Raw genomic sequence first — 57671 nt, forward strand, 5'->3', positions numbered from 1 at the left:
GCCCGGGTAGTGGTCGCCACGACATACGGATACGCGAGTCGTATCGCCAGTCAGCTTGATCACGTTGTAAAGTGCACCGTTTCCGGGTGCTGCGCCACGCGCAGCATGCCACAGTTACGCCTGACGACCATAGCGAGCGGGTCCCACCTGACCCCATGCCGAACTCAGCAGTGAAACCGCTCAGCGCCGATGGTAGTGTGGGGCCTCCCCATGCGAGAGTAGGTCATCGTCAGGCATCTTTTCGAAAACCCCAGCCAGCCGGCTGGGGTTTTTTCGTTTGGATGCAATAGACATGACTCATCCCGTAGCAAACGAAATAATCTTCTACTGCCGACCCGGTTTCGAAGCAGACCTGAGTGCTGAGCTGGTGGAAAAAGTGGCCGCGTTAGGCTTGGCCGGTTATCCCATCGCCAATATGAACAGCGGTTATGTGCGTTTTGTCCAGCTCAGTTCGGGACCAGCGAATGAACTGCACAGGAGCCTGCCCTTGGCGGCATTGGTGTTTGCCCGGCAGTCGCTATTGGCGTTCCCGCCTCTTGAGTCCTTGCCCCGAGATGACCGGCTAACCCCCATTATTCAGCAGGTCATAGATAGTGGCTGGAGCTTCGAAGCTCTCTGGCAGGAAACGCCGGATACCAATGAAGGCAAGGCGCTTACTGGCCTCTCGAAAGCACTACAAAAGCCCTTGGAATCATTGCTCCGGAAACGGGGAGCATTGCGCCGCAAGGCCGGCGGGCGTCGCCTTCATCTGTTCTGGAGCGCTGGAGATGAAGTGCAGATTGCCATGAGCTTTCCTGGCAATCGCAGTGAATCGTCGGGGGGAGTGCAGCGCTTGCGTTTTCCGCGAGAGGCGCCGAGTCGATCGACCCTCAAGCTTGAAGAGGCCTGGCATACCTTCATAGACCGAGAGGAATGGGCGGAGCGCTTGCATGGCGGGATGCAGGCCGCGGACCTGGGCGCAGCGCCGGGTGGCTGGACTTATCAGCTTGTTCGGAAAGGCATGTTCGTTTATGCCATCGATAATGGGCCCATGGACAAGACATTGATGGCCACGGGACAGGTAGAGCACTTGCGCGAAGATGGTTTCGTCTGGGAACCGCCTTATCGGCTCGACTGGCTAGTCTGTGATATCGTCGATAAGCCCATGCGGGTGATTGATATGGTCGAGCGCTGGCTAGCGCGGCGCTGGTGTCGTGAAGCGGTATTCAATCTCAAGCTCCCCATGAAGCAGCGCTGGCAAGAAGTGGAACGCTGCCTGATGAGGCTGGAGAAGACGCTGGCTAATGCCAATGTCCGTGCGCACATGCAATGCAAGCAACTCTACCACGACCGCGAAGAGGTGACTGTCCATGTCAGGCTCTTGGAATAAACGCTACTAGGGGTGCTCGTAAGCCGTGATTCGCTCTTCTTCCGTCAACAGCGGTAATAGCTTTTGCAAGACGGCCTCGCGTTGCTGACTGTGCTGCCAGGCTTTCCAGGAGGCTAGGTCTCGCCACTGCGTGATCAATAACCGGTGCTCGGTATTGCCATGTTCGTGTAGGCTTTCTCCCGAGATGAAACCGGAGGCAGTCATCGAGTAACGCACGGCTTCGCGTGCTGCCTCCTCGTACTCCTGTTCAAGCCCAGGCATGATGCGTCGTTCAATAATTATTTTTATCATAATATCCGCTCCACCTAGTGAGGTAAGCAATGGCAACCACTAGCGAATTTGATGCTGAACTGGATACCTCGGGTCTTTACTGCCCTGAACCGATCATGCTGATGCATAACAAGGTCAGGGACATGAGTCCTGGCCATGTTCTTAAAGTCATTGCCACTGACCCTGCGACGACACGAGACATACCTAAGTTCTGCAACTTTTTAGGGCATGAACTGCTCAACCAGGAAGAAAGTGGCGACACGTATTTTTACTTTATTCGTCTGGGCTAGGACATTGCTACCAAAAGCGGTTGTTCTCGTTCGCCGAGAAGGTGACACAGCAATGTCCGATTGGTTGTAATACTCTCAATCGTTACCGCTGGCAACCATGCAGGCCAAGGCTTCTAGAGTCGTTGGATCTTCCTGCTTGATTCGGTTAGCGATGGCGCGCTGAAAGAAGTACACCACTTGGTGCCGGCTATGACCGGGATAAAGGCATTCATCTCCGGCAAGGACCGGTGTCGATTCAACGCGGGTCTCGTCGACGAGAAGCGCTTCAATGTCGCCGTTACTATACAGGCGCCAGCCAAAAACCAGCTTGAGCTGCCAGGGAGAACTGTCGTTGTCCATACACAAGGCGTGGGTACCAAGCGTTTCGGGTAGCTGCTGCAGCAATGTGGGTTCGCTGGTTTCCTCATAATCGAAATAAGCTGCGGCATGCTCGAGTTCGAATACTTTATGCTCGGGGGCGCTATAGAAAATATCGTCGGTTTCCGGGTCGCGATAGCCGACAAAGTGGCCGTGTTCAGGATCGTCCAGATCATGGCAGGAGGTAAGCGCCTCCATCCAGGGCACTAGTCCTACGACTTCCCCATCCTCACGAAGTCCCCATGCCAGCAAAGGCATGCCATATAGCGTATCGGGATCGGAAGCCAAGTGATAAAGCATCTCGAGACCATCTAGTTCAGGAGCCAACCTGACAAGACGACGCTTGGCCCTCAGCCGGTGGCGCATAGCATCCAGATCAATGACCTGGGCAGAGCGGGGGGACATTGGGATACCCATGGTTACCCTCCTCATCGGCAGTAGTTCGGCTTGGGCCTCGCCTCACTATTAGCACAGCTCGACAAGGAAAGTTAACCCCCGGCGGGATCTTTCTCACCTGGCATCATGCCGCAGCTACGCCATATCCGTTGCCATAGTTCCACATGTCGTTGAGTTGCCGCATGAAATTGCTGCCAGGGAGCCGCCGGAGTATCCAGTGACAGCCATGAAAGGCGATATGCGGTTACGCTTGGTCTCGAAACGCTGTAGGCATCCAGAAGCGAATCGATGGCACCTAGCCAAGTACGTGATTGTCGGTCAAGGTTCGCGAGATAGGCCTGCACTTCACCGATGAAGAACTTGATGAACACATTGTGTAGGGTCTCGGCCCGTGGGTTGGGATGGCCCTGATAGCAGATGGGGCGGTCGGCCAGATGTGTCTCCATGGCTTGGCTCAACTCATTGAGTCGTTGTGAGACTAACAGCAGGCTACGTAGCAGGCGCGCTGTCAACGGCTGCTGTTGGAGTGTCTGAAGGTGGGCTTCCAAATGACCGGACTCTGGATTCCAGGCCGGATTGTACTGGTTGAGCACCACATGACGCAGGTAAGCGAGAGCTGCCAGGTCGTCACCCAGCGAAGCCATTTCATCAGGTGACATGGGCGCGCTGGCCCGGGAAAAACTGCTCACCCATTCGCTCGAATCGAACAGGGCATTCCAGCTTACCTTGGGTAGTTGCTCTGTCTTGGACTGGAGCAGGTGTAGTAGCCGTTCGCGATCCTCAGCATCCAGCCGCTGGGTAGCGGATGAATTCCAGCAATGCTGTAAGCGGCGCCATAGCTCCAGTTCATACAGCCAATGCTGGCTGGCGGCGGCAACCTTGCCGAGCTGGCTGTTACGTTCGGCCACCAATGAGATAATCCGGCATTCGCGAAGGGCATAGACATCGAGCATTCCCAGACGTGTCTCGGGTATTTCGAATAGCCGCTCCTCCCGGTCAGGAAAGCGTGGAATGTTAGGTGGCGAAGAAGGGGCTGGAGCTTCGAAGTCTAGTACGTTACTGATGCGCTGCTGGTAGTCGATGAGCATGGCATCAGCACCTTCCTGACGGTCGCATGCCGTAAGCAACATCAGTGCGCCCATCAGGCTCAAATACTGACCGAGACGAACTATCAGCTCGACGGTACCTGCCTTTTGCCCCGTGCGACTGCCTTGCTGATATGCCATAAGCGCCATCCTAGCAGAAGTGCCGCGACGGTCAGCCCGGCGATCAGTCCTATCCAGTAGCCATGCACACCGAGAGGCTCGAAGAGACCTGGCACGCCGCTCTTCCCTAAGAGATGGCCACCTCCCAGGCCGACCAGCCAGTAGGATATCAGTGTAATCACCATGATGATGCGAGTGTCCTTATAGCCGCGCAACGCCCCGGCCATGTTGACCTGTAGGGCATCCGAGACCTGATATAACATCGCCAGGTAAATCAGTGAGGTGGCCAAGGCTTGAACTTCGGCATTGTGGGTATATAGCGCGACGATCGGGTCGGCAGCAAACCACAGGAAAAGATCATTGAGCAGGGCGATCAGCAGGCAAGCGAATAGGCCATTCCAGGCAACAAATCCGGCTCGTGAAGAGTGGCCACTGCCTAAGGTGTTCCCTACACGCACGGTGACTGCCATGGCAAGAGACAGCGGCAGCATGAAAAGTATGGATGTAATACTCAGGGCTACCTGATGCGCTGCCACGATAACCTCACCGAGGCTGGCGATGAATAGAGCAATCAGGGTGAACAAGGTCACTTCGACAAAAATAGCCACACCGATGGGCAAGCCGATATGCAGTAATTCCTTGAGCATGGCTCGATGAGGCCAACTGATCGTATCCCATAGCGCCACGGGGTCGTAGGCTTGGCTAACCCGGGTATAAATCATCATGCTAAGGCACATGGCCCACATCGATAGCGCTGTGGCGATACCGCATCCTACAGCCCCCAGGGCCGGTAAAGATTGAAGAAGAGAGGGAATATCGGGCCCTAGCAGATCTTGCAGGCCGGCCCCGCCATAGATGAGCAGGTAGTTACAGGGAATGTTGACACCAAGCCCAATGAGACTGATCCAGAGCGAAGGCCGGGTATGGTTCATTCCGTCTGAAAAGGCGCGTAACGCTTGGTAAATTGCAACACCTGGCATACCGAAAGCCACCGCGGCGAGATAGCCTGCCGCAAGCTCGGCGACCTGCTGAGGAACCTCCATTAACGCAAAGATCGGCATGACGGCAACCCACAATAGGCCTGCCGATAGCACGCCGAGAACCAGGCCCAGCCAGATCGTTTGGTGGAGGTAAGGGCGGATGCGCTCGGTACGCTGCGCTCCCAGAAGCTGCGCCACGATGGGGGTTAAACCCATCAAGGTGCCGGTCATGAACAGCATCAGAGGCATCCACAGGCTTGAGCCTACCGATACTGCAGCGAGGTCGGTTGCGCTGGCTCGGCCAGCCATGATCACATCCGTGGCTCCCATCCCCGACTGGGCTAGCTGGGCCCCGCAAATAGGCAGGGCCAATACCATGAGCGATGCCGTTTCACGACGGCTACGCATGACCAGCGAACGGACAGGGGCGACCACGTCGATTCTCCTTATCGAACGAGGGAAAGAGCGCAGGATTCTATCAGCTCCTCGTCATTTCCGCCGATGCCGCAGCCCCGTATAATTCCCCTCATGAACACGACTTACCTTCTTGACGATGTCATCGCTCTGTTCGATGGCCTATTCGCAGACACTTACAATACTCGGCTAAAGCTTGGGGGAGACGAGCCCCTCTACGTGCCGGCTGATGAATTTTGTTCTTACCATCGAGTCATTTTTGCGCGCGGAAATTTTTCCAGTGCATTGCATGAAATCAGCCATTGGTGCATTGCCGGGGCGCGCCGTCGCGGTCTTGAAGATTATGGTTACTGGTATCTGCCCGACGGTCGCGATACCGAGCAACAGGCAGCCTTCGAGTCAGCCGAAGTGGCACCTCAGGCGCTGGAAATGTTGTTTTCGCAAGCCTGTGGCCGGGCATTCCATGTCAGCGTCGACAACCTGGGCGATACCGAGGTTGACCGGAATGCCTTTCGGCATCGTGTAGAAGCGCGGGCGCTGCGCTATGAAGGTGAGGGATTACCGGCGCGTGCTGGTGCTTTCCGTACAGCACTGGCGGCTTACTATCGTCATGATGCCAGCCTGAAAACGGCTGTCGCGATGGGTAATGAGGCACTGACCGAGCGCACACATACACGGGTAGCTGACACTAGTAGACCTGGCGTTGTGCCGAAGACCGGCGCTTAATGCACTAGAGTGAGGAGCAACGGGAGAGAAAAGACAAGGAGGCCGACCATGTTGCATCGCATTGGTGCCATCTTCGCCATCCTGGCAGCGCTATGGGCTTTGATCGCGTCCGGTATTTCGTTGTATCTAGGTACCGGTATCGGGGCCGTGGAAAATCCAACCGAGCAGACCGTGGTTGGCTTGGGCTGGTGGGAAGTCGGGGTTGCCTTGGTGGCCGTGGCCGTCGGTGTAGTTACCTTCTTTTCCAAGAGCCGCTATGCCGGACTGGCGCTGGCCGTTGTCGGTGTCATCGGTGTGTTTTTGTCCAACAGCGCCAACATGGCTTTTATGTTGACCGTCGCCGTAGGCGGCTTCATGGCGTTCATGGGGCGCCGACATGCTCAGCGACACGGAACCGAACTGCCTCAGGATCCTTCAAACCCCAGGGACAAGCCTCGGGGCAGAAGATAAGCGTGGTGTCAGGTGGCATCGCATAGCCGCTGATGAAGGTAGAGCATGACCTGGACTTCGTGCTCGGGGCGTAACGGCTCCAGCCCCAGTTCGCCAAACAGATCATTACGTGCTCGGGCCCATTCGCCAGGGGTTATGTCGGGATATAAACTTTCGGCGGGTGCAAGCTCGACGAAGGGATCCACGCCGAAGTCATCGAAGATACGCGACAGTGCGGCCTCGTCGTCACTGACCCCGGCTGTGTAAAGCGTAGCGCTATAGTGGTCGCCTTCAAGTTCACGCAACACGTCGAGCGGACTGACCCCAAAAGTCCGCAATTCCTCGAGGCTATAGTCCCCTAGTTGAAGCAATTCATCGCTGAGCCACTCATCGTCGGGCTGAATCAGGGTGTGCTTGATCTGGCCGTCGGGCAAGGCCCAGGCGATAGCGAGTGGCAGGGCATCGTCTTCGCCGGTTTCCACGGCGATGAATCCGGGATAGTCGGCCATTAGGTTTCCTCCAGACGGAAAAAGCGACGAGCGGTCTCTGCTGTCGCGTGAGCCACCTCGGCTTGGTCCGTGTCTCGCCAATGCGCGATCTCCTGGACGATCCAAGGCAGTAGTGCCGGTTCATTGCGCCGTCCCTTGAGTTTGGCTGGCAAGTTGCGGGGCAGCAGATAAGGACAGTCTGTCTCTACCATCAACCGGTTCAGCGGTATGTCGTTCAAAAACTCACGCAGGTGATAGCCGCGACGCTCGTCGCACAACCAGCCAGTCAGGCCGATATGCAAATCGAGATCGAGGTATCCATGGAGTGTGTCGCGCTCACCTGTGAAGCAGTGCACCACGGCATGGGAAATGTCGTCCCGCCAGCTGCGCAGGATCTCCAGCATACGTCGACCGGCGTCGCGCTCATGGAGAAACAGAGGGAGCCCCGACTCGACAGCTAGGCCCAGCTGCGCCTCGAAGGCCCGTTCCTGATCGGTGGGTGAGGAGAAGTTTCGATTGAAGTCGAGTCCACACTCACCCACGGCAACCACCTCGGGCTGACGGTGCAGATCTCGCATGGCAGTCTCAAGCGAACTCGACCAGTGGCTGGCATCGTGCGGATGCAGGCCTGCGGTCGCGTACAGGCCCGGAAAGCGTCGGCAAAGCGCTGCTGCCTGCTCAGCATGTTCCAGATCGGTACCGGTAAGGATCAGCGTAGTGACGTTGGCCGCGTTGGCGCGTTGCAGGACGGCTTCAAGATCGCGCGAAAAGCTTTCATGCGTCAGGTTTGCGCCAATATCCACCAGCTCGGTGGGGGCGGTAAAACGCAGGGCCTCGGGAAGAAAGTCATCGAAGTTGTCGCTACTTGCAGCCAAGGGTCGCTCCTCGCTTGTTTGGACGGTCATTGTAACGCGAGAGACCACAGGACCCCAGCCGGGTGGTGAGTTACACTAGGCGCCATCGAATATCGTCAATGAGGTTGGTGCGTGACGCTGCTACGTCTGGAACAGTTGCAACTGGCTTATGGCCCGCAAGTCCTGCTCGATGGCGCCGACCTGGTGCTCGAGAAAGGTGAACGACTGGCGTTGGTGGGCCGCAATGGTACCGGCAAATCGACGCTGCTCAAGCTGGTCTCCGGAGAAAATCTCCCTGACGGGGGAATGATCTGGCGGGCACCAGGGCTACGTATCGGTGTGCTGGAACAGGACTTGCCTGCGGCCAGTGGTGCAACCATTTTCGACGTGGTGGCCGAAGGGCTGCCACAGGCCGGAGCATTGCTGGCCGAATACCATCATTTGGTCCAGGCTGCTGAGCCCGATATGAATCGGCTGGCCCAGTTGCAGACTCAGTTGGAATCCATTGATGGCTGGTCCTTCCATCAGCGCATTGACACTGTCCTGACCCGTCTCGGCCTGCCTGCAGACCGGTTGATGAGCGATCTTTCCGGTGGCTGGCGCCGCCGCGTGGCACTGGCCCGGGCCTTGGTATCCGAACCCGACCTGCTGCTTCTCGATGAGCCGACTAACCACCTGGACCTGGACACGATCGCCTGGCTCGAAGAGCAACTGGCCGCCTTCCCGGGTGCCGTGCTGTTCATTACCCACGACCGTGCTTTCCTGGCTCGTCTGGCCACGGGAATTCTAGAACTGGATCGCGGACGGTTGGGGCGTTACCCCGGTAACTATGCCATGTACCAGGAACAGAAAGCGCATGAGCTCGAGGTTGAGGCCCGCGAAAATGCCGAGTTCGACAAGAAGCTGGCCCAGGAAGAGGCTTGGATCCGTCAAGGCATCAAGGCCCGGAGGACCCGTAACGAAGGCCGCGTACGTGCCTTGCAGCAGTTGCGTCGTGAGCGTGCCGAGCGGCGCGAACGCCAAGGGCGAGCTTCGATCAGTGTCGATAGCGGCGAGCGCAGCGGTAAGCGTGTGGTCGAGCTGAGCAACGTCAGCCAGCGCTTTGGCGACGATTGGGTGATACGTGATCTGGATCTGGAAATCCAGCGTGGCGATCGTGTCGGTCTGATCGGGCGCAACGGTGCTGGAAAGACGACCCTGCTCAAGATTCTGCTCGGGGAGCTGACCCCGACCGAGGGCAGTGTCCGTATGGGAACCAACGTCAAAGTGGCGTACTTCGACCAGCTACGTGCCGGGTTGGAACCGGAAAAGAGCGTATACGACAATGTTGCTCAAGGCAGTGATCGGGTAACGGTGGGTGGCAAGAACAAACATGTCATAAGCTATCTTCAGGACTTCCTGTTTACTCCCGAGCGTGCCCGCCAACCGGTCAAGGCGCTTTCCGGTGGAGAGTCCAATCGCCTGTTGCTAGCCAAGCTATTCACCCAGCCGGCTAACGTGTTGGTGCTCGACGAGCCGACCAACGACTTGGACGTGGAAACCCTGGAACTGCTTGAAGAGCTGCTGCTGGATTTCGACGGTACACTGCTACTGGTCTCCCATGACAGGGAGTTCATGGACAATGTCGTGACCGGAGTACTGGCCTTCGAAGGCGAAGGACGCGTGCGTGAATATGTCGGTGGATATAGTGACTGGGTGCGCCAGGGGGGCAAACTTCCTCCAGCGCCTTGGGATTTCGATGCCAGTCAGGTGTCCAAACAGGCCAAGAAGGACGGGGCCAAGACCGGTAGCAAGCCTGATGAACTATCCCCGGCGGCGAGCGAGTCTACAAACAAGAAAGTAAAACTTTCCTACAAGTTGCAGCGTGAACTCGATGCGCTGCCGGCAACCATTGAAGCGCTTGAGGCAGAAATCGCAGCCTTCGAGGCGCGCGTCAGCCAGCCTGATTTCTATCAGCAGGACAATGCCGAGGTGACAGACACGCTGGCGGCGATGACCGAGAAGCAGAGTGAACTGGATGCTGCCATGGAGCGTTGGATGGAGCTGGAAGCCATGGCCAATGGAGAGACGCCCTGAATCGGCGATAACGGTAAGTCCCCGGGCCTGATCGGCCCGGGAAGAAAGTACGATTACTCAGCGGCTTCGTCGTCGTTGCCGACACGCACGGCCAGAACATCGCACTGAGCTCCATGCAGCACGCCGGTTGAGGTCGAACCGAGTAAGAGGGCAAAGCCGTGACGCCCGTGTGAGCCGACAACAATCAGATCGACGTTGTGCTCCTTCGAGAATCGGTGGATTTCGGTATCCGGCATTCCCACGACAACATGCTGATCTTCTCGGGCAATGTCATGTGGGTCGGCGATATCGGCCAGGCGCTCCTTGGCATGCTCGTCGAGCTGGTCCTGAATGCTGGTCAGGTCCATTGGGATGTCACCGCCATAGGCAAAGCCCAAAGGCTCTAGCGTATGGATGATCGACAGTTTTGCATTATTGCGGCGTGCGATGGGAATGGCTCGCTCCAGAACCTTGTGAGAATCCTTCGTCAGGTCCACGGCGACCAGCACGTGACGATATTCGTTACTCATGATAAAGCCTCTCCCTTCAGCAGCTTGGATGACTTCACTTTAGGTTGTGTAACTGTACGGCACAACGACACGTATCAACGCTTTGGAATATTCTGCGCATGACTTTTTGGCTGGTCACCGTGCTGGCGATGCTGGCAATCCTATCTCCTGTATTGATGTTACGGCCGTCGCGACGCGACCAACGCCTGGGCATGCTGCGTCAGCATGCCCGGCAGGCCGGTATCAGCGTAAAAATTGCCAAGCCACCTCTACATGACCCGCCAGGCGGGCTCGTCAGCTATCGCTGGCGTTATCCTCAGGCACACCCGGGGCCATTATTCGTTCTGGTGCGCGCGGCATACGCCAGTACGGCATTGAAGCCGTTCGACACTGAGTGGCGGTGGCGGATAGAGCCGTTGAGGCCACTATCACAAGATACCGCAATGGAGCTTGCCAGGCTCGTGGCCAGACTGCCCGAGGATGCGCTGGTACTGGAGTCGGAACGTGGCGCCTTGACACTGTGGTGGAGGGAATCGCTGAGCTTGGAGGCCTTCGAAGCGTGCGACAAGGCAATGGGAGAGGTGCGCGATAGGCTGGCCTCGCCCCATGCCGAGAAAGGATTGTCCGGCCGCCTGCCGTAAGTTGCCGGCAGGGTTAACCCGGTTCGCTCTCTTGCTCCGGGATTCTTGACTGAAGGCGAATACCGTTCTGCTCGATGCGCGTCAGTATGTCGTCGAACGTATCGAGTTCTGCCTCGCTGATACCTTCAAGCATCTCAGCACGGGCCTCGGCGACAATCACGTCGATACGCTCCATCAGCGGGGTGGCTTCCTTGGTCAGGAAGATGCGTTTGGTGCGCCGGTCATCCTGGCACTGGCGACGCTCGATCAGACCCTGCTCGGTCAGCTGATCGAGCGTGCGCACCAGTGATGGCGCCTCGACACCGATGGCCCGGGCCAGGTCGCATTGTGGCTGGCCGTCACCCAACCTCCACAAGTGATAGAGTGTCACCCAGCGAGTCTGGGTCAACTCCAGAGGCGCCAGGCGTTCATCGAGAATGGCACGCCAGAGACGTGGCAGACGGGCAATCTTGAATCCGATATTTTCAGGCATTGGCTTATCGTTTGGTAGCTATTGGGTAAATTGTGTGAACCTTGCGACGTCAATGCAAGTCCGGCATCACTGTTCTTTCGTTTGACAGCAAAATACTCCTTTCCTATCCATGGGCCGGCAAACGGTTCGTTGTCGTTCGCCAGATCCCGCTATTCTGATGCGGGTGCCTAGGCTTGACGGAAGGCCCGAGCTGGATCAAGCTAGTACGCATTCAAACGCTTGTATGAATACCTACCCTGCCTAACCCCATGGAGATCCGTCGATGATCTATCAAGGCAATGCCCTGTCCGTGGCGAGGAATGACGGTGACATCGCCATTCTGACCTTCGACTTGAAAGACGAGTCGATCAACAAGCTCTCCAGTACCGTAATCAAGGAACTTCAGGACGCGGTCAAGGCCATCCAGGCCGAGCGTGACCTTCAAGGGCTGGTTATCTCCAGCGCCAAGTCGGTGTTCATCGTTGGTGCGGATATTACCGAGTTTCATGAAATGTTCGCTCGTGGCGAGCGCTTCCTGATGGATATGTGCCAAGAGGTGCATACGCTATTCAATACCATTGAGGACTTGCCTTTCCCCACCGTTACTGCACTCAACGGACTGGCACTCGGCGGTGGCTGTGAAGTGGCGTTGACCACGGATTTTCGGGTCATGGCGGAGACCGCCGAGATTGGCTTGCCGGAAACCAAGTTGGGTATTCTGCCAGGGTGGGGTGGTTGCGTACGTCTGCCGCGTATCGCCGGTGCCGACAATGCTGTCGAATGGATTGCCGCCGGTAGCCAGAACAAGGCAGACGTGGCCCTTAAGCTAGGTGTTGCGGATGCCGTCGTGCCCGTTGATCGCCTCGAGGCGGCTGCGCTGGACATTTTGGCGCGCGCTAATGCCGGAGAGCTTGACTGGCGCGCGCGTCGCGAAGAGAAAAAATCGCCGCTCAAGCTCAACGCTATCGAGCAGATGATGGCCTTCGAGACTGCCAAAGGCTACGTGGCCGGCAAGGCGGGGCCGCATTATCCGGCACCTGTCGAGGCCATCAAAGTCATTCAGAAAGGGGCCGGCGAGTCTCGTGAGCGTGCTCAGGCGATCGAAGCCAAGGCCTTTGCCAAGCTGGCGCTGACCGATGTCTGCTACAACCTGGTCGGGCTGTTCCTCAGCGATCAACTCGTCAAGAAGAAGGGCAGCAAGTACGAGAAGCAGTCAGCGCCGGTCAACAAGACCGCCGTGCTTGGTGCTGGGATCATGGGCGGGGGTATCGCCTATCAGAGCGCATACAAGGGCACGCCGATCCTGATGAAGGATATCCGCGAAGACGCGCTCCAACTCGGCTTGAAGGAAGCGCGCAAGCTGCTGGCCAAGCAGGTCGAGCGTGGCAAACTGACTACCGGGAAGATGGCCGAGGCACTTTCCAACATTCGGCCGACTCTGTCCTATGGAGACTTTGGCGAGGTCGATCTGATCGTCGAAGCCGTGGTGGAAAACCCCAAGGTCAAGGGTGCGGTGCTTACCGAGGTAGAGGGAGCGGTTGGAGAAAACACCATTCTGACGTCGAACACCTCGACCATTTCCATCAATCGGCTGGCCCAGAACCTCAAGCGGCCCGAAAACTTCTGTGGCATGCACTTCTTCAATCCGGTGCATCGCATGCCGCTGGTCGAGGTAATCCGCGGCGAGAAGAGCAGTGATGCGGCGATTGCCGCAACGGTGGCCTATGCACGCAAAATGGGCAAGACGCCGATCGTAGTCAACGATTGCCCGGGCTTTTTGGTCAACCGCGTACTGTTCCCCTATTTCGGTGGCTTCAGCTTCCTCGTCGAGCAGGGTGCCGATTTCGAGCGCGTGGACAAGGTCATGGAAAAGTTCGGCTGGCCGATGGGCCCGGCCTACCTGCTGGATGTTGTCGGCATGGACACGGCGGTACATGCCCAGGCAGTGATGGCCGAAGGCTTCCCGGCTCGCATGGCACGGGAAGGCAAGTCAGCCATCGATGCGATGTACGAAGACGAGCGCCTCGGCCAGAAGAACGGCAAGGGCTTCTATCGTTATGAAGAAGACAAGAAAGGCAAGCCGAAAAAGGTATCGGACGAGCAGGCTCACGCCTTGGTAAAGCAGGTGGCGACAGGCAGCCGCGAGTTCAGCGACGACGACATCATCGCCCGCATGATGGTTCCGCTGTGCATGGAAACCGTGCGTTGTCTCGAGGATGGCATCGTAGGGACGCCAGCCGAAGCCGACATGGCACTGATCTATGGCATCGGTTTCCCTCCGTTCCGTGGTGGCGCGTTGCGCTACATCGACGCCATGGGAGTGGGGGGCTTCGTCAGTCTTGCAGACAGCCTGGCCGGGGAACTGGGGCCGCTCTATGCGCCGACCGACAAGCTGCGCGAGATGGCAAGCCGCCAGGAGCGCTTCTATGCCAATGATAGCCAGACTGCACAAAATCAGGCCTGAGCCACCGCGCCTATTGGGAGAGAAAGAATGAGTCTGAGTCCGAGAGATATCGTGGTGGTCGACGGGGTTCGCACCGCCATGGCCAAGGCAAAGAACGGGGCCTTCCGCAACGTGCGCGCGGAAAACCTGTCTGCCGCAGTCATGCAGGCGCTGTTCGACCGCAATACGTCGCTGGATCCTGCCGAGGTGGATGACGTGATCTGGGGCTGTGTCAACCAGACCCTCGAGCAAGCCATGAACATTGCCCGCAATGCGGCGATCATGACCGGCATCCCGCGCAGTGTGCCGGCACAGACAGTCAATCGCCTGTGCGGTTCATCGATGAGTGCACTGCACATTGCTGCTGCCAACATCAAGGCCGGGATGGGGGATTTTTATGTAATCGGCGGTGTCGAGCACATGGAGCATGTGCCGATGACGCATGGTGTCGATGTCAATCCTACGGTCAGCAAGCATGCCGCCAAGGCTGCCATGATGATGGGGCTGACCGCCGAATTACTGGGCAAGATGCACGGCATTACCCGTGAGGAACAGGATAAATTCGGGGTGCGCTCTCATCAGCGGGCGCTGGCTGCCAACGAAAAAGGCTACTTCGATAACGAGATTGTCGGTGTGGAGGGACATGACACCGAAGGCTTGCGGCGGCTGATTTCGCATGATGAAGTCGTGCGAATCGATGCCAGTCTGGAAGAAATGGCCAAGCTGAAGCCGGTTTTCGATCCCAAGGGAGGCACGGTTTCTGCGGGTACCTCATCGGCGCTGTCCGTGGGCGCCTCGGCCATGGCAGTGATGAGTTATGAACGCGCCAAGGCGTTGGGGCTGACACCGATCGCGCGTGTCGTGTCTACCGGTGTGGCGGGTTGCGATGCATCGATCATGGGTTACGGGCCGGTTCCGGCAACCAAGAAGGCGCTCAAGGCTGCGGGTCTCTCCATTGAGGACATCCAGACGGTCGAGCTCAACGAAGCGTTTGCGGCACAGGCACTGGCCGTGCTGAAGGACCTGAAACTGCATGACCGTATGGACGAGGCGGTCAATCTCAATGGTGGCGCCATTGCCCTGGGTCACCCGTTGGGCTGTTCAGGTGCGCGTATCTGCACCACGCTGCTCAACGTGATGCAGCAACAGGACTCGACGCTGGGTTTGGCCACCATGTGTATTGGCATGGGGCAGGGTGTCGCAACAGTCTTCGAACGGCTTAAATAATATACGGCCTAGGCCGATTGACGAAGACGGCTTTCTCGGAGAGAAAGCCGTCTTTTTTGTATGCTACAAGACGATGCTTTCCATCGTGGTACGGACGTCGTGTTCAGCGACTCATGGATGGTTGCCGCTGGCGAATTGCCTGGCAAAACAGGGGGAAGATGCAAAGACGCGGCCATCCGCTTCGTCATCCTCCTCGGCTAATGCTTCCAGAAGCATCTCGCGTAACACGGGAAGGTGCGAACGCTCGAGGTCGCGAGACGCACTCAGCAAGGTCAACCTACCTTGGCGACACCACCGTAACAGCGGTACGAGTGAGTTCCGATTACGATCGAGTTCGCGACAGTAGCGAAGAAAGAAGTCACGATCGGTAATTTCTTTCTGGTGCCACTGCCGGCGCAAAGGGGGAGACGGCGAGGCATCACGATACCAGTCGGTCAATTGGAGCGTTTCACGCCGCTTGCCGCGTGGCCAGAGCCGGTCGACGAGAACCCGGGCGCCATCGTCGGGTGAGATGTCGGCATAGATGCGTTTGAGCTGAATATCATACATTTAAGGTTCCCCTACCTGATGTGACGTCCTGTCTCAGGCGCCACAAGACGCCTCAGGCTCGATCTTCCCTCGTTTGATCGACCCACGCTGATGTAGGTCCATGCTTATCCAAGAGTAGTGCAGGGTGGGAAAAGAGGCGCATCCCACCTTGGCATGAATTAGCTGCCTCGAATGGGAACATGTGCTTGGGTGAATTACCCTGTCGGAAATTCGAGCGTATTGCCCTCGATACGGCCAAGAGCACCGTAGCGCCAAGGACGATTGAGCAGGCCGTGGCCCACCGGGAGTTCCGTGAAAAGCGGCAGCTCAAGGGGGGAAATGAGTTCCGCGGCGATTTCGGCGAGACTTTGTTCGCCGTATGACGTGCAGCCCTCGAATGTCCCCATGCACAGTGCGCCAGCCTGATCGAGCGCACCGCTATGTACCAGTTGCCAGAGCGCACGCTCCAGGCGGTAGTAAGGCTCGCCGACATCCTCGAGGATCACCAGGGCGTGAGGCGGTGCAACGAACTGACATGAGGTGCCGGCTATACACGCCAGAGTCATCAAATTGCCGCCCACGACAGGGCCTGCGATGGTTTCTGGCGTACTGTTCGCATGTCGATGAAGGGGAAGTCCCGTTGGCTTTATTCCCGTAACCAGATCGACCACCTCTAGCATCTGGCGTCGGGTTGGCGTGCGTGATTCCGAGCTTTCATGATTCAGACGCAGCGCGTCCTTGATTACCGGGCCGTGAATGGCCGGGAGGCCATGGCGATAGCACTGATCCAGCAATACAGTAATATCCGAATAGCCAACCAGCGGCTTGGCTGGCAGACGTGACCAGTCAACATGCTCGACCAGCTGAGCGCATCCATAGCCACCGCGAACGGCCCAGATCGCCTCGGTACGGGAATCCTCGTAGGCGGCATATAGCATGTCCAACCGATGCTGGATGCTGCCGGCAAGATACCGGTGGGGGGCCTGGAGCGTATCGGGAACGTGTGCATGGATGCCCAGCGTCTCCAATGCCGCCACAGCGTCATCGACCAGGCGAGGATCGGTATGGGAGGCGGGTGCGACGACACTGACGGATAGGGACATGCAAGCTTCGTTCTGGTCCATGATGTTGGCCATGCTGCCTCAAATGCCAGGTATTAGGAAGAGTGCAGCATGTCCGACGATAATAGTCTCACGCGGGCGCGCCGTGAAAATAGCGGCCTGCGGTCGTTTCGGCGATGATGCCGGCACGGATGACATAGTCGCCGAATGGTTCGCCGGATTCACGCTCCTCGGCGTATCGCTGTAATAACGATGTGAGCTCGTCCATGATCGTGGGCTCGTCGATATTCTCCCGGTACAGCCGGTTCAGGCGCTCGCCGCTGGGGTTGCCGCCAAGATAGAGATTGTAACGGCCCAAGGCCTTGCCAACGAAGCCGATCTCGGCCAGGTAGGGGCGGGCACAGCCGTTGGGGCAGCCTGTCATGCGCACATTAATGGCATTATCTTCCAGCCCGACCTTATGCATGACGTCTTCCAGCTTGTCGATCAACGACGGCAAGTAGCGTTCGCTCTCGGCCATGGCCAAGCCACAGGTCGGAAAGGCCACGCAGGCCATCGACGCTTGACGTAGCGGCGTGACATCCCGAGTCATGCGGTGGCGGTGTATCAGTGCATCGATCTCGTCGCGCTTGTCTGCCGGCACGTTGGCAATGATCAGATTCTGGTTGGTCGTCAGGATGATATCACCGGTATGTACCTGAGCGATCGCTCGCATCCCGCTCAGGAGGTGCATCCCGTCTTCGAAATCGGCCAGACGACCGTTCTGCACGAACAGACCATAATGCCAAGCGCCATCCTCGCCCTGGTACCAGCCGTACCGATCACCATTACTAGCGAAGTGAAAGTCCCGGGCTTCATCCAAGGTGGTGCCAAGATGATGCTCTACTTCGGCACGGAACCAGTCGACCCCGTGGTCCTCGACGGTGTACTTCAGGCGCGCGTGCTTGCGATCGTGACGATCGCCGTTGTCGCGCTGTACCTTGAGTACTGCCTCGGCGACATCAAGTACTTGATCGGGTGTACAGAAACCGATCACGTCGCTCAGGCGCGGGAAGGTCGCCGGCTCGCCATGGGTCATGCCCATGCCGCCACCGATACAGACGTTGTATCCCCGGATTGCGCCATTATCGACATGGGCGATGAAGCCCAGATCATGGGCGAAGAGGTCTACATCGTTTTCGGGGGGAATGGCGATGGCCACCTTGAACTTGCGTGGCAGGTAGTGACGCGTGTAGAGCGGTTCCTGTTCCTCGGGGCCCCCGGCCACACGCTCCTCGCCGAGAAAGATCTCATGGTAGGCACGAGTGCGAGGAAGCAGGTGGGTACTGATGGAGTGGGCCAGTTCGTAGACTTCACGATGCGCCTTGGAGCGATGTGGGTTAGCCGTGCAAATCACATTGCGGTTGACATCACCGCAGGCGGCGATGGTGTCGATCATTGCCTCGTTGACGGCCTTCAAGTGTGGTCGCAGGTTCTCCTTGAACACACCGTGGTATTGGAAAGTCTGACGTGTGGTGATGCGCAGCGTACTGTTTGCGTAGCGGCGGGCCACATCATCCAGCGTCATCCACTGGGCAGGAGTGACCAGCCCGCCCGGTAGACGCAGACGGACCATGAATGAATACAGCGGTTCAAGTTTCTGGTGGCGCCGCTCGCTGCGCAGGTCGCGGTCATCCTGTTGGTAGAAGCCGTGAAACTTAGTCAACTGTGTATCATTCTCACTAACCGCTCCAGTGGCTCGGTCGGCCATGCTCTCCATCAGCGTGCCACGCAGGTAGTCGCTGTCCACCTTGAGACGTTCGTTGGGATGCAGGTCGTCGAACGAGATATCACGAAGCTTGGCTATGATGTCGCTCATGAGAAAAGCCTCTTAATGGATGCGTGGCGGCTCAGTAGACATCGCGCTGGTAACGCTTGGCCTGCTGCAGTTCGCGGACATATTCCGTGGCGCCTTCCTCGTCCAGGTCGCCTTCTTCGCGCACGATATCAATCAAGGCACGGTGCACATCGGCCGCCATGCGCTCACCATCGCCACAGACGTAGAAATGCGCTCCTTCCTGGAGCCAGGCGAAGAGTGCGCCAGCGTTCTCACGCATGCGATCCTGGACATAGACCTTGCCCGCCTGATCGCGTGAGAAAGCGACATCAAGACGGTTCAGCAGGCCGCGCTTGCGGTAGTTGAGCAGTTCGGATTGATAAAGGAAGTCCGAACGAAAACGGCGATCACCGAAGAACAACCAGTTTCGTCCTTGAGCGTCGCGTTCGTCACGTTCCTGCAAAAAGGCGCGGAATGGAGCGATACCGGTACCGGGACCGACCATGATGATTGGCGTATCATCATCCTGCGGTAGCTTGAAGTTCTTGTTGCGGTCTACATAGATGGGCACGCTATCGCCGGGCCTGACGCGGTCGGCCAGGTAAGTCGTTGTGACGCCGCCGCGCGAGCGCCCATGCGCCTCGTAGCGCACGATGCCTACCGTCAGGTGTACCTCGTCGGGATCGGCCTGATAGCTCGAGGCAATGGAGTAGAGACGGGGAGGTAGCTTGCGCAGGGCTTTCGTCAGTGTCTCGGCATCGATCTGCTCGACGGGAAAGTGCTCGATCACATCAATGATGTGGCGACCTCCGATCCAGTCACGAAGCTCATCGCGAGATTCCTGATCCATCAAGCGGCGTAATTCGGCAGCATCGGAAACTTCGGCCCAGTGTTCCAGGAATGGGCGCGTGAGGGTAGTGACTTCATATTCGGTGAGCAGGGCATCACGCAGGCAGCGGCCGTCGCCGAGGTCGCAATTGGCATCCATGCGCAGCTTGTCGATCAATTCATCGACGTAGGCCGGATCGTTCTGCGGCACGATGCCGATGGCATCGCCCGGCTCGTAGCTCAGACCGGAACCCTCGAGGGATAGCTCAATGTGATGGGTTTCCTTATCGGAGCCGCGACCGTTTAGCACGACCGATTCGAGCACTTCGGCGTGGAATGGGTTCTTCTTCGAATAGACTGACTCTTGTGGGGTAGCGACAGTCGTGGCGGGCTGAGCCTGGTTGGCCTGGCTGGTTCCGCCGCTCAGCTCGGCGTAGCGGTCGAGGACAGCTTCAATCCAGCGTTCGGCATCCTCCTCATAATCGACATCACAATCGACTCGATCATGGAGGCGGCTGGCGCCCAACGTTTCTAGCCGCGCATCGAACTCCTTGCCCGTTTGGCAGTAATGTTCGTAGCTGGAGTCGCCTAGAGCCAGCACGGAAAAGCGTGTGCGCTCGTCTAGCTTGGGCGCCTTACGGCCGTGCATGAATTCATGGAACCCTTCGGCGGTATCGGGCGGTTCACCGTCACCTTGGGTGCTGACGATGACCATCAGGTTGAGCGGTTCCTTGAATTCCTTCTTGTTGATATCCGCCATGTCGACCAAGCGAACCGGAAATCCACGGGCCTTGGCGCTCTCCTTGGCCTGCTCGGCGACGCCTTCCGCATTGCCTGTCTGGCTGCCGTAAAGCACAACGATCTCAGGGGCCGTCGGCTCGCTCGCGGCCTGTGGTGAATGGGCAGCTGTCTCCCCTTGGGCAGTGAGCCCGGCGAGGTAACCGCTCAGCCATGTCATCTGGTCGGTGTTCAGTCCCGCCAATGCCTCGTTGAGTCGTTGCGCCTGGTCGGCACTGAGAGGACTATTGATGTCGAGCAGGGGACCTTGCGACATTGCGTCGTCTCCTCTCGGTCATGTAGCTGACAAGGCTAGTGCGTCATGGTAAGACGTAAAAATTATAAATGGCGATGCTTTTATGCGAAAAAGGCATGAAGCCAGGAGCGCTACACGAAGCGATCGATGGCCTGTATGAGGTGTTCACGGGGTTGCGCGCCCTGTACGGTGCCCAATGCTTCGCCGTCGCGGAGTAACAGCATGGCCGGTACGCCGCTGATTCCCCAACGATGCGCGTCTTCCTGATCGGCGAGCACTGCCTCGCGGTAGCGCCCCTCGGCCAGGTAGCGGCCGAGAGAGTCTCCATCGAGCCCGAGATAGTTGGCCGTTTCGATCAGCGCCTGGGGATCGGCAAGGTCCAGACTGTCCTCGAAGAAGCCCCGGAACAGCTCGGTATGCATCGGTGCGAAGGCATCATGGTCCATGGCCCATTTTGCCGCCTCGTGGGCGAGTCGACTGCGTGGCTGGATGCGAGGCAACTGCAGTGTCATGCCGCGTTGGCGTGCCATGGGATACACTGCACGTCCCCAGATGTCATGCAGGTAATCGCCATCGGGGTCGAGCGTCGGCACCGGCTCGGGACGCAGTTCGAAGGCACGCCACTCGACGTGTATCCGTTCGCCGAAGTGGCTGACAAGCGCGTCCAGTTCTGGTGCTTCGAGATAACAGAATGGGCAGACGTAGTCGCTCCAGACGATCAACGTCAGCGTGGCTTGGGGTGGTGTCATGTCCTGTTTCGCTCCTTCCCTAGAGTCTCAGCTAGCGTAGGCCATGCGGAGAGGAAGGGCGAATCGGGCTGCAGCTCAGGCTGCGGACGGTGTCTTGTCAGGCTGACTGACCTCGTTAAGCCGGGACATGATGGTAATGAGATCGGGGGTGTCCAGGTCACCTGTGGCTGCCTCCAGGTAGGTTCTGTCGCCCAGGTATTGGCAGAACACTTCAACGAACTGAATACGCAGGTCGTAGAGTTCGGCGCGGGCATCGAGCACATCGACGAGATCGCGCAGACCGAGGTTCTCGCCACGGATGGCGGCTTCCAGAAACAGTTGGCTGGACTCGATGGAGCGTGTCAGGGCCTCCAGCTGCCGTGCGTTTCCCTGCAGGTTACGCAGACGCTTTCGTACTTCCTGGTGGGCCAGGCGTCGCTCGTTGGTCAACGCCTCACGGCTGGCCAGTGCTGTCAGCTCGCCCTGTCGAATACTGGCCGAGGTATACCCACCACGGTAGATGGGCACATCGAGCTCCAGGCTGGCGGTCACATCTTCGCTGGTGCGTAGTTCGTCGCTACTGTTCAGGTCGCGATAGCCTAGCGACAGGTTGAGTTCGGGATAGTGCCCCGCGCGGCGCACGTCCGTGTCCAGTTGGGCAACCTCATACACCTGTTTGGCAAGGCGTACCTCGACATTATCATCAACCCGAGAAAGCCATTGCTGGGTGTTTTCCCATTCATGTTCGAGCGATACACGTTCGATATTGCCCAGCGCCGGGCCACGGAAGTCGGGGAGGCGTCCGGTCAGCCGTTCCAGGTCGCTGAGTGCGTTCGCCAGCTCATTCTCGGCCTTGACCTGATCGGCGACTGCCTGATCGAGTCGGGATTGCGCTTCTAGCAGATTGATACGATCACCGATACCCAAATCGTAGGCGCGCTGTGCCTGATGGCGTTGCAGATTCAGGGCCTCACGCTTGGCATCGAGCAGCCCCAGCTTTCGCGAGGCGAGGTAGGCGTTGAGATAGGCATCGACCAGCGAGAGAGCGAGGTTTCTTTCCGCCACGGCCACGCGCAGGTCCGCTGCATCTGCCTGGGCCAATGCCTTGTCGACGCTACGCCAGCGCTCGAGACTGAACAGAGGCTGCGTGATGTCGATGCGCCACAGCGTATCGTGGGTCGTGCCTGAGACCCGGTCTTCATAGACCTCGGATGGGTAGTCGCCGGGATTCTGTGTATAGATGTTGTCGGCACGCTGGTAGATGGCGGAGGCACCCGCCTCGACGTAGGGACGCAGAGCGGCACGAGCCATGGGCACTTCCTGCCCCGTTGCCTGGCTCTCATAGCGCTGGCGCATCAGCTCGCTGTCGTTTTCCAGGGCCAGCACGAACAGGCGCGTCAACGACGGCAGGCCGGCCTGGGTGTCGATATCCTCGAGGGAATCGTTGGCGGGGGCGATGCCCAGGCCCAGGGGATCGGAGCCTGGCAATTGCGCAAATGTTCCGCCACTGACCGATAGCAGGCCAACCAGGAGGGCGAGGTTACGGAGCGTTTGCCTCATCATTCCTCCCGCATCGACCGGGCCAGCATATCGCTGAAGGGTTTGGCAACGTAGCTGGCAAAGGTCCGCTCGCCAGTACGGATCATGACTTCAGCCGGCATGCCGGCGAGTAGCTGCATGGTTTCCGTCATGTCTGCCCGACCATGCTCGGTCACGCGTATGTTGGCCTTGTAGTAATGCGCCTGGGTGGCCTCATCCTCGAAGCTATCGGCAGAGACGTGGACGACCTCGCCCTGGATGACATTGGACAGGCGCTGATTGAAGGCGCTGAAGCGGATCTCGGCGGGCTGGCCAACATAGATATTGTCAATGTCCCGGTCGGGTACCCGGGCTTGAACCATGAAGTCCTCGCTTGCCGGGACAATATCCATCAATGGATCACCGGAGCGAATGACTGCCCCCAACGTGTGGATTTGCATACCGACCACCGTGCCCGAGACCGGCGCTAGAACCTGGGTACGCCGTACCTGGTCGCTCAGTGCCGTGATTCGCTCCTCTGCATCGGCCACGCGGGCCTGCACGTCGCGAAGCTGTTCGCCGACTTCCTGCTGAAACTCCTGCCGGCGGATTTCCTTTTGCAGGCTATTCTCGCTGATCTGCGACTTGAGACGGGCAATCTCGGCGCTGTGTTGGGCGTTTTCGCCCTGATACTGCATGATCTGGCGTTCGAGCTCGCGCATCCGCTGGTTGTTGCCTAGGCCTTCCTTGAACAGGGAGCGGTAGTCGCTGGCTTCGCCGGACAGTGACTGGATGCGTGACCGATTGACCTGACGCGTCGATTCCAGACCGACAATCTGCTCCTGCATCTGCACTACCTGTTCATCAAGCGCAGCCAGAGTGCCTTCCAACGACTCGCGCCTGGCCTGGAACAAGCGATGCTGGACGTTCAGCACGGCCTGGACGCGAGGCGAGTCGGCAACGAGCAGATCAGGCGGGAATGCTAGTGTCTCGTCTCCGGCCTGTTCGGCAAGCAGGCGGAGTTCACTGGCGCGTGCGATGAAGTATTCCGTCCGGGCGATCTCAAGCTTGGCGCGCGCCTGGGTATCGTCGAGCACCAGCAGCACGTCACCTGCTTCCACATGGTCGCCGTCTTCGACGAGAAGACGCTCGACCATGCCGCCCTCCAGGTGCTGTACCGTCTTTTTGTAGCTCTCGACGGAAACGGTGCCGGGGGCGACAACGGCAACGGCTAGATTGGCGGTCAGCGCCCAGCCACCGAAACCGCCAAAGGCTGCGATCAGAATCGCCATGCCCAGGCGGCGGTAGGGGCGTTCGTTCGTAGGCAGGCGGCTGGCGGTATCGGCGGCATCATGCTTGACCGTCGCTTCGCCCGGAAGGAAGTCGCTGGCGCTCATGGCTTGGGCTCCTCTGAAGCAGGGGCAGTGGCGGTCTTGCCGCGTGCGCTGGGACGAATCGATGCCAGTCGTTGGCCGGTGGCCGTCGTGGCAATGCCACGCACGGGGTGGCCCGTCTGGGCGGCAACGTCTCCGGGTGGGGCGAACAGGCTGACCTGGCCTTCCTTGAGTACCAGTATTCGGTCGACGCGCTTGAGAATGGCGGGGCGATGGCTGATGACGAAGACGGTCGTGCCATCTTCCTTGAGTCGCTGCATGCATTCCGCCAGGGCGTGCTCACCGGCATCGTCCAGGTTGGCGTTCGGCTCGTCGAGTACGATCAATACGGGATCGCCATACAGGGCGCGGGCCAGGCCTATGCGTTGCCGCTGGCCACAGGAGAGGGCGCCGCCACCGCCGCTGAGATAGGTGTCGTAGCCGTTGGGCTGGCGCAGGACCATGTCGTGTACGCCTGCCTTGCGTGCAGCCTTGACCACCTTTTCGGGGTCGACGTCACCGAAGCGGGCAATGTTCTCGCTGATAGTACCGTCGAAGAGTTCGATGTCCTGGGGCAGATAACCGAGATAAGGGCCCAGCGCTTCCCGGCCCCATTGTGTGATATCGGCACCATCGAGCCGGACATGGCCCACTTGGGCAGGCCAGATACCCAGGATGACTCGTGCGAGTGAGGACTTGCCGGCTGCGCTGGGCCCGACAATGCCAATGTGCTCCCCCTTGCCGACGGTCATGTCGATGCTTCGCAGTGTCATGAAACGTTCTCCCGGCGGGGCGGCAGATACCGACTCGAGGGCCAGACGGCCTGACGGCGCTGGCAATGGCATACGTTGAGGGTCCGCCGGGATGAGTGTCAGCAATTCGTTGAGTCGGCCATGGGCCGTACGCGCGCCCACGAAACTCTTCCATCCGCCGATCATCTGGTCGATCGGTGCCAGGGCGCGTCCCATGATGATCGATCCGGCAATCATCATGCCCGGCGTCAGGTTGCCTTCCAGCACCAGGTAGGCGCCTAGGCCAAGGATCATCGATTGAAAAAGCAGACGCAGGGTCTTCGAAAGGTTGGTCAATGCCCCAGCCCGGTCGCTGGCCTGCGACTGATGGATCAGGTATTCGTGGTGTTTGGCCGCCCAGCGACCCATGATGCCGGGCAGCATCCCCATGGCATGCAATACCTCGGCATTACGCAGGTTGCTGTTGGCGAGATCCTGGGACTTAACATGCTCGCTGTTGGCTTCGGCCAGCAGATCCTTGGTGCTTTTCTCGTTCAGCAACGCCAATAAGAACAGCACCACACCAGCGGCCAGCGCAAAGTAACCGAACCAAGGATGGAAAAGAAAAAGCACGCCGAGATAGACCGGTATCCAGGGGGCATCGAAGAAAGCAAATAGTCCATTGCCCGTCAGGAACTGGCGCAGACTGCTCAAGTCATTGAGCGGCTGGGCCGATGCTTTACCCGGCATGGCCACGCTCTTCTTGAACATGGCGCCATAGAGTCGATGACTGATTTGCATATCCAGCCGGTTGCCGACCCGCACTAGGATACGTGAGCGAACGAGTTCCAGTCCGCCCATGACAATAAACAGAAATAGAACGACCAAGGTCAGCATCAGCAAGGTTTCTTGGCTGCGTGTCGTGATGACCCGGTCATAAACCTGCAGCATATAAAGGGGAGGAACCAACATCAGCAGGTTGATAAACATGCTGAAGAACGCCGCTGAAAGAAAAGCGCCTTTGCAGGCCTTCAGCGCAATTTGCAGGTCCGTTTCTTCACTACGCCTGGCCATGTAGTTACTCACTCGGTTGTTGTCGTCTTGTGGTTGGCGTGGGGCGCCTGTTTCAACGCTTCGTAAAGAAGAGTAATAGAAAGTGAGTTTTTGAGGTAACGTCTTGTCTCAGTGAAATAAATACGATTTGAGTATTAATTTTCTAATGAATTTATTTGTTTTCAATAGCTTGTTTTGAAATGAATAACTGACGCCATCTGTGAAATAAGAATAAATTATTAAACGGTAATTGGTTTGTAGCATTTGCAGCATGGTTGTTCTCATTCTTCTAGAATCGGCAAAGTCATCAATTTAAATAAATAAAGTGTGTTTTTGATAAGTTGAGTAAAGCTTTTGTTAAAGCGGGTCTCTTGGCGCTGATGGAATATGGCTCTCTTTTTCCTTTTATAAACAAGGCTTAGGGCGCATGCGCTCCTGAATATAAGGATAAGGCTGAGTAATGCCAAAGGGCCTGGTTGAGAACATTAAGCCTTGTTTGCATATCCGTTGGGGCTAGTTTCTCACTACGGCCAAATTTTATTGACGTTGTGTTTGGTGTGGGCGAGCCGGGTAAGAATTGGGCAAATAATGCTTGGTGACGCCTTTTAAAAGTTCTGTTTAGGCAGTGGTAAATAAAAGTATAAGAGACCAGGAGTCACATAATGTTCTCAATCTCCTTAGTGAATACGCAGACTGGGGTCCTTCTGGGTGGCATCAAAGAAGGAACATGGCTGGATACCAGTGCCTATGACAACGTTGCGTTTCGCGTAATACCTGATGCTGATAGCGGTATTGATCCGACATTGGTTTCCCGGGTGCGGTTAACGTTAACCGACGTTAATGGTACCGCATTGGCACAAACGGATAGTGAGGCCCCCTTCACTTTTTATGCGCCCTCGACCTGGGTCCATGGCGACGCTTCCCTGTTGATCGAGCCGCTGGATTCGACTGGAGAAGTCCTGGCCATCGGAAGCGAGCACATCGGCTTCATCGTCGCGGATGGGCCCGCAGCTGTTGATGCGCCGATGACTCCGCTGCGCTACCAAGCGGAAGATGCGGTACTGGCGGGTACTACGATCGCCACCGTGGGCGATCCCGACCCCAATGCCGTCGATGCCGACGCGGGTGCTTATGTCGATTACGGTGAGCCCAGCGGCGAAAGCGTGTCGTTTACGGTCGATATGCCCGAGGCCGGGACCTACGAGCTTAACCTACGCTATGCGCTGAGCCAGAATGCCGACGGTACCGATCGCAACCGCCCGCTACGGTTGGAAATCAATGATCAGCTCGTGGATCGCATGTTCGATCTACCGAGCACCACGGATTCTGCCGATCCCACGGATTTCACAATGTTCGGCGACAGAACGATACTGATAAACCTGCAGGCTGGTAGCAACACGATCACGCTCAGCTCCAACGGTGCCAGCGGTCCCAATATCGACTACCTGGAAGTTCGTCAGCCGGCTGCGGGTCATGTAGTGATCCAGGGTGAGGACATGCTCCTTTCGGCGGAGCCGGACTATACCAGCACCGGTAGCAGTACCAACCGGCCGATCACCACGGAGAACATTGTAGCGATCGGTGACACCTTCCGTGTTGGTGCCGAAGGGGCGAGCTATCTCGACTGGGCGTTTGGTAACGCTGAAGCCTATGCCGAGTTCAATTATCAGGCGCCGGCCGCCGGTACCTATTCCATGACCGTCACCTATGCCGGTGCCACCGACCGCCCTTTGGATCTGGTGAGAGTTGCAGACAGCGAGACCACGGCGATCGGGACATTCGGTTTTGCGGCGACCGCCGCGCCCGGCTATCTACCTGACGATCTCGGCGACCTGCCTTCCAACGTTAACGTTTCCGATGTGCCCTCCGGCTGGGAAGGGTGGAGCACCGAAACACTGACCTTCCATCTCGAAGCTGGCAATAATCTGCTCCGCCTGGGGGGACGTACCAACGGACCCAATATCGACAAGGTAGAAATGCTATTGGTCGATGCCGATCCGGTGGCACCCGGCGATATCGTACTCGATAACGCCAGTGTACTGGAGAATGCCGAAGGCGCTGCGGTCGGGCAATTGATTATCGCTGATAGCAACGATGCGACGCACACCTTTAGCGTCGACGACGAGCGCTTCGAGATAGATAGCAGTGGCATGTTGCGCTTGAAGGAAGGGACCAGCCTGGACTTCGAGGCAGAGCAGACCGTTACGGTAAGCGTTACGGCAACCGATGCCAACGAGCTCAGCGTGACGCGTAGCTTTTCAATTGCTGTAGGTGACGTGGCGGAGACTGCCGCGCCGGCTCCCGAGCCTACCGGACCGCAAGCGGTGATCTTTACCGAGGATGGCATCTCATCGTACACGACGACCCAGGACAATCCCGTAGGGCTGGGTTACGAAATCATCGATGAGGGTGCGGCGCTCTCGCTTAACGACAACCTATGGAAGCGGGTGGCGCTGCCACAAGCGTATGCGATTACCGAGAACACCCGCATCGAACTCGATCTGACCGTCGGCGAGAGTAGTCCGGAAATCGTTGCCATCGGATTCGACCTGAACGACAACGCATTCGACGGGGACCAGTCGCTTTACCAACTGGCCGGCACCCAGGGACAGGGCGCGATCATTGATCTGCGAGGCAGCGGTAGCGACAACGGTGACGGGACGCAGCATTTCGTCATTGACCTGGGCGCCCATGCCGGCGCCTCGATCGGCTCGCTGGTATTCATCAGCGATGATGACACTACGGCCATTCTTGGATCGGCGACGTTCTCCAACGTGCAACTTACCGAGGGTAGCGACGACGAGGTCGGTAACCATGCCCCGCGCGTCGTGGGCAGTGGCATTGCCGACCTGCAGCTCGACGAGGGGGCACTGCTCGAGGTCGACCTGCCATTCGTCGACGATGACGGAGACAGCCTGGCCTATACGTTCACCATCAGTCAGGAAGGCACAACTATCGATGGTTTCGATGGGCTGGCCATTCAGGACGGCGTGCTGAGCGGCAGTCTCAGTGGCCTCGAACCCGGCAATTATACCGTTATCATCACAGCCACGGACTCACAGTCTGCTTCTACCGAGGAAACCTTTCAACTTACCATCAATAACGTCAATGAAGCGCCGGTGGCCGATGATATTGCTCTTGAACCCTATTTCGGCGAGCAGGGTAGCTTCTTCGACGGGATCGAGTTGGCAAATTTCGCCCAATACTTCACCGATCCTGACGGTGACGCGCTGACCCTGAGTGTCGAGGGGCTACCGGCCGGGCTGAGCGTCGATGATGAAGGCGTGATAAGCGGTACCCCCAACGAGGCCGGCTCCTTCGAGGTCGTGATCCGCGCCACGGATACCGAAGGCCTCTCGAGCACGTTGGCAGTGCAATTCGACATCGACGGACCAGACATTGGCGATGTGGTGAGTGTCGAGGCTGAAGACTTCACCGGGCTGGGCGATGCCGACAACTACTATGCTACCGGCAACCCCGATGCCTCTGGTGACGAGATCATCCGACTGGGCAACAATGCGTCTACCCAAGTCACCACGCAACTGGCCGACAATGGTGTCGTGCCTGGCTGGTACACCGTGAGCGTCGTCGCCTTCGATGAAACCGATGGACAAGGCACGCTCTCGCTGCAAATCGGCGACACGCTGCTGCAGGCGCGCAATACCGCAACGAATACCCTGAGCGATACAGTCGTCCTCAATGATGAGTACGGCACATTCCTCAACACCTCGGCTCGTGGCAATGCCGGCCAGGCTGGCAACCTCAAGCAGATTGACTTCGAGACCGTGGTGTACATCGATGCGAATACGCTGGCCACCCTGACCGCCCAGGGGGAGTCCGGTGAGCTGATGCGCATCGACCGGCTACTCTTCACGCATAGCGAGGAGCCGATCAACGAGGCGCCAACCATCGGCGGACTGGAACCAGCCCTCATGATCGACGAGAACGTCAATGAGGTCTCTACAGTCACTCTTGCCGACGCCGAGAACGATCCACTGACCGTGACTCTCGAGGGGGCCGATGCCGCACTGTTCACCTTCGATCAGGCCAGCGGTGCGCTGGCGTTCGTGGTTGGCCCCGACGCGGAAAATCCCACCGACAGCAACGCCGACGGCATTTATGAGATCACTGTCTCGGTGAACGATGGCGAGAACGTTACCTCTCAAGATGTCGTGGTCAGCGTCGCTGATGCCAACGAAGTACTGGCCATCGAGCAGACAGCCTTCTCCGTCATGGAGGGGGCAAGCGTGGTGGGAGCCGTCCCCCTTGCCGATGAAGACGGTGGCACGACCGGTCTGGTGGCTCCCGCTTTCGCCATTACCGGCGGGGCCGATGCCTCCTTGTTCACTATCGATCCGGTCTCCGGCCAATTGGCCTTCGTGACCGCACCCGATTTCGAAGCTGCGGCCGATGCCGATGGCGACAATGTCTACGAGGTAGATGTGATGGCCAACGATGGTGAACTTTCCGGTGTACAGACATTGCAGGTCACTGTTCTGGATACGAACGAGGCAGTGTTCACGCCAATCGTATTACAGGCCGAGGATGGCATGCTGACCGTGCTCGACGGTGGTGAGAATAACACCGTGACGACAGTACGTGACTCCGACAATCCGGAAGACAACAACGCGTTACCCAACGGCTTGCGTCCGGACTTCTCCGGTACCGGGTATGTCGATTTCGGCGATACGGCAGGAGATGCGGTGACGTTCGATTTCACAGTCGCCGAGGCCGGTACCTACGACCTGAATATCCGCTATGCGAGCAATACTGGACGTCCGCTGGATCTGAACATCAACGGTGCGCATATCGCCGCGTTACCGTTTGCCAGCACCGATCCTGACGGTTCAGGCGAGGAAGAAGGTTTCAATCATTGGCTGTTCGAAACTGTGACTGTGACCCTCGAGGCGGGGAGCAATAGCCTTTCCTTGGCGATCCCTGACGGAGCGACCACCGGCCCGAATATTGACCGCATCGAAATCACGGCGGCAGGCAGTGGTCCCATCGGAACCGACATGTCCGCCGACATCGACGGCAACCTGACGCTGACCAGTGACGATGCGACCCTCGATCCGGCACAAGCGGCTTCGGCCGGCTTCATGGTTACCGGCCTGGACTCCGATATCGAGACGGTAGAGATCAGCTTCGATGGCGGCGCTACGCGCTCCCAGGTGACACCGGCAGCCGATGGGTCGTTTACGGTCGACATGAGCGGCTTCAGCGGAGCCATCGTCGCCACCGTCATTGTGACCGATGCTGTCGGCAACGAGGCCAGTGCTACCAGTGAAATGATCATTGGAGAGGCGCCGGCAGATATCGATCCGATCGTGATCCAGGCTGAGGATGCCACCCTGGTCGACATCAACGACACCGGGGTGCCTACCAGCGGCGACTACACGCGCGTCGTAGATGCCAATAATCCCGATGCTTTCGGCAACTATCGTGAGGGTGCCGAAGGCGATGCCTACGTCGACTTTGGCACCAACCCCGGCGATGAAGTGTCTTTCAACGTCGATGTCGAGGTGGCTGGTACATACACTGCTACGATCCGGTTTGCCAACGGCGGATCGGAGGCCCGTCCGCTTAATCTCAGCGTCAATGGTGGGGCTGCTACTGCGGTTGTTTTCCCGGCGGCACCTGACGATGGCGTTACCGATCCCTGGAATATTTGGAACGAACTGACCGTCGAGGTCGACCTGCAGGCTGGCGCTAACACGGTCTCGTTCGCCATTCCCTCGGTGGCCGAGGGTGGTGTTGATAATGGTCCCAATATCGACCAGATCGTTTTCGATTACGTTAACGAGGACGTCGAAGAGCCGCCGGTCGTAGAGCCTTTCTTGTTCGAGATCGAGGGTGAGGCGCTGACCATCGACGACACCGAGCCGACCCCGGACACCGTGGTTCGCGACGCCGACAACCCTGAAACCAACCAGGGCGCTGGCGCGGATGGTCTATGGGACGGCTTCAGCGGTACCGGTTACCTCGACATGGGGGGCGAAGCCGGTGATGCCGCGTTCTTCGATGTTACGGTCGAGGAGTCGGGCATCTATACGTTGACCGTCCGCTACGCCAATGGCGATGGCAACGGCGCCGACCGGCCCATGGATCTTCAGGTCGGCGGTGTCTCGCAGGGACAATTGACCTTCCCGAACACGGGCGCCGGCGATGCCGGCTGGCAAAACTGGACCGAGGTGACCTTTGACGTCCAGCTCGAGGCCGGCGCTAACACTGTCCGCCTGGAAAACGTGGGTAATGCCGGCCCCAACATCGACAAGCTAACGATCAGCCGGGACGGCACGGAACAGCCCGAAGAGCCACCGTTCGTCGAGCCGGGCGAGCGTTTCATGGTCAAGATCAACTTCCAACCGGAAGGCTTCGCGACCCCGGACGGTTACGTGGCCGACACCGGGCTGGCCTTTGGCGAACAGTTCGTGGAAGTCGGTGGCCAGACCTATCAGTGCGGCTGGGTCAGCGAGGCGTCTATCGCTGATGGCACCGAAAACGGCACCACGCCGATGGCGATAAACGACCAGACCAGCGTGGCCGTCAATGACCGCACCGACGAGATCGCAGGACTCGATCCGCGTCAGGGAACCTATGCGCACTTCGACCAGCCGGCGGCCGGCTACGAGCGTGCCGGCTGGGAGATCGAGCTGGAAGACGGTTACTACGAGGTAACCGTCTCCATCGGTGACACCTCGGGGCCCTACGACAGTCGTAACGTACTGAATGCCGAGGGGGAGCTTTTCAACGACCCGTTCACCCCGTTCCGGCCGGGCGACTTCCCGGCGGATAGCAATCCTGCCAACGACACCGAGGGATTCCGTTCCGACCTGGTCACTCGGGTCGTTCAGGTCACCGATGGGCGGCTGACCCTCGACTCCATTGGCCTGGACAACGAAAACACCGAAATCCAGTACATCGAAATCCAGGCACTACCCGACCTGACGCCGGACGATACGCGCGAAGCACCTGAGGACTACGCATTCTTCACCGATCCGCGTGCCATTGCCGGCGTGGGCGAGAACGAGGTTGAAGTCGACCTCGACCCTGCGGACGGTAGTGCACCCATCGGAGTCGATCCGACCTCGGACCTGTTCCTGGGCATCTCGGTGGTGGATGGCCGAGGCGGTGCCTTGCTTGAAAGTCTGGATAATGGCTCTATCCGCCTGTTCGAGACCGTGACTGGGCAAGAGGTGACGTTCAATGCCAATACCACGGGCGGCTTCGACTCGCTAACCATCTCGCCTACCGGTGACCTGAAGGAGTTCACCAGCTATACCCTGGTGATCGAAGGCTTCCAGGACCGCGGCGAGAACGATGACCTCAGTGCTCCGACCCGCGAGTTCCAGAAGTTCACCACCACGTTCGTCACCGGTGAAGCGCCTGAAGTCGTCGCGCGTGAAGTGGCTTTCAACGACGTGATCGAACTCAACGGCGCTGACGACAATGCTTTCGGCTTCACCTCGCTGGAGTTGTCGCCTGACGGCACGAAAATGTATGTCTCGACCATGGGAGGTCAGATCAAGCGCTATGACGTCGACCCCCAGACGGGCTCGCTCTCCAATGAGCAGACACTGACGCTGGACTATTTCCAGGGCGACGAGGCTGGGCCACGCGGTATCATCGGCCTGACCTTCGATCCCAACGATCCCAACGTACTGTGGGTAACGGACAATTATCCCATCCCGCTATCGGGGCGTGACAATGGCGTGCCTGATTTCAGTGGGCGCATCAGCAAGATTACCATCGACGAGGGTGACGCCTTCACGGCCACGGCCGAGACCTATGTCACCGGCCTGCCACGCTCCAATGGCGACCACGTGACCAACAGTCTCGAGTTCCGGGCCAACCCGGACTACGACGCCGTGACCAATCCGGACGTGCCCAGCCATATGCTCTATCTCGTGCAGGGCTCCAACTCGGCGATGGGCGAGCCGGACAGTGCCTGGGGCAACCGCCCCGAGCGTCTGCTGAACGCCACCGTGCTGGAGATAGACCCCACACGGGACGCGCCGGCAGGCGGTTTCAACGTCGCCACAGAACCGTTACCCGATGACGGTTTCAACCGCCGTTACACCGACGATGATGGCACCGACTTCAAGGCCGATCCTATCGCCATGGGCGACGGCAAGTTTCTGGTGTTTGCGGAGAATGGTACGGCCACCGTGGAAGACCAGAACGGTAACGTCATCGAGACGTTCTACGATCCGTTCGCCGAAGATGCCGTGGTCAAGATCTTCGCCACTGGGGTGCGCAATGCCTACGACCTGGTCTGGCACTCCAACGGTCAGCTCTATGTACCCACCAACGGGTCGGCAGCGGGCGGGAGTGTTCCCGACAATCCGGATACACCGGAGAACGAGCTGTACACCAACGTCGGTAAGCAGGACGACTATCTGTTCAAGGTCGAAGAGGGCGGCTACTACGGTCATCCCAATCCGCTGCGTGATGAGTACATCCTCAATGGGGGCAACCCGACGTCGGGCAGTGATCCGAACCAGGTCGGCGATTACCCGGCCGGCACCGATCCCGAAACGACTTACGATCTCGAGGGGGCCTACTCGCTGGGCGAGAACCGTTCTCCCAACGGGGCGACCGAGTACACCAGTGATGTGTTCGGTGGCAATCTCCAGGGCAACGTGCTGTTCACCGAATACTCCGGTGGCGACGACATTCGCAGCATTACCCTGGACGCCAACGGCAACATCGTCGGTGATGATGTGCTGCGTGACGTCAGCGGTAACGTCATAACGTACATCGATCCGCTGGACATCATCGAAAACCCGATCACTGGGCAGCTCTACCTTCTCACGTTGAACCGCAACAACGGGCAGAGCCAGCTCGTGCGCCTCGATCCGGCGCCGGGTGGTGTGATTACCGATCCGGGCGATCCCGGTGATCCAGGCGAGCCCTCTGATGATCTGGTGTCGCTGCTGGTCATTCAAGCTGAGGACGACACGCCCAGTGACGGCACCTCGGCGGTGATCGCCGAAGGCGGCGGGGCGGAAATCCAGATTCGCGATGCCGATAACCCCGAGTCTACTGGTGGTTTACCTAATGGGCTGCGTCCGGGCGCCTACGGCAACGACGGTAACACTGACAACACCGACGGCGTTCTGGGCGGTTATGCGGACTTCGGTGCCACCAATGCCGACTTCCTGACGTTCAACTTCGAGCTCAGTGGGGCCCAGGCCGGCGACTCGGTCTTGCGGGTACGCTATGCCAACGGGGGAACGGCGGATCGACCACTGGAAGTGTTCATTAACAACGTCAGTGTGGGCATCTTTGCCTTTGCACCGCCGACCGGCGTAACCGGCGACGATGCGTGGAGCGAGTGGCTGACGTTGGATATCCCGGCCGATCTGGTTTCCGGTCTGAACACGGTCCGCTTCCAGGCGACTGCCAGCACCGGGCCTAACATCGACCAACTGGAAATCCTCCAGAAACCGGAAGACACCACTCCGGGCTACGCCGAATACGAGGCGGAGAGTGCCGACCTCGACGGCGCAGTGGTGGTGACACCGAGTGAAGACGATCGCAATGCCTCGGGAGACGGCTTCGTCGACTTCGCTGGTAGCGGCGACCAGTCCATTACCTGGACCATCGACGTGGCCGAGTCTGGAACCTACGAGATCGCCTTCCGCTATGCCCTGGCGTCGAGTAAGGCGGACCGGCCGCTGGACCTGAGCATCAATGGCAGTGCTGTCGAGGTGGTCAACTTCCCCGGCCAGAGCAATGAGGCAGAAAACGATTGGTTCTTCCAGACCACCACGGTGACCCTGCAGGCCGGAAGCAACACCATCACGGTGACGGCGCCGGATGCCAACGGGCCAAACATCGACCTGTTGCGTATTGCGGACGCGCCGAGCGACAGCTTCGAGCCGACGTATGCCGATATCGATGGCAGTGGACGGATCGAACTTGAGAGCGGCGTATCAGCAAGGGCTGTCAACGACCGCACGGCTGATTTCTACTTCACCGTGGCAGCCGAGGGCGCCTATAAGCTCGACTTGGCGGCCAATACCGATGCCAGCAATGGTGGACAGTTGACCTTGCTGCTTAATGGGCAGCCCATCGATGAAATGACGTTCCCGGGCATTGGCGATGCCGGTGAAGAGTCGTCCTACGTCGAACTCATGGCGGGGGTGTCCTATCACCTGCGAGTCGTGTCTGAGGCGGACGGCGCGGACGATATCGATTACCTCGATATCTCCCCGGCCCCGGGCGACCCAGAGGCGGACATCGCGATCCAAAGCGGCGATGCGGCATATTTCTCCGACCGTTTGCATTTCAACTACCTGGAGAACAACAGCGCCTCAAATCCCGACCGCGACTATAAAGAGAGTGGCACGGTCGTCATCAGCAACACCGGCAGCAACGAGTTGTCGGTGATCGATGTCGACATCGACGGTCCGTTCGAGCTCGCCGACCCGGATATCTTCGATGGGCTGACCCTGGCGGCGGGAGAATCCATTGAAGTCGCGGTGTTGTTTGACCGTGACGCCTACACAGCGCCGACAACGGATGCCGGCGACGGCGTGTTCGAGGGCGTACTGCGCCTGGTAACCAACGATGCCGATACACCGGTTGCCGAGGTCCATCTGGCCGGTTTCTGGCAGGCGCGTGACGAAGGAGGCTGGGAGCCCAATGTCAACGAGGTGTGGGAGGTCTTCGGCTTTGGCAACCGCATCGATGGCCTGACCACGGTGGGCGGAGGCGAGAACTCGGTACTCAACGATTACGATCTCTATCGCCCGGTCAACGACGATGAAGTGTTGTCGCGCTACTGGACCATCGCAGAGGGCTATGAGGCGGCCAAGATTACTCAGCTGGCCGCATTCCACGGTAATGGTGGGGCCACACTGGGTATCCATAACCCTGAGAACAAGGGCCAGGACATCACGTTGTCCAACCATGCCGGTAACAACAACCAGTCGCTCCTGCCGATCACCAGCAGCGGACAGTTCGCCACGGCGACCTTTACCCGTGACCAGATTCCGAACAGCTGGATCGGCAACGACATGTTCGGCATCGAGGTGGCCGGTCTGTCCACCGATCCGTCGCTCAACCCCTCCGGCGGCGGTGACGTGCCCGACGATGCCGACGGCATCGAGCGTGGCTACACAGTGCGTATGTTCCAGGCGCTGGATGCCAACGGCAACGTGATTCCCAATACCTATCTGGGGATCATGGATTACACCGGCATCAACTACGACTACAACGACAACATGTTCGTCATCGAGGGTATTGCACCGGCCTCCGGCGGCGAGATTTCGGTGACGAACCTGGACGGTGTGCCGGCGGACGATCGCCTGGTGATGAGTCGCATCGAGAACCCTGCCAATAGCAGCCAGGAGGTACACGACGAGGTCACGTTCACCATCACCAATGACGGTTTCTCCAACCTGAATATCAGCCAGCTTGAGATCGCCGACCCCTCGCTGTTCGAGATCGTCGGTGATAGTAACGACCTGGTGGTCGCGCCGGGCGGCTCGCTTAACGTGACAGTGCGCTTCATCGGGCAGGATTCCAATGATGGCACTCTCTACGAGTCCTCACTGATCATCCATTCCAACGATGCCGACGAGGGGCAAAAGGTCATCCAATTGGCCGGCATCGCCCAAGGGCAATCGGAAAATGGCCAGGAGCCGACGGTTCAGGAAATCGTCAACGCTTTCGGGTTCTCGACCAACGTGGCCCAGGGAGAGATGAACCAGGGCGGCCTGGTGGAGGCCAACGGCGACGAGATCCTGTCGCCATACTTCCAGCGTGCCGATGGCGCGTCTCCGGTCAAGATCACCCAACTGGCGGCGTACCACACCCAGGGGGATATCGCCCGGCTGTTCATTCATGACGTCGACAGCCGCGATATCGACGAGATCCTGGCTCATGACGAGCAGGATGGGCAGACGCTGCTGCCGCGTACCCTTAACGGTGGAGATGCGTTGACAACCACCGCGCTCGATCGCGATACACCGTTCGGTTTCTTTGCGGAAATCAGCGGACGCCAGGGGTACATCTCCTGGTCCGATCCCGATGCCAACCTTTACGAGGACACCATCGACGAGATCGGTACGCCGGGCACCAACCTCAACTGGGACGAGAACGACGGGCACCTGATCCGCGTCTACGTCGCCAAGGATGCCGACGGCAACGCGATCCCCAACACTTACATCGTGATCCAGGATTACGCGGGGGTGAACTACGACTACAACGACAACATCTTCCTGGTCGAGAACGTTCAGACCTACGACCCGAGTGGCGCCGAGGACGCCGATGAAAACGGACGCGTCGACATCTACGACGACGCCGACGGTGACGGCGTACCCAACTTCCTCGATGGCGACATGCCGGAGGAGCCGGAAGCGCAGAGCGCCTACAACGCCAGCGAAACCCCGTGGGTGATCGACAGCGACGGACTAACGCTCCAGGCGGCCGATTATGACCAGGGCGGTCAGGGGGTGGCCTACAACGACAGTAGCGAGGCTCAACTGGGCAGCGGCTATCGCGGTGAAGGCGTCGACATCGTCGGCAACGGCACGGCCATTGGCTGGGTCGAGAATGGCGAATGGGTGGAATACACCATTAACGTTAGCCAAGCCGGGACCTATGAGCTGTCGTTCCTCTCGGCGCTAGGCTCGCAAGGAGGCAGTGCGCGGTCGATTACCGCATCGTTCGCGCAGAACGACGGTACGTATGCCACGGCCTCCCCGGTATCGGTCAACTACACCGGGGGCTGGAGTGCCTTCCAGCAGACAGACAGCGTGCAGGTCGAGCTCGAGGCCGGCGTTCAGGTCGTACGGCTAACCTTCAACGGCGGTTCGCAGGATCTAGCCTCGTTCGATCTCGTGCCGGTCGCCATCAATACTGCGCCGGTCGTCGATGCCGGCCTGGATGATCAGACGGCGACCGAGGACCAGGCCTTCTCATTCACCATTCCCGAGGATGCCTTTGCCGATGTCGATGGAGATGCACTGACCTATACCGCTAGTGGGCTCCCGTCCGGGTTATCGATGTCGGCGGTAGGCGTCATCACAGGCGTACCTACCGCTGCAGGCAGCTTCGACATTCTGGTAACCGCCTCCGATGGTGAGGCCAGTGCCGAGAGCAGCTTCACGCTGACCGTCGCCGGGGCACCCAATAACGACGCCCAGACGCCATTCAATGCAGCCGGTACGCCATGGGTGGTCGATGATGGCATCACCCTCGAGGCGACGGCTTTCGACGTCGGCGGCGAAGGTATCTCCTACAGCGATAACGAGGCAGCACAGCTGGGGGACGACTACCGCGAAGGAGGAGTAGATATCACCGGCAACGGCACGGCTATTGGCTGGGTCGATGATGGCGAGTGGGTGGAGTACACCATCAGTGTCGAGCAAGCGGGAACCTATAGCTTGTCGTTGCTGACGTCGACGCCCAACAACGGCCGCACCGTGACGGTGTCGGTGGAACAGGACGGAGCGTTTTACACCACCTCATCGCCGGTGGCGGTGCCAAACACCGGCTCGTGGACCAACTTTACGCCCACCGAGGCCGTTGAACTCGATCTGCAGGCCGGAGAGCAGGTGGTACGTCTGACCTTCAGTGGCGGCTCCATGGATGTTCAGTCTCTGACACTGACGCGCGAGGACAGCCAGACGCCGTTCAACGACACCGGCACGCCCTGGTTGGTCGACGCCGATGGGCTAGCGCTGGATGCTGTGTCATTCGACAGCGGCGAGGCGGGAGAGGCCTATTCGGACAGCGACAGTGTCCAGAGTGGCGTGACCTTCCGCGACGGTAGCGTGGATATTGCCGACGAGGGGGAGGCAATTGGCTGGATCGCGGATGGAGAGTGGGTGGAGTACACCATCAATGTCGAACAGGCGGGCACATACAACCTGTCGTTCGTGACGACCACGCCGCATAACGGACGCTCGATTACCGCGTCGGCGGAGCAGGATGGCACGTTCTATGCGCAATCTGCTCCGCTGGCCGTACCGAACTCCGGCAGTTGGGACAACTACGTCTCGACTGGTGCCGTGGAGCTCGATCTGCAGGCCGGAGAGCAGGTGCTACGCCTGACCTTCAACGGTGGGTCGATGGATCTGCAGTCGCTGCTTATCGAGCCACAGGAAACGTCTACGCAGCAGATGGCATCGCTTATGACGTTCGAGGGACTGATTGCCGAGGATGACGGTACGGCCGACAGCGCTGACGACGACATGCTGCCCATGAGTGATGACGTTGGTGTCGAGGGGGTCATTCAAGAAGAACAGGGGGACAGCCTGCTGTAAACCGTGACGTGGGCGGGGGCGGCAGTGCCCGCCCCCGCCCACGTTGGCATGCCGCAACATGCTAGCCAATAACCATAACGAACGTGGGGCTCCTGAACATGGATAATGAGATTTTTGCAGGGACTCGAGGCGCTCCGGCTGCCACAACAGGCAACGCCTCGTCGCGAAACGATAATGACGTAACCGGTACCAATGCCACAGTGGTCAAGTGGCAGCGCTTTTCCGTGCCCTATGCCTATCCGGTGGCGTTCACCCGCGATCTTTTTGCCGCCGACAATCCCCTGCTGCTAGAGATGTTGGCGATGCGCGAGCGGGACAAACGGCATCGCTGTCTGGTGTATCTCGACGAGGGCGTCGTGTCGGCACAATCCGATCTGCCGACTCGCATGCGGGCCTATTTCGAGGCGCACTCGCAGCATGTCGAGCTGATCGACTGGGTCGTCGTACCGGGCGGCGAGAACATCAAGTTGCATCCGGGGCATGTCATGGCAATGCTCAAGTCGATCCATCGGCTGGGGGTCGATCGCCATGCCTATGTCATTGCCATCGGCGGCGGGGCGGTGCTGGACGCCGTCGGCTTCGCGGCAGCGACGGCGCATCGTGGGGTCAGACATATTCGCATCCCCACCACGGTGCTTTCCCAGAACGATAGCGGGGTCGGCGTCAAGAACGCGATCAACACTCACGGGGTCAAGAACTTTACCGGCACGTTCGCGCCCCCCTGGGCGGTACTCAACGATTTCAACTTCTTGAAAACCCTGCCTCGACGCGAGCGTGTCGCCGGTATTGCCGAGGCCATCAAGGTTGCCCTGATTCGCGACGGTGACTTCTATCGCTGGATGGAAGCCAATGCCCAAGCGTTGGCCCGGTTCGATCAGTCGGTGGAGGAGTTCATGGTGCGCCGCAGCGCCGAGCTGCATATGCACCAGATCGCTTACGGCGGCGACCCATTCGAGCTGGGATCGGCGCGTCCGCTCGATTTTGGCCACTGGTCGGCGCACAAGCTCGAGGCGCTGACAGATCACGAGGTGCACCACGGTGAAGCGGTAGCCATCGGCATCGCGCTCGATGCGCGCTACTCGGCCCTGACGGGTTTGCTGTCCGAGCAAGAAGCTCAGCGTATCATCGGCTTGCTCGAAACACTGGGTCTCCCTACATTTCATCCGCAGCTGCTCACCCCCGATTCCGATGGTGAGTTGGCCATCCTCGCTGGATTGCGTGAATTCCGTGAGCATCTGGGCGGTGAGCTGACCGTTACGCTGCTCTCCGGCATCGGCCAGGGTATCGAGGTTCACGCCATCGATACGGCACTCATGGCGCAGGCGATCGCCTGGCTCGGCGAACGGGAGGAATGCCATGCGCTTGCCCAATGACCTAGGCGATCTGACCTATTGCCTCAATATTCATCCGGCCGAAACCTGGCCAGAGGTCCGCGAGGCATTGCTGGGGCCTGTAAGAGAGGTCCGGCAAGCGGTGGCACCCGATGAGCCCTTTGCGGTCGGGCTGCGCTTGTCCGCCCAGGCCATGCATACGCTCGAAGATTGGCGTGTGCGTGCCGAGCTGAAGGATATTCTGGCCTCGGAGGGCTATCGTGTCGTTACCGTCAATGGGTTTCCCTATGGCACGTTCCATGGGGTGCGCGTCAAGGAAGATGTCTACCAGCCGGACTGGCGATATGCGGCGCGCCTGGAGTACACCTGTGCGTTAGCCGAGCTGATGGCGGAACTCGGCGCTGCCGGTGATCGCATCAGCCTGAGCACAGTGCCAGGCACCTTCAAGCCGTTGGGGCCCGGCAACGAGTCGCTGATGGCTGATAACCTGTTGAAGGCGGCCGCGCACTGTGCCGAGCTCGAACGCCGCACAGGCGTCTGCGTGGCCATCGCGATAGAGCCGGAGCCTTACTGCTTCCTGGCGACCATCGACGAATCGATCGCCTACTTCCGCCATTATCTGCTTTCCGAAGGGGCCTTGCGTCGATTTGCCGAGCTGGCGGGAGTGAGCGCGAATCACGCGGCCGTCGTCCTATCCCGGCATCTCGGCCTGTGTTATGACGTTTGTCATGCAGCGGTCGAATTCGAAGACCCCTGCGCCAGCATCGAGAGGCTGCGCGAAGCCGGTATTCCTATTCACAAGCTGCAGCTCAGTGCGGCTTTACGTGTTGCCGAGGTCGATGCCCAGGCGCGTCACGCACTTGAGGCGTTTGCTGAACCCACCTATCTACATCAGGTCGTGGCATCGGGAAAGCAGGGTATCACCCGCTATGCAGATCTCCCGGAAGCCTTGGCGCGCGGCCGCCATGCCGATAACGAAGAATGGCGAATCCACTACCATGTGCCCATTTTCGCCGAGTCGTTAGGGGCATTCGGCACGACCCAGCCCTTTCTGTCCGAGATTCTCGAACTACACCGCCAGTCGCCGATCTGCTCGCATCTAGAAATTGAAACCTACACCTGGCATGTCCTGCCCCAGGCGCTGAAGCACGAAAGGATTGAGGAGGCGATCGCATGCGAACTGCGCTGGGTGGCAGAAAGGTTGGCTTGAACTGGCGACCTTGGTTACGACTGGGGCGGATTTCCAATCTGCCGACGGTATGGACGAATGGGCTGGCGGGCTGGCTACTATCGATGGGGATGGCACCCACATCGGGACTGTGGCTTGTTCTGGTGGCCCTGTCGCTGTTCTATGTCGGTGGCATGTACCTCAACGATGCTTTCGATGCAGCGATCGATTCGCGGGAGCGTGCCGAGCGTCCGATCCCGATGGGTGAGGTCACTCGCTCCACGGTGGCCGCCAGTGGAGCGGTCATGCTCGGGTGTGGCGGGCTACTGCTGTTTACGTTGGGAGCGGCCGCCGGACTCTCGGGCTTGGCGCTGATTGTGGCCATTGTGGTGTACAACTGGTACCACAAACGCACGTCCCTGGGGCCCGTCATCATGGGCGGATGCCGTCTGCTTGCCTACGTGACGGCAGCCCTCGCGGCAGGGGGGATTACCAGTTGGACACTGATCGGTGCCCTGGGCCTGTTCTGCCATGTCGTGGGCCTGACCTACGCGGCCCGCCAGGAAGCCTATGACCGCGTTGGGACAGCGTGGCCTCTGGCGGTTCTGGCGGTTCCCGGTGTGATTCTCGCCACGCGCGTCATGGATTGGACCACCGCCGTATTGCTGGTTCTTTACCTGCTATGGATGGCCTGGTCACTGCGCCTGCTGTTTCGCCGCCAGCCCGGTGACGTATCGCGGGCTGTGGTTGGCCTGATCGCTGGGATTTCCCTCTTCGATGCTGGCCTTATCGGTTCGCTGGGCGCAGATGGATTGGCCTGGCTGGCCGTCGCCGCATTCGGGCTCACTCTGGGAATGCAGCGTCTGGTATCGGGAACGTAAGGATCGAAAACTTGCAGGTTTCACGCCCTGGCGCCGCCCAGTGAATCGAGCTGGCGCCAGGGCGTGTCATTTGGCGAGGGGGTGTTCGGATTGCCGGGCGGCTCCTTGCTTCGCCGGCATCCGGGCGGTGTCTTCGAAAACATGCGCTAGCGTCAACGCCTTGAACTGCGTCGCCTCAACGGGCCCCTTCGGTAGCAACGCCGCTTCCGAAGAAATGACCAGCGGACCATCGTCGGGGTCATCGGTAACACGTCCATGCGAGCCCTTGACCAGCGAGGTGGCGTTCAAGGAGATCACGTCAAGCAGTTGCCGCATGCCCAGCTTACGCTTGGCCACGCGCCAGCCTGCGGCCAGCTTGGGCCAACGGAGGTCGGGGTCGAAGAACAGCTCGACAGGGTCGTAACCGGGCTTGCGATGGATATCCACGGTACGGGCATAGTCAGGCGCGCGGGCATCGTCCAGCCAGTAGTAATAACTGAACCAGCGATCCGCCTCAGAAATAGCGACCAGCTCGCCGGCATTGGGATGATCGAGTCCATGGGTGCGTTTTTCGGCTTCGCCCCAGACGGACTCGATGCCGTCGATTTCCTCCAGTAACGCTCGGATCCGGGCCACCTGGCCGGGATTCCGAACGTAGACGTGAGCAATCTGGTGGTCAGCGACGGCAAAGGCCTGTGAGGCTCCGGCATCGAGTTGCTCTCGGCCCTGCTCGTTGCGAACGGCCAGCAGCCCGGCACGGCGTAGGACGCGATTGATGTGGACCGCCTCGTTGACCGGCGTGATCCCGTACTCCGAGACGACGATGATGCGCCTACCGTCGCGTCTGGCGGCATCGATCAGCTCACCGCACAGCGCATCGACATCCTGCAGGTCGCGTTGCAGTTCGGGATGCTCAAGGTCGGGGCCGAGACGTTGCAGGTTATAGTCGAGGTGTGGCAGGTAGGTAAGGGTTAGCGTCGGATCGCGCGTGTCCATGACGTGCCGGGTAGCATCGGCGATCCAGCGGCTAGAGGTAATATCGGCGACAGGGCCCCAAAACGTGAACAGCGGAAACCGGCCAAGCTTGCCATCGAGTTCGTCATGCAACTCGGGAGGATAGGTGTAATGGTCCGGAATCTTGCGGCCATCGGCCGGATACATTGGGCGTGGCGTTGCGCTCCAGTCTGCGCTGGAATACATGTTGTACCACCAGAAAAGCTTGGCACAGGTAAACGAGGGATCACGCGCTTTTCCAGCTTCCCAGAGCTTCTCGCCGCTCACTAATCGATTCGACTGTCGCCACAACCACACCTCGGACAAGTCGCGAAAGTACCAGCCGTTAGCGACTGCACCATGACCGGCAGGGGGTAGCCCTGTAACTAGCGTGGACTGGACACTGCATGTCACGGCAGGCGTCACCGTGTTAAGTGGTCTCAGCCCGCCCTGGCTCGCTAGCGCCGCAAGGTTCGGGGTGTACTTACCCACCAGGCGTGGCGAAAGGCCGACCACAAGAATTACGAGTGTCTTGTTCATCTTGTTGTCCTGTACTTTTTGCAGGTTGTTTCCGGGCGAGTAATAACAGATAACTAGCAAGGAGGAGGGGGCTTCTCAATGCGGAAAGAAACAAATGAAACTAAAATAATCCAAATGTTAGTAAATGTAATAACGGTGAAATTAAGAACATCCTTCTGAACCCTAAGAGGAATGATTCTATCTTCTGCCTTTAAAACGCTAGTGAAATGATCTTGGGGAGTTGGCCATTAGCCGATAGGTTGTGAGTCATGAAAGAAAAGCAGGGAACCAGTCATGACTATTGCACCTATCGACTTATTGAGCGAATGGATCCTGCGCCAGGCGGGGGATAAAGGCGCTTGGTTCATGTCCCAGTTGCACTCGATGTCAAAGGGAGCGAGCGAGCAAGAGCTGCATATTTTTATGGGACTTATCCCGCGCATGCTGGGCAAGCAAGACCTGGTCCTGACGCCGGCTGATTGCCAGCAGGCGGAACAGGTGTGCACTGGGTGGCGCCCGCAGGGCTGGAGCATGGATGGCGGGGCACGGGTCGCCGCCTTGGTCGCTTATCAGGGAACACGCCCCTTCGCTGAAACGTTCAAGGACTTGCGGCGCACGGCGGATGCCGGGGAAATGATTGCCCTGTATCGGGGGCTATCGCTGTATCCCGAGCCCGAGTCACTCGCCTTCGAGGTCGGTGAAGGGCTTCGCTCCAACATGCGTGCAGTTTTCGAGGCAATCGCTCACAACAACCCTTATCCGAGAGATCGCTTCGACGAGCACCGCTGGAACCATATGGTTCTCAAGGCGCTCTTCGTCGGTAGCCGTCTTTCGCCGATCATGGGCATCGACGAGCGCGCCAACCCAGAGCTGGCTCGTATCCTGCTCGATTATGCCCACGAGCGTTGGGCTGCCGGACGTGCCGTGTCGCCGGAACTCTGGCGTTGCGTCGGGCCATTCATCGATTCCCTGGGCGCGCTCGATGACATGCAGCGTGTGCTCGCGGGTACGGAGGTCGAACGTAGGGCCGCTGTGCTGGCGCTGTCGGCAAGCTCATCGGCGCAAGCCCGTTCGCTGCTAGATACTTCTCCCGAGGCGGCACGCCTCGTTGGGGAGGGACGTGTCGACTGGAATAATCTTCTGCAAGGCGAGGCGGCCTGACATGTATATTGATCCGCATGCACACATGATTTCGCGTACCACCGACGATTACGAGGCCATGGCCGCGGCCGGCATCGTAGCGCTGATCGAGCCTGCGTTCTGGGTGGGGCAGCCCAGAACGTTTGTTGGCACTTATGTCGACTACCTCTCTTCTATTGTCGGTTGGGAGCGCTTTCGCGCGGGACAGTTCGGAATTCGTCACTACTGCACGGTCGGCCTCAACTCAAAAGAAGCCAACAACGAGGAACTGGCCGAGGGGGTCATGGAATGGTTACCGCGTTTCGCGCTCAAGGAGGGGGTCGTTGCCATTGGTGAGATCGGCTACGACGAGCAGACAGAACTGGAAGACAAATATTTTCGAGCCCAACTCGCGTTGGCCAGGGACCTGCAGCTTCCGGTTATGGTGCATACGCCGCATCGCGACAAGAAGCGCGGAACGTCGCGTTCCATGGATGTCTGCGAGGAGATGGGCATCGATCCTTCCTGGGTGGTGATCGATCACAACAACGAGGAGACCGTAGCCGAGACATTGGATCGGGGATACTGGGCCGGCTTTTCCATCTACCCCTCGACCAAGATGGGCAATGCTCGCATGGTCGAGCTACTCAAACAGTACGGGGGGGATCGCATCATCGTGGATAGCGCCTGCGACTGGGGCATCTCGGATTGCCTCGGTGTGGCCAAGACGGCGCAACTGGCCCGCCAGCACGGCATCGACGAGGACATCATTCACAAGGTGACCTATGCCAATGCGCTTGAAGTCTATGGCAAGAGTGGCCAGATCCGCGACAGTGATTGGCTGGACCCGCCGGGTATCGATCAGCGCACGCTTTTCGAGGGTAACTCGATACTGCGTGGCGGTCGTGAACCGCGTATCGAGACACTTGGCGCGCAAAGTGGTGACAGTTTGCTGATCGAATAACCTGCGTCAGGCCATGTTGCCCCAGGCCGTAAACGGCGTGGGGCACATTACGTTCAGGATGGGCTGGTTTGGATTGGGCTGACTGGTGGGTTTCTGCACAGTAATGCAGACCAAGCAGTAATGGCTTCAGGCGATGCGATAGGCATGGGGTAATTCGGCCAGTAGGCCGCGCCCGCCAGCCAGAGTCAGGGCCAGGTCGTTCAGAGCGTCCCAGACAGGCAGTTCGATGCCGCCCTTGATAGCCAGGTCGATGCGCTGCGAGAACAGCAGCAGCTTGTGAAGACGACGATGAGGCAGGCGGGACAGCGCTTGCTGGTAGTTCGGTCGACGCTTGTCAGGAATCATCGGGCGCTGAGCCTTGCAGGCATGCTCAAGGCTCTGGCCCTGGTCGAGATGCTGCTGCAGCGACAATAGCGTGCGAAGCTCCCGGGTCAGTGCCCAAAGCACCACCGGGGCTTCGATACCTTCGCCACGCAGCCCTTGGACAATACGCACGCTGCGTTCGCGCTCTCCGCGCAGGCAGGCATCGGTCAGGGTGAAGACATCGTAGCGGGCGCTATCCTCGACCCCCGATGCGATGGTTTCCGTATTGAGGCGGGCCCCGGGCGGCAGGATCAAAGCCAGCTTCTGCAGTTCCTGATCGGCGGCCAACAGGTTGCCCTCGGTACGCTCGCCCAGCAGCCGAGCGGCATCCATGTCCAGTTGCAGGCCGTGGCGTGTCGCCCGGTCGCGCATCCAAAAGCCCAGCCGCTGATGATCGACCGGCCAGACGGGGACGAATAGACCTAGCTTATCGAGGGCCTTGAACCACTTGCTCTGTTGCTGCTTGCGATCCAGACGCGACGCGGAAATCAATAGGATATTGTCGCTGTCCCTGGCCTGTAAGGCATAGGCCTCGAGTACCTTGCTGCCTTCCTGGCCTGGCGACTGATCGCCGAGCCGCAGCTCAAGGAGCTTACTGGTGGCGAACAGGGACATGCTGGCCGCAGATTCAGTCAGCCGACCCCATTGAAAGCCGTTCTCGACATGCAGGATTTCGCGTTCCTCGACGCCCTGTTCGCGGGCAGCAGCGCGAACGGCATCACAGGCCTCCATGTGGATCAAGGGCTCGTCCCCGGCCACGATCACAACCGGTGGCAGGCGCTTGGCTATCGCCTCCGGCAGTTTATCGGGAAACACCTTCATGGCGTGAGTGTACCCAGTTGCGTGAGAAGCTGACGAGCCAGATCACTGCGCAATTCAGCCAATGCGTTGGCCTGCAGCTCATCGCGTACCAAGGGGTCATCATTGTTGACGAGATAGGTCGTAGCCGACTCCAGACGGCCTTGAGTGACGAGATAGGCATTGTCGCTACGCCGTTGCACGGAGTAGGGCGCGACCATGCGCAACTCGATTTCATCGTTGATCATACCGCCGCCCCTCAGGGAGATGTCTTCGACCCGCTCCGCACCTAGATTGAGAATCAGCGGTGCCTGATCCGACAGAGTGACACCGGCGTTCGCCAGGGTACGACTCACCTCGTCTGTCAGCAGAGATACCGGAGCTTTCAGATCTACGGCATCGATGGCCAACGGTTGCTGCTGCGTACCGCGCAGATGAAAACCGCAGCCTGCCAGAGTGCTACCGATGACACCAATGCCCAGGGCGGCGAGAGATCGAGCGAGAAAAGTTCGGCGCTTCACGGCAAAACTCCTTGGTTAGGCGGCATGAAGGCAGCCGCACTGATGCGGCTGCCTTCCACACGTTACCGGTCAGTTGGCGACGATATTGACCAGCTTCCCTGGAACTACGATTACCTTGCGCAGCGTCTTGCCTTCGATATGCCGCTGGACGTTCTCGTTCTGCATGGCCAAGGCTTCGATGCTGGCCTTGTCAGCGTCGGCAGCGACCTCAAGTCGGGCACGCAGCTTGCCGTTGACTTGAACCACCAACTCGATGCTGTCCTTGACCATGGCGCTTTCGTCGGCCTTGGGCCACGCCGCGTCAATGGCGGGCTCGCTGTGACCAAGTTCTTGCCAGAGTGCGTGGCAGGCATGCGGCGTGATCGGTGCCAGCAGCAGGACACAGGCTTCGACGGCCTCGCGAGCGACAGCCAGGCCCAGCGGGGAGGTGTCTTCGAACTTGCCGATGGCGTTGGAAAGCTCCATGACTGCCGCGATTGCCGTGTTGAACGTGGTGCGGCGGCCAATATCGTCGCTAGCCTTGCTGATCGTTTCGTGGGTTTTGCGACGCAGGGCTTTCTGTTCATCATTCAGGGCCGTAACGTCGAGTTCACCGGGCGTACCGGCGTTGGTGTGCTCGGCGACCAAGCGCCACAGGCGCTTCAGGAAGCGATTGGCACCTTCGACACCCGAATCGGACCATTCCAGCGATTGCTCGGGTGGGGCGGCGAACATCATGAACAGGCGTACCGTGTCGGCACCATAGCGATCGATCATCGCCTGCGGGTCGACACCGTTATTCTTCGACTTGGACATCTTCTCGATGCCGCCCATCTGTACTGGCTGGCCGTCGCTGATCAGTACCGCACTGATCGGGCGGCCCTTTTCGTCGCGCTTGACCTCGACATCCGCCGGGTTAAACCAATCCTTGCCGCCGTTCTCTGTCTCGCGATAGAAGGTCTCGGCAATCACCATGCCTTGGGTCAATAGGCGCTGGAATGGCTCATCGCTCTTCACCAGACCGAAGTCACGCATCAGCTTGTGGAAAAAACGCGCGTAAAGCAGGTGCAGAATGGCATGCTCGATGCCGCCAATGTACAGATCGACCGGGAGCCAGTAATCGGCACGCTCGTCGAGCATCGCCTGCATATTGTCGGCGCAGGCGAAACGGGCGTAGTACCAGCTCGACTCCATGAAGGTGTCGAAGGTGTCGGTCTCGCGAGTCCAGCCGTCACCCAGGTCGTAGAAGGCGGGCATCTTCTTGAGCGGCGAGCCGGTGGCATCGACCTCGACTTCCTGCGGCAGGGCAACCGGCAGTTCCTCATCGGTCAATGGCACGGTCTGGCCTTCGGGGCCGTATTTTACCGGGATCGGGGCACCCCAGTAGCGCTGTCGCGCCACGCCCCAATCACGCAGGCGGAAGTTAGTTTTGACCTCGCCATGACCCTGCTCTTCCAGCTTGGTCGCGATGGCCTGGAATGCACCGTCGAAGTCGAGGCCGTCAAATTCGCCGGAATTGATCAGCCGTCCGGGCTCGGTATAGGCACCCTGGGAAAGATCCGGCGTCTCGCCGGCCTCGTTGGCGATCACTGGCTCGATCGGCAGGTCGTACTTGGTGGCGAATTCCCAGTCGCGTTGGTCATGGGCAGGGACCGCCATGACCGCGCCGGTGCCATACTCCATGAGGACGAAGTTGGCGACGTATACCGGCACTTCACGGCCGGTCAGGGGATGCACTGCCCTGAAGCCGGTCGGCATGCCGCTTTTTTCCATGGTGGCCAGGTCCGCCTCGGACGTCCCGCCCTTGCTGCATTTCTCAAGGAAGGCAGCCAGTTCAGGGTTATCCGCTGCGGCGGCCTTGGCCAGAGGGTGGCCAGCGGCGACGGCGACATAGGTCACCCCCATCAGCGTATCGGGACGGGTCGTGTAGACACGCAGCGAGTCGGCTTCATCGATGACGTGCTCGCCAACCACGTCGAAGGCCAGCTCGACCCCCTTGGACTTGCCAATCCAATTGCGCTGCATGGTCTTGACCTGCTCGGGCCAGTCGACCTTGTCGAGATCGGCCAGCAGCTCTTCGGCATAGTCAGTGATCTTGAGGAACCACAGCGGAATTTCCTTGCGTTCGACCAGCGCGCCAGAGCGCCAGCCGCGCCCGTCGATAACCTGTTCGTTGGCCAGCACGGTATTGTCCACCGGGTCCCAGTTGACGGTGGCCATCTTCTTGTAGACCAGCCCCTTGTCAACCAGTTTGGTAAAGAACCATTGCTCCCAGCGGTAATAGTCAACATCGCAGGTGGCGAACTCGCGGCTCCAATCGTAGGCGAAGCCCAGTGCCTTGAGCTGGCTGCGCATGTAATCGATGTTCTGGTAGGTCCAGTCGCCCGGCGGTACGCGATTCTTGATGGCGGCGTTTTCAGCCGGCATACCGAAGGCGTCCCAGCCCATCGGCTGCATCACGTTTCTCCCTTGCATACGATGAAAGCGTGATACGACGTCGCCGATGGTGTAGTTGCGCACATGCCCCATGTGTAGCTTTCCGCTGGGGTAGGGGAACATCGACAGGCAATAGAATTTCTCGCGCGTCGCGTCCTCGATCGCCTTGAAGCACTGGTTCTTGTCCCAATACTGCTGGGCAGCGGTTTCTACTACGTGGGGCGTGTACTGTGTGTCCATCGTTTTGTGGGGCACCTTGCTTTTGGCTATAAAGTTACCGACCTGACGACACTGTCCGGTGCCATCGGCCTGCAGTTCGACCCGAGGCTGGGAAGCTGGCGACGATAGCGATAACACCCGCCTGCGCACTATGTTAAAACATGTGAGGGGGATGAACGTTGACAGTGTTTCTATAGGGCTAAAGGATACCCTAGACGCTTCTCTGCAGATAGGCCCGGCAGGGAGGCGGCCGGTATGACCGGTATCGTGGCCGGCGCATGGCCTGGCGATAACCGGTGATCGGCATGACTCGATAAGGAGAGCGCGCCATGAGTGAGAAGCAACGTGAACATCGACTGAAAGATGCCTACGAGCGCGTCCTGTCGAGAATGAAGGACGGCGCCGATGAGCTCTCCTGGGATAACCTGCAGCGCGACCTGGACCAGGCCGTGGCCTTCGAGGCCGAGGTCGAAGAATTCACCAAGGACGAAATGGCGCTGTTACGCACCTGGGTGGAGCGTGACCTCAGAGATCTGAGACGCTATCTGGCGGCAGGCGGGACGGGCGTGGCCAGCTGGCTGGGAATCGATCTCAATGTGCTGTCGCGCAAGATTACCGATGCCCTGTTCTCGATAGCCGATCGCAGCGTGATCGAGCGCGAGCAGCTCGTTGACAATCTCGAGGCATCGCGTGCCGATTATGTCGAAGGTGAGATCGCGGCCCCGGGGCGCATGGCCTGTGTGCATTGCGGCGCCAATGTCGTGCTTGAGCACGTGACGCGGCTGGAGCCTTGCCATCAATGCGGACACCGCTATTTCGAGCGCGCACCGTCGCCCTGAATGCCTGGCCCGGATGCCGTTTGGCATCCGGGTGCTCTAGCTTTAGAAGCGCGAACGGCTACGCTGCCAGCGTAAGCTCGGGGCTATTAGCAGGACGGCCAGCAGCCAGGTTGGCCAGCTCCCGATCCGAGTAAACGGGGTCAGCCCCTCCATGGCCCATACTTCATCGCTGATACTGGTGGTCTCGAAACGCGGCGCACGGGCAGTCACTTTGCCTTGGGGGTCGATAATGGCCGTGACGCCATTATTGGTCGCGCGAATCACGTAGCGACCGTTCTCGAGCGCACGCAGCCGGGCCATCTGCAGATGCTGCAACGGTCCGATGGAGTCGCCGAACCACGTGTCGTTGGAAACGGTGAGCAGGACGTCGGCGTCTTCGGCCCGGTTGGCGACCAGTCCCGGGTAGATGATCTCGTAGCAGATCGCGGTGCCGATACGCAGGCCGGCGGCCTGGATCGGTGCCTGGTCTGACGCACCGGCTGCAAAGTCCGACATGGGCAGGTCGAAGAAATTGATGATGCCGCGCAGCATGCTATCCAGCGGCAGGTACTCTCCGAACGGGACCAGATGCTCCTTGCGATAATCCCCTTCCACGTTGCCTAGCCCGATCACGGCATTGTAGTAATGGCCTTGTGGGTCGCGCTGCACGATTCCGGTAAGCAAGGCGGACTCGGCTGGTAGGGTAGCCTGGATCCTCTCGAGCACGGGCATCGCCTGATGCTGGAACATGGGCAGGGCGGTTTCCGGCCAGATGAACAGGTCGACGTCGTCGCTCTGCTCGCGCGTCAGCGAGGCATAGGTGTTGGCGGCGTTGCGCTGACCTTCTGCGCTCCATTTCATCAACTGGGGAAGGTTGCCCTGAAGCAGGGCGACTTGAGGCGAGGCATTTCCCTGAGTGGTCCATTGCTGAGGTAACGTCAACGGGATCAGCCACAGTGCGGCGATGGGCAGGGCGGCCCACCAGCGACGACGCAGGAATTCCACGCCCAGCGTACCGGTCAGGGCCGTGACTAGCGTTAGCAGGTATACGCCACCGAGTGGGGCCAGTGGTGCCAGTGGCGAGTCGACATGGGCATTGCCGAGCAGTAACCAGGGAAAACCGGTAAACAGATAAGTGCGGATGACTTCGGCCACGACCCATAGGCCGGCGAAACTGAGAAAGGCCAGGCGCGGCCCGGTGAAACGCCGGTAAAGCCAGAATGGCACAGCGTAGAATAGTGCCAAGGTCACCGCAAACAAGGCCGTCAGGAAGACGGCTAATGGAACGCCGGTATAGCCATAATCGTGAATTGACACATAAACCCACGAGGTGCCCGAGGCGAATAACGCCGTACCGTAGCACCAACCACGCAAGGCCGCCTGTCCCGGGGTCAGGTCATGCAGGCCGACATACATCAGCCCCACGGCAATCGGGCCGAGCCACCAGAGTTCGAAGGGAGAAAAGGTCAGCGTGGTCAGGCCACCGGCCACCAGAGCGGCAAGGTAGCCCATCCAGGGGCGAGAATAAGACAGCATCAAGAGGCACTCCTTGTCAGACGTGCCCCTTATACCAGAGCCAATGCAGGAACTCGACAGAGCCGTTCCGGAAGAGGTTATCGGTCGCTGTCCTCGCCGGTGGCGACTTCCTCGAGCCGTTCGGCCTGGAGTAGGCGAATCCGACGATTGTCAGCGCCCAATACGGTGAAACGCCACCCTCCCAGGTCGGCATACTCGCCTCGCCGAGGCAGATGCCCGAAGCGTTGCATGACCAAGCCTCCGACGGTGTCGAACTCCTCGTCGGAAAACTCTGTATCGAAGCGGTCATTGAAGTCATCGATAGGCGTCAGGGCGCGGATGGCGAAAATACCATTGCCCATGTCGCGGATGTCTTCCTCCTCTTCGATATCATGTTCGTCTTCGATGTCACCGACAATCTGCTCGAGAATATCCTCGATAGTGACGATGCCGGCGGTACCGCCATATTCGTCGACGACCACCGCCATGTGATTATGCGTATCGCGGAATTCCTTGAGCAGACTGTTCAGACGCTTCGATTCGGGGATAAACATGGCGGGACGAATCACGTCGCGTAGATCGATCTTGCCTTGGGCGCCTTCCTTTAATTGCAGTAGAGGCAGTAGATCCTTGACCAGCAGGACACCCAATACCTCGTCGAGGTTTTCACCGATGACGGGGTAACGGGAATGGCCGGTCTCGAATATCACCGGCAAGTAGTCTTCGGGAGCTTGATCGACTTCGAGAGCAGTGACCTGCGAACGTGGAATCATGACTTCACGGGCCTGCTGATCGCTGATCTGGAAGGCCCCTTCGATGATGGTCAGGGCATCCTGATCTAGACGCAGCCGGGCACCGGCTTCACGCAGAAAGACAAGCAACTCGTCACGGGAGTTGGGTTCGTCGGAGTCGCTGGAAAAGGCGCTGAACAACTTATCGAGCCAGGACTTACCACCCTGGCTGCTCGATCGGTCTTCGCTCATGCGTCTGGTCTCATATCCTCGTTGTCAGGCGTTGCCTTGTGCCTTGCGCTATTCATCCAAGGCATACGGGTCGGCGATGCTGAAATCGCTTAGGATCTCACGCTCGAGCGCTTCCATCTCGTCGGCCTCAGCATCTTCTATATGATCGTAGCCCAGCAAATGCAAGGTACCGTGAATGACCATGTGGGCATAATGATGCAGAAGAGGCTTGCCCTGTTCCTGTGCTTCTCGGGCAACCACGCCATGGCAGATGACGAGGTCGCCAAGCAGGGGCATGTCCTCCACGCCGGGGGGAGCCTCAAAGGGGAAGGAAAGCACGTTGGTCGGCTTGTCCTTGCCCCGATAGTCTCGGTTGAGCGCCTGACTTTCCTCGCTGCCCACCAGGCGGATCGTTACTTCGCTGTGTGGAGCGAGTTCATGCCGGGCGAACACGGCACCGACCCAGGCGGTTAGTTCCGCCTCGTCGGGAATCAGCGTCTGTTCGTCTGCACTGACAGCGACCTGGAGGTCGATGACCGGCGTAGGAACCGCGATCACGACGTAGCGCCCCCGTTACCGCTATTGTTGCGAGCCTGTTCCTCTCGCCGTGCGTGGTCGCGAGCTTCCTTGCGGGCACGATCCTGCGATTCCTGTTCGGCCTCGAAGAGGTCGTAGGCCTCGATGATACGCTGGACCAGAGGGTGGCGGACCACGTCCTTGGCGGCGAAATGTGTAACGCCGATCCCTGGCGTGTCCTTGAGTACGTCGAGCACCTGGATCAGGCCCGAGGATTGGCCGCGTGGCAGGTCGACCTGGGTGACGTCACCCGTGATGACTGCCGTGGAGCCGAAGCCGATCCGCGTCAGGAACATTTTCATCTGTTCCCGGGTGGTGTTCTGGCTTTCGTCGAGAATGATGAACGCGTTGTTCAGCGTCCGTCCACGCATGTAGGCCAAGGGCGCGATCTCGATTATTTGGCGCTCGATCAGCTTGCCGACCTGCTCGAAGCCGATCATCTCATAGAGCGCATCATAGAGCGGGCGCAGGTAAGGGTCGATCTTCTGAGCCAGATCGCCAGGTAGGAAGCCCAGCTTCTCGCCGGCCTCGACGGCCGGACGAACCAGCAGGATGCGGCGTACTTCCTGCAGGTTCAGCGCTTCCACGGCAGCAGCTACGGCTAGATAGGTCTTGCCGGTACCGGCAGGGCCAATGCCAAAATTGATGTCGTGCTTGCGAATGCTCGATACATAGCTCTGCTGATTGAGGCCGCGAGGCTTGATCAACGAACGCGGGGTGCGAATGACCACCTCGCCGTCGTCATCGCTGCCTTCCTCTTCTTCCAAAGCCTCGATGCCCGACTCCTGAAGAAACAGGTGTACGGTGTCCGGCTCAAGCTGGCTACCTTCGGTTTCGCGGTAGAGGTGCTCGATGACATTGGCAGCTGCCTTGACGCGTGATCCCGGCCCGGCCAGCTGGAACGTATTGCCGCGATTGCGCAGCGTCACGCCCAGGCGTGATTCGACCAGCTTGAGGTGTTCGTCCTGCTGGCCGCAGAGATTGGCCAGCCGCATGGGGTCGTTGGGTTCGAGGGTCAGCGTGAGAATGCGATGTGCCTGAGAACTGTTTTGACTCAAGACGAGAAGGCCCGTTGTGTGCGAAATGGTAAGTTGAGCTTATGCCCCAACCAAGGTTGGGGCAATAACGCGAGTTTCAATGAACTTCGGCCGTTACCAGTTCGCCACGCAGCGAATTAGGCAAGGCTTCGCTGATTTCGACATCGACGAAGCTACCGATCAGTTCGGTCGGGTCGGGAGCGGAGAAATTGACGACGCGGTTGTTCTCGGTACGCCCGGACAATTGGCCGGGGTCCTTGGGCGAAAAACCGGTGACCAGGATGCGTTGCGTTGTACCGACCATGCGCCGGCTGATCTGCATGGCATTCTGGTTGATGCGCTCCTGTAAAATGGCAAGGCGCTGCTTCTTGACCGCTTCCGGCGTGTCATCTTCCAGGCCGGCGGCTGGTGTGCCGGGACGTGCCGAGTAGACGAAACTGAACGAGACGTCAAAGCCGACACGATGGATCAGGTCCATGGTGTCCTCGAAATCCTGTTCGGTCTCGCCGGGAAAGCCGATGATGAAATCCGACGAGAAGCTGATGTCGGGACGCAGCGCACGAATGCGCTCGAGCTTGGCGACGTACTCCTCGACTTCATGGCCACGCTTCATGGCGGCCAGGATACGGTTGGAGCCGGACTGCACCGGCAGGTGCAGGTGGCTGACCAATTCGGGAATCTCGCCATAGGCCTCGATCAGGCTGTCGGAAAACTCAACAGGGTGCGAGGTGGTGAAGCGGATGCGATCGATGCCATCAATGGCGGCGACACAGGCGATCAGTTCGGCCAGGTCGATCTCGTCACCCAAGGCATTCTCACCGCGATAGGCGTTGACATTCTGTCCCAGCAGGTTGACCTCGCGCACACCCTGTTCGGCGAGGTGCATGATCTCGTCCATTACGGCCTCGAAGGGGCGTGATACTTCCTCGCCCCGTGTGTAAGGCACGACACAGAACGTGCAGTACTTCGAGCACCCTTCCATGATCGAGACGAAAGCCGTGGCGCCGTCTGAACTCGGTTTGGGCAGATGGTCGAACTTCTCGATTTCAGGAAATGTCACATCGACGACGGAAATCTGGTTGTCGCGGCGTGAATCGAGCATCGACGGGATGCGGTGGAGCGTCTGCGGGCCGAATACCATATCGACATGGGGCGCGCGCTTGCGCAGGTTCTCGCCTTCCTGGCTGGCCACGCAGCCCCCAACGCCGATGACCAAGCCGGGATTGGCCTGCTTGAGCTTCTTCCAGCGGCCAAGCTGGTGGAACACTTTTTCCTGAGCCTTTTCGCGTATCGAGCAGGTATTAAGCAGGATGACGTCGGCTTCGCGCTCGTCGTCGGTCAGCTCCATCTGATGGGATTCGCCGAGTAGATCCGCCATACGGGCAGAGTCGTACTCGTTCATCTGGCAACCGTGAGTCTTGATGAAGAGCTTCTTCGTCAT

General features: G+C 59.1%; 40 protein-coding genes and 1 rRNA gene. 16 read left to right on the forward strand and 25 right to left on the reverse strand.

Annotated elements, in window-relative coordinates; genetic code table 11:
• Positions 1–119: 119 nt before the first annotated feature.
• Both rrf and rlmM read left to right on the forward strand, forming a co-directional pair.
• Positions 120–235: ribosomal RNA gene (rrf, locus tag F568_RS0109845) — 5S ribosomal RNA — on the forward strand.
• Between the two features lie 57 nt (positions 236–292).
• Positions 293–1369 carry a 23S rRNA (cytidine(2498)-2'-O)-methyltransferase RlmM gene (gene rlmM, locus F568_RS0109850; RefSeq protein ID WP_019018555.1) on the forward strand — a complete coding sequence of 359 codons (1077 nt, stop codon included), beginning with the start codon at positions 293–295 and terminating at the stop codon, positions 1367–1369.
• Between the two features lie 6 nt (positions 1370–1375).
• Here rlmM and F568_RS0109855 read toward each other — a convergent pair whose 3' ends face one another.
• Positions 1376–1660, reverse strand: coding sequence for an antibiotic biosynthesis monooxygenase family protein (locus F568_RS0109855; protein WP_019018556.1), 285 nt, complete (start codon positions 1658–1660; stop codon positions 1376–1378).
• A 29-nt stretch (positions 1661–1689) separates the two neighbouring features.
• Between F568_RS0109855 and tusA the strand changes: the two genes are divergently transcribed.
• A complete protein-coding gene (tusA, locus tag F568_RS0109860) occupies positions 1690–1929 on the forward strand; it encodes a sulfurtransferase TusA (protein WP_019018557.1) in 240 nt (79 codons plus the stop codon).
• A 75-nt stretch (positions 1930–2004) separates the two neighbouring features.
• Here tusA and F568_RS0109865 read toward each other — a convergent pair whose 3' ends face one another.
• The 3 genes from F568_RS0109865 to F568_RS0109875 all read right to left on the reverse strand — a co-directional run bounded on the left by F568_RS0109865 (position 2005) and on the right by F568_RS0109875 (position 5275).
• Entirely contained in the window at positions 2005–2703 is a 699-nt protein-coding gene (locus F568_RS0109865; protein ID WP_019018558.1) for a hypothetical protein, read from the reverse strand.
• A gap of 71 nt (positions 2704–2774) precedes the next feature.
• Entirely contained in the window at positions 2775–3908 is a 1134-nt protein-coding gene (locus tag F568_RS0109870) for a DUF3080 domain-containing protein (protein WP_019018559.1), read from the reverse strand.
• On the reverse strand, positions 3854–5275 hold the full coding sequence (locus F568_RS0109875) for an MATE family efflux transporter (protein ID WP_040476176.1): 1422 nt from the start codon (positions 5273–5275) through the stop codon (positions 3854–3856). Before F568_RS0109875 ends, F568_RS0109870 begins: the two co-directional genes overlap by 55 nt.
• 120 nt (positions 5276–5395) lie before the next feature.
• On the opposite strand from F568_RS0109875, the gene F568_RS0109880 reads away from it, so the two are divergent.
• Together F568_RS0109880 and F568_RS0109885 are read left to right on the forward strand one after the other, a co-directional pair.
• Entirely contained in the window at positions 5396–6007 is a 612-nt protein-coding gene (locus F568_RS0109880) for an elongation factor P hydroxylase (protein WP_051087958.1), read from the forward strand.
• Between the two features lie 48 nt (positions 6008–6055).
• Positions 6056–6457, forward strand: coding sequence for a hypothetical protein (locus F568_RS0109885; RefSeq protein ID WP_019018562.1), 402 nt, complete (start codon positions 6056–6058; stop codon positions 6455–6457).
• 8 nt (positions 6458–6465) lie between these two features.
• Here F568_RS0109885 and F568_RS0109890 read toward each other — a convergent pair whose 3' ends face one another.
• Positions 6466–6945 carry a hypothetical protein gene (locus tag F568_RS0109890; protein WP_019018563.1) on the reverse strand — a complete coding sequence of 160 codons (480 nt, stop codon included), beginning with the start codon at positions 6943–6945 and terminating at the stop codon, positions 6466–6468.
• Complete coding sequence (locus F568_RS0109895; protein WP_051087953.1) at positions 6945–7829, reverse strand: TatD family hydrolase; 885 nt, start codon at positions 7827–7829, stop codon at positions 6945–6947. The genes F568_RS0109890 and F568_RS0109895 overlap by 1 nt, the downstream gene beginning before the upstream one ends.
• 81 nt (positions 7830–7910) lie before the next feature.
• On the opposite strand from F568_RS0109895, the gene F568_RS0109900 reads away from it, so the two are divergent.
• Positions 7911–9854, forward strand: a complete 1944-nt coding sequence (locus F568_RS0109900) for an ATP-binding cassette domain-containing protein (RefSeq protein ID WP_019018565.1) — start codon at positions 7911–7913, stop codon at positions 9852–9854.
• 53 nt (positions 9855–9907) lie between these two features.
• Here F568_RS0109900 and F568_RS0109905 read toward each other — a convergent pair whose 3' ends face one another.
• Positions 9908–10363, reverse strand: a complete 456-nt coding sequence (locus tag F568_RS0109905; protein WP_019018566.1) for a universal stress protein — start codon at positions 10361–10363, stop codon at positions 9908–9910.
• A 98-nt stretch (positions 10364–10461) separates the two neighbouring features.
• Here F568_RS0109905 and F568_RS22635 point away from each other — a divergent pair, with 98 nt between their 5' ends.
• The gene (locus F568_RS22635; RefSeq protein ID WP_019018567.1) at positions 10462–10983 is read left to right on the forward strand and encodes a hypothetical protein; all 522 of its coding nucleotides are present in this window, start codon (positions 10462–10464) and stop codon (positions 10981–10983) included.
• 13 nt (positions 10984–10996) lie between these two features.
• On the opposite strand, the gene slyA is transcribed toward F568_RS22635, so the two are convergent.
• The gene (gene slyA / locus F568_RS0109915) at positions 10997–11455 is read right to left on the reverse strand and encodes a transcriptional regulator SlyA (protein ID WP_019018568.1); all 459 of its coding nucleotides are present in this window, start codon (positions 11453–11455) and stop codon (positions 10997–10999) included.
• A gap of 262 nt (positions 11456–11717) precedes the next feature.
• Between slyA and fadB the strand changes: the two genes are divergently transcribed.
• Together fadB and fadA are read left to right on the forward strand one after the other, a co-directional pair.
• Positions 11718–13898: a fatty acid oxidation complex subunit alpha FadB gene (gene fadB, locus F568_RS0109920; RefSeq protein WP_019018569.1), complete on the forward strand. Its 2181-nt coding sequence runs from the start codon at positions 11718–11720 to the stop codon at positions 13896–13898.
• A 27-nt stretch (positions 13899–13925) separates the two neighbouring features.
• Positions 13926–15104: an acetyl-CoA C-acyltransferase FadA gene (gene fadA, locus F568_RS0109925; RefSeq protein WP_019018570.1), complete on the forward strand. Its 1179-nt coding sequence runs from the start codon at positions 13926–13928 to the stop codon at positions 15102–15104.
• A gap of 111 nt (positions 15105–15215) precedes the next feature.
• Here fadA and F568_RS0109930 read toward each other — a convergent pair whose 3' ends face one another.
• The 8 genes from F568_RS0109930 to F568_RS0109965 all read right to left on the reverse strand — a co-directional run bounded on the left by F568_RS0109930 (position 15216) and on the right by F568_RS0109965 (position 25794).
• Positions 15216–15653: a DUF488 domain-containing protein gene (locus F568_RS0109930; RefSeq protein ID WP_019018571.1), complete on the reverse strand. Its 438-nt coding sequence runs from the start codon at positions 15651–15653 to the stop codon at positions 15216–15218.
• A 194-nt stretch (positions 15654–15847) separates the two neighbouring features.
• Positions 15848–16735: a S66 peptidase family protein gene (locus F568_RS0109935; protein ID WP_156817416.1), complete on the reverse strand. Its 888-nt coding sequence runs from the start codon at positions 16733–16735 to the stop codon at positions 15848–15850.
• An 88-nt stretch (positions 16736–16823) separates the two neighbouring features.
• On the reverse strand, positions 16824–18551 hold the full coding sequence (cysI, locus tag F568_RS0109940; RefSeq protein ID WP_019018573.1) for an assimilatory sulfite reductase (NADPH) hemoprotein subunit: 1728 nt from the start codon (positions 18549–18551) through the stop codon (positions 16824–16826).
• Between the two features lie 31 nt (positions 18552–18582).
• Entirely contained in the window at positions 18583–20391 is a 1809-nt protein-coding gene (locus F568_RS0109945; RefSeq protein ID WP_019018574.1) for an assimilatory sulfite reductase (NADPH) flavoprotein subunit, read from the reverse strand.
• A 110-nt stretch (positions 20392–20501) separates the two neighbouring features.
• Positions 20502–21119, reverse strand: a complete 618-nt coding sequence (locus F568_RS0109950; RefSeq protein WP_019018575.1) for a DsbA family oxidoreductase — start codon at positions 21117–21119, stop codon at positions 20502–20504.
• 75 nt (positions 21120–21194) lie between these two features.
• Entirely contained in the window at positions 21195–22658 is a 1464-nt protein-coding gene (locus F568_RS0109955; protein ID WP_019018576.1) for a TolC family protein, read from the reverse strand.
• Positions 22658–24013 carry an HlyD family type I secretion periplasmic adaptor subunit gene (locus F568_RS0109960; RefSeq protein WP_019018577.1) on the reverse strand — a complete coding sequence of 452 codons (1356 nt, stop codon included), beginning with the start codon at positions 24011–24013 and terminating at the stop codon, positions 22658–22660. Before F568_RS0109960 ends, F568_RS0109955 begins: the two co-directional genes overlap by 1 nt.
• The gene (locus F568_RS0109965; protein WP_019018578.1) at positions 24010–25794 is read right to left on the reverse strand and encodes a type I secretion system permease/ATPase; all 1785 of its coding nucleotides are present in this window, start codon (positions 25792–25794) and stop codon (positions 24010–24012) included. The genes F568_RS0109960 and F568_RS0109965 overlap by 4 nt, the downstream gene beginning before the upstream one ends.
• Positions 25795–26435: 641 nt before the next feature.
• On the opposite strand from F568_RS0109965, the gene F568_RS0109970 reads away from it, so the two are divergent.
• The 4 genes from F568_RS0109970 (at position 26436) to F568_RS0109985 (ending at position 43432) form a co-directional block, all read left to right on the forward strand.
• Positions 26436–40052, forward strand: a complete 13617-nt coding sequence (locus tag F568_RS0109970; protein ID WP_019018579.1) for a carbohydrate-binding protein — start codon at positions 26436–26438, stop codon at positions 40050–40052.
• Positions 40053–40150: 98 nt separating this feature from the next.
• Positions 40151–41425, forward strand: a complete 1275-nt coding sequence (locus F568_RS0109975; protein ID WP_019018580.1) for a 3-dehydroquinate synthase — start codon at positions 40151–40153, stop codon at positions 41423–41425.
• Positions 41409–42593: a metabolite traffic protein EboE gene (eboE, locus tag F568_RS0109980; RefSeq protein ID WP_019018581.1), complete on the forward strand. Its 1185-nt coding sequence runs from the start codon at positions 41409–41411 to the stop codon at positions 42591–42593. The genes F568_RS0109975 and eboE overlap by 17 nt, the downstream gene beginning before the upstream one ends.
• The gene (locus F568_RS0109985) at positions 42557–43432 is read left to right on the forward strand and encodes a UbiA family prenyltransferase (protein WP_019018582.1); all 876 of its coding nucleotides are present in this window, start codon (positions 42557–42559) and stop codon (positions 43430–43432) included. Before eboE ends, F568_RS0109985 begins: the two co-directional genes overlap by 37 nt.
• A 66-nt stretch (positions 43433–43498) precedes the next feature.
• On the opposite strand, the gene F568_RS22640 is transcribed toward F568_RS0109985, so the two are convergent.
• Positions 43499–44944: an alkaline phosphatase family protein gene (locus tag F568_RS22640; RefSeq protein ID WP_051087954.1), complete on the reverse strand. Its 1446-nt coding sequence runs from the start codon at positions 44942–44944 to the stop codon at positions 43499–43501.
• A 273-nt stretch (positions 44945–45217) separates the two neighbouring features.
• Between F568_RS22640 and F568_RS0109995 the strand changes: the two genes are divergently transcribed.
• Both F568_RS0109995 and F568_RS0110000 read left to right on the forward strand, forming a co-directional pair.
• Positions 45218–46084 carry an EboA domain-containing protein gene (locus F568_RS0109995; protein WP_019018584.1) on the forward strand — a complete coding sequence of 289 codons (867 nt, stop codon included), beginning with the start codon at positions 45218–45220 and terminating at the stop codon, positions 46082–46084.
• Between the two features lies 1 nt (position 46085).
• Positions 46086–47006, forward strand: a complete 921-nt coding sequence (locus F568_RS0110000; RefSeq protein WP_019018585.1) for a TatD family hydrolase — start codon at positions 46086–46088, stop codon at positions 47004–47006.
• 126 nt (positions 47007–47132) lie between these two features.
• Here F568_RS0110000 and holA read toward each other — a convergent pair whose 3' ends face one another.
• From holA to leuS, 3 genes are all read right to left on the reverse strand, one after another.
• Positions 47133–48191, reverse strand: coding sequence for a DNA polymerase III subunit delta (holA, locus tag F568_RS0110005; protein ID WP_019018586.1), 1059 nt, complete (start codon positions 48189–48191; stop codon positions 47133–47135).
• Complete coding sequence (locus F568_RS0110010; protein ID WP_019018587.1) at positions 48188–48688, reverse strand: LPS-assembly lipoprotein LptE; 501 nt, start codon at positions 48686–48688, stop codon at positions 48188–48190. The genes holA and F568_RS0110010 overlap by 4 nt, the downstream gene beginning before the upstream one ends.
• 69 nt (positions 48689–48757) lie before the next feature.
• Positions 48758–51343: a leucine--tRNA ligase gene (gene leuS, locus F568_RS0110015; protein WP_019018588.1), complete on the reverse strand. Its 2586-nt coding sequence runs from the start codon at positions 51341–51343 to the stop codon at positions 48758–48760.
• 308 nt (positions 51344–51651) lie between these two features.
• On the opposite strand from leuS, the gene F568_RS0110020 reads away from it, so the two are divergent.
• Positions 51652–52161, forward strand: a complete 510-nt coding sequence (locus tag F568_RS0110020) for a zinc ribbon-containing protein (protein WP_019018589.1) — start codon at positions 51652–51654, stop codon at positions 52159–52161.
• Positions 52162–52203: 42 nt separating this feature from the next.
• Here F568_RS0110020 and lnt read toward each other — a convergent pair whose 3' ends face one another.
• From lnt to miaB, 5 genes are all read right to left on the reverse strand, one after another.
• A complete protein-coding gene (gene lnt / locus F568_RS0110025; RefSeq protein WP_019018590.1) occupies positions 52204–53676 on the reverse strand; it encodes an apolipoprotein N-acyltransferase in 1473 nt (490 codons plus the stop codon).
• A 77-nt stretch (positions 53677–53753) separates the two neighbouring features.
• Positions 53754–54638, reverse strand: a complete 885-nt coding sequence (locus tag F568_RS0110030; RefSeq protein ID WP_019018591.1) for a CorC family transporter — start codon at positions 54636–54638, stop codon at positions 53754–53756.
• 48 nt (positions 54639–54686) lie between these two features.
• Complete coding sequence (ybeY, locus tag F568_RS0110035) at positions 54687–55175, reverse strand: rRNA maturation RNase YbeY (protein ID WP_019018592.1); 489 nt, start codon at positions 55173–55175, stop codon at positions 54687–54689.
• Positions 55172–56251 (reverse strand): PhoH family protein, encoded by a 1080-nt coding sequence (locus F568_RS0110040; RefSeq protein ID WP_026300461.1) that lies wholly within the window; start codon positions 56249–56251, stop codon positions 55172–55174. Before F568_RS0110040 ends, ybeY begins: the two co-directional genes overlap by 4 nt.
• 76 nt (positions 56252–56327) lie before the next feature.
• Positions 56328–57671: a tRNA (N6-isopentenyl adenosine(37)-C2)-methylthiotransferase MiaB gene (gene miaB, locus F568_RS0110045; RefSeq protein WP_019018594.1), complete on the reverse strand. Its 1344-nt coding sequence runs from the start codon at positions 57669–57671 to the stop codon at positions 56328–56330.

Origin of the sequence: Modicisalibacter luteus DSM 23508, from assembly GCF_000378505.1 — a bacterium.
Taxonomy (GTDB): Bacteria; Pseudomonadota; Gammaproteobacteria; order Pseudomonadales; family Halomonadaceae; genus Modicisalibacter; species Modicisalibacter luteus.

What these genes read in the sequence shown, in the direction of transcription:
- rlmM (WP_019018555.1), top strand. Translation starts at nt 293, where the DNA reads ATGACTCATCCCGTAGCAAACGAAATAATCTTCTACTGCCGACCCGGT.
- F568_RS0109855 (WP_019018556.1), bottom strand. Translation starts at nt 1,660, where the DNA reads ATGATAAAAATAATTATTGAACGACGCATCATGCCTGGGCTTGAACAG.
- tusA (WP_019018557.1), top strand. Translation starts at nt 1,690, where the DNA reads ATGGCAACCACTAGCGAATTTGATGCTGAACTGGATACCTCGGGTCTT.
- F568_RS0109865 (WP_019018558.1), bottom strand. Translation starts at nt 2,703, where the DNA reads ATGGGTATCCCAATGTCCCCCCGCTCTGCCCAGGTCATTGATCTGGAT.
- F568_RS0109870 (WP_019018559.1), bottom strand. Translation starts at nt 3,908, where the DNA reads ATGGCATATCAGCAAGGCAGTCGCACGGGGCAAAAGGCAGGTACCGTC.
- F568_RS0109875 (WP_040476176.1), bottom strand. Translation starts at nt 5,275, where the DNA reads ATGCGTAGCCGTCGTGAAACGGCATCGCTCATGGTATTGGCCCTGCCT.
- F568_RS0109880 (WP_051087958.1), top strand. Translation starts at nt 5,396, where the DNA reads ATGAACACGACTTACCTTCTTGACGATGTCATCGCTCTGTTCGATGGC.
- F568_RS0109885 (WP_019018562.1), top strand. Translation starts at nt 6,056, where the DNA reads ATGTTGCATCGCATTGGTGCCATCTTCGCCATCCTGGCAGCGCTATGG.
- F568_RS0109890 (WP_019018563.1), bottom strand. Translation starts at nt 6,945, where the DNA reads ATGGCCGACTATCCCGGATTCATCGCCGTGGAAACCGGCGAAGACGAT.
- F568_RS0109895 (WP_051087953.1), bottom strand. Translation starts at nt 7,829, where the DNA reads ATGACCGTCCAAACAAGCGAGGAGCGACCCTTGGCTGCAAGTAGCGAC.
- F568_RS0109905 (WP_019018566.1), bottom strand. Translation starts at nt 10,363, where the DNA reads ATGAGTAACGAATATCGTCACGTGCTGGTCGCCGTGGACCTGACGAAG.
- F568_RS22635 (WP_019018567.1), top strand. Translation starts at nt 10,462, where the DNA reads ATGACTTTTTGGCTGGTCACCGTGCTGGCGATGCTGGCAATCCTATCT.
- slyA (WP_019018568.1), bottom strand. Translation starts at nt 11,455, where the DNA reads ATGCCTGAAAATATCGGATTCAAGATTGCCCGTCTGCCACGTCTCTGG.
- fadB (WP_019018569.1), top strand. Translation starts at nt 11,718, where the DNA reads ATGATCTATCAAGGCAATGCCCTGTCCGTGGCGAGGAATGACGGTGAC.
- fadA (WP_019018570.1), top strand. Translation starts at nt 13,926, where the DNA reads ATGAGTCTGAGTCCGAGAGATATCGTGGTGGTCGACGGGGTTCGCACC.
- F568_RS0109930 (WP_019018571.1), bottom strand. Translation starts at nt 15,653, where the DNA reads ATGTATGATATTCAGCTCAAACGCATCTATGCCGACATCTCACCCGAC.
- F568_RS0109935 (WP_156817416.1), bottom strand. Translation starts at nt 16,735, where the DNA reads ATGTCCCTATCCGTCAGTGTCGTCGCACCCGCCTCCCATACCGATCCT.
- cysI (WP_019018573.1), bottom strand. Translation starts at nt 18,551, where the DNA reads ATGAGCGACATCATAGCCAAGCTTCGTGATATCTCGTTCGACGACCTG.
- F568_RS0109945 (WP_019018574.1), bottom strand. Translation starts at nt 20,391, where the DNA reads ATGTCGCAAGGTCCCCTGCTCGACATCAATAGTCCTCTCAGTGCCGAC.
- F568_RS0109950 (WP_019018575.1), bottom strand. Translation starts at nt 21,119, where the DNA reads ATGACACCACCCCAAGCCACGCTGACGTTGATCGTCTGGAGCGACTAC.
- F568_RS0109955 (WP_019018576.1), bottom strand. Translation starts at nt 22,658, where the DNA reads ATGAGGCAAACGCTCCGTAACCTCGCCCTCCTGGTTGGCCTGCTATCG.
- F568_RS0109960 (WP_019018577.1), bottom strand. Translation starts at nt 24,013, where the DNA reads ATGAGCGCCAGCGACTTCCTTCCGGGCGAAGCGACGGTCAAGCATGAT.
- F568_RS0109965 (WP_019018578.1), bottom strand. Translation starts at nt 25,794, where the DNA reads ATGGCCAGGCGTAGTGAAGAAACGGACCTGCAAATTGCGCTGAAGGCC.
- F568_RS0109970 (WP_019018579.1), top strand. Translation starts at nt 26,436, where the DNA reads ATGTTCTCAATCTCCTTAGTGAATACGCAGACTGGGGTCCTTCTGGGT.
- F568_RS0109975 (WP_019018580.1), top strand. Translation starts at nt 40,151, where the DNA reads ATGGATAATGAGATTTTTGCAGGGACTCGAGGCGCTCCGGCTGCCACA.
- eboE (WP_019018581.1), top strand. Translation starts at nt 41,409, where the DNA reads ATGCGCTTGCCCAATGACCTAGGCGATCTGACCTATTGCCTCAATATT.
- F568_RS0109985 (WP_019018582.1), top strand. Translation starts at nt 42,557, where the DNA reads ATGCGAACTGCGCTGGGTGGCAGAAAGGTTGGCTTGAACTGGCGACCT.
- F568_RS22640 (WP_051087954.1), bottom strand. Translation starts at nt 44,944, where the DNA reads ATGAACAAGACACTCGTAATTCTTGTGGTCGGCCTTTCGCCACGCCTG.
- F568_RS0109995 (WP_019018584.1), top strand. Translation starts at nt 45,218, where the DNA reads ATGACTATTGCACCTATCGACTTATTGAGCGAATGGATCCTGCGCCAG.
- F568_RS0110000 (WP_019018585.1), top strand. Translation starts at nt 46,086, where the DNA reads ATGTATATTGATCCGCATGCACACATGATTTCGCGTACCACCGACGAT.
- holA (WP_019018586.1), bottom strand. Translation starts at nt 48,191, where the DNA reads ATGAAGGTGTTTCCCGATAAACTGCCGGAGGCGATAGCCAAGCGCCTG.
- leuS (WP_019018588.1), bottom strand. Translation starts at nt 51,343, where the DNA reads ATGGACACACAGTACACGCCCCACGTAGTAGAAACCGCTGCCCAGCAG.
- F568_RS0110020 (WP_019018589.1), top strand. Translation starts at nt 51,652, where the DNA reads ATGAGTGAGAAGCAACGTGAACATCGACTGAAAGATGCCTACGAGCGC.
- lnt (WP_019018590.1), bottom strand. Translation starts at nt 53,676, where the DNA reads ATGCTGTCTTATTCTCGCCCCTGGATGGGCTACCTTGCCGCTCTGGTG.
- F568_RS0110030 (WP_019018591.1), bottom strand. Translation starts at nt 54,638, where the DNA reads ATGAGCGAAGACCGATCGAGCAGCCAGGGTGGTAAGTCCTGGCTCGAT.
- miaB (WP_019018594.1), bottom strand. Translation starts at nt 57,671, where the DNA reads ATGACGAAGAAGCTCTTCATCAAGACTCACGGTTGCCAGATGAACGAG.